This window comes from Legionella steigerwaltii, from assembly GCF_001468065.1.
Lineage (GTDB): Bacteria > Pseudomonadota > Gammaproteobacteria > Legionellales > Legionellaceae > Legionella > Legionella steigerwaltii.
In genome coordinates, this window is record NZ_LNYZ01000019.1 from 1 (window position 1) to 53536 (window position 53536).

Here is a 53536-nt window from a genome sequence, read left to right on the forward strand (position 1 = left end):
TTAATGATCCCGCCCCGTAGGCGTGCTGCGTATTCTACTGATTTCACTCCCTATGTCAAACACTTTTTTCATTTTTTTTAAAAAAATGATGACACTCTGTTTATTGCAAATGCAGTTTGGCAATTCTACGTTTGCCAACTTGTATTATATAGGTCTGGCCCGCAGTTAATACAAGGGTTGCATCTTCGACTTTATCACCATTTACTTTAACTGCGCCTTGCTTCACCAAGCGAATTGCTTCTGAGGTGCTCTGAGTTAAATTCATTTGCTTTAATATTTGGGCCAAGGACAGTTGTTCTTGCATTGATATGGTTTGTTCCTCCAGATCTTCTGGAATAGCTCCTTTCTGAAAGCGTTCTATAAATTCTTTATGAGCACGCTCCGCTTGTGTTTGATCATGAAAACGCGTCACAATTTCTTTAGCGAAATCAATTTTTATGTCTCTAGGATTCACGCCTTGAGCTACAGAATTCTTTAAGTTCTTTATTTCTTTTCCTGTTTTAAAACTAAGCAAATCAATGTATCGCCACATAAGTTCATCAGATATGGACATAATTTTACCAAACATATCGACAGCAGGTTCATTAATACCAATATAGTTATCAAGTGACTTAGACATTTTTTTCACACCATCTAAGCCCTCAATTAATGGAGTCATCATCACTACTTGCGGTTCAAGACCATAATGTTTTTGTAATTCACGTCCCATTAATAAATTAAATTTCTGATCCGAACCTCCCAACTCAACATCCGCTTTGAGTGCGACTGAATCATAACCCTGAAGTAAAGGATACAAGAACTCATGAATCGCGATTGGCTGCCCTGTAGTATAGCGTTTGTTAAAATCATCTCGTTCTAGCATACGAGCAACCGTGTGTGTCGCAGCTAAACGGATTAAGTCTACTGCACTAAACTGGCCAAGCCATTGGGAATTAAATGCAACTCTTGTTTTGAGCGGATCTAAAATTTTAAAAACTTGCTCTTGATATGTTTTTGCATTTTCAAGAACGGTTTCTTGACTAAGAGGCAGACGGGTGACGTTCTTTCCTGTTGGATCGCCGATCATCGCTGTAAAATCACCGATTAAAAAAATGACCTCATGACCGTATTGCTGGAATTGCCTTAGTTTATTAAGTAATACAGTATGTCCTAAATGCAAATCAGGTGCAGTTGGATCAAAACCTGCTTTTATTTTTAAGCTAGTTCCTTTTTGTAGTTTTTTTTCCAATTCATGCTGCGGAAGTACTTCCTCGCAGCCTCTTATTAGTTCGGAACATACTGAATCTTCAACTATCATGACATCAAAACCTTTATAAATGATTGACCTATCTTCTCACACCGAGTATCTTAGCCCGGTTGGCAATTTCCTGCCATACCTAAAAAAGGTGATTTAAAAATAATTTGTCACCCGAAAATTTAAATAAGTGCAGACAATAGCATAGTTCCGGATGGCAATGTATAGGCAAACGATGGATAAGAAACCTTATATATATATCGAAAAAAGAAAAACGAATAATAATAAAAAATCTAAGCCATCTAAGGTATTAATGGGTTTTACCTTAATTATTGCTTTTTCACTCCCCTATTTTCTTGTAAAAAAATTTTCACATAACCCACATCAAGGACCTACAACTCAATCCATTGCCTTACCTGATCCTGATGGTGATGTATCAGAAGAATACCAAGATGAAACATATCAAGAAAACGCCTATCAAAATGTAGAAGAAGAGATAACTGAAGCGTCTAAGCCTGAACTTGCCAAGGACACAGCTAAAACGGTCGTCGATAACGTTGTTAAAACAGTTAAGCCTGTCAAAAAAATTGTCAAAGACAATGAATGGCAAACCATTAGGCCCAGATCAGGTGACTCTATGGCAACCATATTTAAACGCCTTGGATTAACTGCCCAAAACTTACATCTAGTGATGCAAAAAAATCCTTATGCAAAAGCGCTTACCGCAATAAAACCAAGCCAGGAACTCAAATTTTTAATTAGTAAAAATAAGTTAGAAAAATTAGTTATCCCAATGAATAACATACAAACGCTGACAGTTTACAGGGATGGAGCAGTTTATAAAACGAAAGTAGATTCCAAAAAAGTAAAAACCCAAGAACGTTATGTCACAGGGGTGGTCACAGGATCTTTATATACTACAGCGCAACGCTTAGGAATCCCTAGGAAATTAATTCAGCAAATGACTACGATTTTACGAAAAGATATAGATTTCTCACGTTCTGTTCGTAGTGGTGACCGATTTTCCATTGCCTATGACAGCTTTTATGTAGAAAACAAAATGGTAGGAATTGGTGATATTGTTGCTGTAAGTTACACGAATCAGGGCAAGACTGCTCAGGCAGTACGACATATTAGTAGAAATGGTAACCGTGATTACTATACTCCTAAAGGCGAAAGTTTTAAGAAAGCCTTTTCACGCTATCCTATTAAGTTCAGTCATATAAGCTCAACCTTTACTTCTACAAGATATCACCCAATATTGCACTATAAAAGAGCACATAAAGGGATTGATCTCGCAGCCCCAATTGGAACACCAATTCAATCAGTCGGTGACGGAACCATTACTAATATTGGTAGACACAATGGTTATGGAAACATGATTGAAGTCAAACACGATAAAACCTACAGTACGCTTTATGGACACATGCTTCGATTTGCAAAAGGTCTGTCCAAAGGCAGCAGAATTAAACGAGGTCAAGTGATTGGCTACGTAGGTCAAACAGGTCTTGCAACAGGACCTCATTGTCATTATGAGCTTCATGTTCATAATCAACCAAGAAATCCAACAACAACATATCTGCCTACGGCCTCTCCTGTTCCTGCACGAGAATTAGCCCAATTTAAAGCGAAAGTACGTAATGTGTTTGCCCACTTGAAATCACTTGAAAAAACAAATTACGCCAGTAAAGGTAAAAGTAAAGGCAAGAAAAAGACAAAAGTTGGATAATCTTTAACTCAATAAAAACGAATGATTGCAATCGTTGAAAAGCATTTATCTGTAAATGTTCATAATTTGTAGCCTGGGTGAAACTAAGTGGAACCCGGGCTTCGGTCCTACGAACCTTCACCCAGGCTACCCCGCTCTGTCGAAGCATCACCCGAATAAATAACGACAAACAATCACGGATGCAATAATTCCGGCCAGATCTGCTAATAAGCCTGCTGGAATAGCATGTCGTGTTCTTCGAATTCCTATCGAACCAAAATAAACAGCAATTACATAAAATGTTGTTTCTGTGCTTCCCATCATCGTTGCCGCAATTTTTGAAATGATTGAATCTCCACCATATTGATGAATCAATTCTGCCATCATTCCCGTTGAAGCACTTCCTGAAAAAGGCCGGATTAAAGCTAATGGTAATACTTCTGGAGGCATACCAATCATCGCTAAAAGAGGAGCAAGCAAATTTGCTATTAGACTAAAAAAACCTGAAGCGCGCAGCATGCCTATAGCCACTATCATTGCGATTAAGTAGGGAACAATACTCAAAATCGTATCAAAACCTTGTTTGGCTCCAACAATAAATGCATCAAAAACATTAATTTTTTTTACTACCGCAGCATATAAAGGAATACCCACAATAAAAACTAAAAGCATCCAATTGGATAATTGATTCGCGAATCCACTCATAGGCTGTCTTTCCTTCCAACACGAAATATGGGTAATTTTGCTAATTGTTTTACGGAAATAATGGCAACTAAAGTAGAAATGATTGTGGCAATCAAAGAACTAACTATCACACTACTTGGATTAGTGCTCCCATTTGCCGCCAAATAAGCAATCGCGGTAGCAGGAATTAATTGTACACTCGAGGTATTAATTGCCAGAAAAGTACACATAGAATTGGTTGCAATTTTTGCATGCTGATTCAGTGTTTGTAACTCTTTCATCGCTTGTAATCCAAATGGAGTTGCTGCATTGGCAAGCCCCAGCATATTCGCAGCGATATTCATAGTCATAGCCCCCATTGCAGGGTGCTCAACAGGAATATCAGGAAACAATCGTCTTAAAATCGGTCTGAGTAGTTTTCCCAATAAAGTAACCAATCCTGATTCGTTCGCTATGGACATAATTCCTAGCCATAAGGACATGATTCCAGCTAAACCAAGAGCAATTTCAAAGCCAAGCTTGGCTGACTCAGTAACAGCACGAGCAACTTCATCGATACGCCCTTCAATCACGCCAACTATGACAGAAATCAGTATCATCCCTAACCAGATTAAATTAAGCATTCTTGCCTCCATACTTCAGAACAGGTTAAGATGTAGTCATTATTTGGCTTTAGATAGAAAAAACTGATGAAGTACACCCTGACTCCCTTAAAACATCTGATCTGTATAACCTGTTTCCTCATATCTTTTTCAAGTTATGCTTTTGACTCAAATACTACTGAAAAACAGGCTAATTCCTCAATAGAAGAACTATACCATAGACTAAGCAGCATGCCGAATAATTCCATGCCAGATAGAATAGATTGGTTTAGTAGCCAATTTTTAGGTATCCCTTATCTTCTCGGGTCATTAGGAGAAGGCCCCAAAGCCCGATACGATCAATTTCCCCAATACCGTGTTGATGCATTCGATTGTGATACTTATGTTAATACGGTTCTGTCTTTAGCTTTGTCAAACTCGCTTCCCTCGTTCCAACAATGCATAAAAAATATGCGTTATAAAAACGGTATTGTTTCTTATCTACAACGAAATCATTTCCAAGGCTTAGATTGGAATCAAAACAATCAATACAATGGAATACTTAAAGATATTACATTAACTATTAAAGATAAAAATAATAAACCAGTAGCTCAAATTGCCGATGCTGTTATTAATAAACCTAATTGGTATGCTTATAAAACTGTCGGAACAATTAGACTAGAAAATGCCGATAAAATAAAAGAGGAAGAACGACTTGGCGAGTTAAAAAAGAAAGGCGCTAAACTAGAGGTCACTACAGAAAAAGTTCCTTACATTCCCTTTACTGCATTATTTCCCGAAAAAAATAAACCCGATATGTATTTATTTGCGCAAATTCCTCATGGAGCAATCATTGAAATTGTTAGACCAAACTGGGACCTAAGCCAAAAAATTGGCACTGCATTAAATGTTTCCCATTTAGGTTTTGCAATTAAGAATAAGGGGAAATTGTATTTTCGACAAGCTTCGTCTGAATATGGCAAAGTAGTTGATGTTCCATTAATTGAATATCTTGAAAAGGCACAAAGTAGCCCAACAATTAAAGGCATTAACGTTCAAGTCGTTGTACCTAAAAAACCATTAACAGATTGTAAAATGCCTGTTTAAAACCAAACTTAGTTTAGGTAAACTACAAGTAAAAATGTAGCCTGGGTGAAGCGCAGCGCAACCCGGTTTTAATTGAACTAAAATTCCCGGGTTACGCTACGCTTCACCCAGGCTACACGAGGCATTAGGATCATAAAAAATGAATTATGAATTAACACAGAAACCCTCGTTATCGACCAGTGAGTGTCTTGTACTTGGAGTATTTTCTGATGCGAAATTATCTGATTTTGCTCTGGCCTTAGATAAGAAAAACCAAGGTCTAATCAGCAAACTCATTGAGAAAACATCTGAAGCTGGCGATATACAATGGCATCATGATCTGCATGGAACCTTATTAATCATTCAATGTGGCGAGCAAGCAAAATTCAGTCCTTCCCAACTAAAAAAAAGGATCACTGAGATTACGGTAGCACTTATCAAGCACCGCATTCGTAGTGCAACAGTATGTCTGCCTCAAATAACACAACATTCCGCAGACTGGCAATTGGAACAAATGATTATTCAAATGGATAATCAACGATATCAATTACTGGATTTTAAAAAGAAAAAAGCAAAGGCCCATCAATTAGAATCCGTCGCATTTTATTTACCCAATGCACATAGTGAGGGTTTAAAATTAGGACAAGCAATTGCAGCGGGCGTTAAATTGACTCGTAATCTAGCGAACATGCCGGCCAATATTTGTACCCCCACTTATTTAGGCGAGCAAGCAACGCAGTTAGCTAAAGAATTCCCTCAAAGCATGAATTGTAAAGTGATGGGGCCAGAAGAAATGCGCCAAATGGGCATGGAAACTTTATTGGCAGTTGCTCAAGGTTCAGTCCAGCCACCAAGACTGATAGACATACATTACAAAGGCGCTGAAGATGCTCCCCCAATCATACTGGTTGGCAAAGGAATTACTTTTGATTCGGGTGGATTATCTATCAAGCCTGCCAATGCTATGGATGAAATGAAATATGATATGTCAGGCGCGGCCAGTGTATTAGGTACTTTAAAAGCATGCGCTATGCTGAAGCTGCCCATTAATGTAATCGGGTTGATTGCCAGTGCTGAAAATATGGTAAGCGGTACTGCCGTCAAATCAGGTGATATTGTCACCAGTATGTCTGGACAAACCGTTGAAATTATTAATACTGATGCCGAGGGTCGTCTGGTATTAGCTGATGCACTTACCTATGCTGAGCGATATCAACCCGAATTTGTCATCGATGTTGCAACCCTTACCGGAGGCATCATTGTTGCTCTAGGGACAGTAGCCTCCGGCTTTATGACCCAAGATGAAGAGTTAGCTCAGCTAATCGAAAATGCCGCTCAAGAAAGTAATGATCGTGTCTGGCGTATGCCTTTGGATGATGACTATCAAGATGCACTTGATAGTCCGTTAGCAGATATGATCAATGCGAATTTTGATCGTACTGCGAGCAGTATTACCGCCGCATGTTTCCTGTCCCGCTTTACGGAAAAATATAGGTGGGCCCATTTGGACATTGCAGGTACAGCTTGGGTTTTTGGTAAAAATCGTAATGCTACAGGCAGACCTGTTCCCTTATTAACTCAGATAATACGCCATGCCATCAATTCGCGTTGATTTTTATTTATTAGCGAGCGACCAGAACGATGCTCGTTGGCTGCTCGCTTGCCGTCTTTTGGAAAAAGCATATGCTAAAGGACATAAAGTTTATGTCTTATGCAATAACAAACACGATGCTGAGTTACTAGATGAGCTGTTATGGACGTTCAAAGAAGACAGTTTTATTCCACATAACTTACAAGGTGAAGGACCTGAGCCACCACCTCCAATACAAATTGGTTATGAACGTGAACCAAGGGGGTTTAATGATATTTTATTGAATCTTACGAGTTATGTCCCGGATTTTTACCCTAAATTTAAACGTATTATGGAAGTCGTAATCAACGTAGAAGCGGATAAAGAACAAAGTCGCGCGCATTATAGAGACTATAGAGCAAAAGGTTGCGAATTGCATACACATCAGATTGATTGAAATAGTCAGCAAAAACAAATTGTAGCCTGGGTGTAGCGAAGCGAAACCCGGGTTTCTGAGCATGGCTGAACGTCTTTATCCCGGGTTTCGCTTCGCTGCACCCAGGCTACAAAACTACGGAGGAACGCATTTAATCCCAGAGAACATCCTTATCTTTTTTTATTGCAGCTTGTAATAAGCTTATTAAAGGAATAGCACGCTTTGCTAAGCTTATAACTGGTTCATTTTCCTCATCGTCCTCAGCACCTTTTTTTTCTTTGCTAAGAGCAGACTGTAACTTTTCCAAAGCTTCTGGTATGTTTTCTGCTTTAATCGCTCCTGGAATAGTACCACTATGTCCCATTAAAGAAAGCAGGCGTTTAGCCACATCTGCAAAATACATAATATCTTCATAAGCATCTGTATGAAACGTCACCAACATAAAATCTCCTTTTTACACTGACTGAAGCCTGGTTGCTTGCAACTAGGATTTTTAAAATACTACATTAGCTATACACTCGTAACAAATATTCTGCAACCGCACGTAATCCCATCGCCTCACCACCTTCTGGTTTACCAGGTTTGCTACCTAAGTTCCATGCCATGATATCAAAATGCATCCATGGTATGGATTTTGTCACGAAGCGTTGAAGAAATAATCCAGCAACAATAGCCCCAGCATATGGATGATCACTGGAGTTAACTAAATCAGCCACATTGGAGCGAAGTAACTCTTCGTATGCAGCAAATAAAGGCAAGCGCCAGACAGGATCAACTGCTTGGTGAGATGCTGCAGCTACTTCTACAGCCAATTGATCATTATTGGTAAATAGGGCAGCAATTTCCGTACCGACTGAAACCCTGGCAGCTCCTGTTAACGTAGCAAAATCGATCAGTAACTCGGGCTGTTCTTCACATGCTTTTACTAAAGCATCAGCCAAAACTAAACGTCCTTCTGCATCTGTATTATGAATCTCTACAGTTAAGCCATTACGCATTGTTAAGACATCACCAGGTCTAAATGCATCAGGCCCTATAGAGTTTTCTACAGCAGGAATAAGCATTTGCAAGCGCACCGGTAAGTTACGTGTCATAATCCATTGTGCAAGGCCAATTACATGTGCTGCCCCCCCCATGTCTTTTTTCATGAAACGCATGCCAGAAGCAGATTTAATATCCAGGCCTCCGCTGTCAAAACAAACTCCTTTTCCTACAAGTGTAATACGAGGGTTTTTCTCATCCCCCCAAGTTAATGACAACAAGCGAGGTGCTGATTTGGAAGCACGCCCAACGGCATGGATTGCTGGAAAATTATCGTTCAGTAATTCATCACCGACCCATTGTCTAAATTGCCCATTATATGTTTTTGCTAATTGCTCCACCACTTCAGCTAATTCTTTTGGGCCTAAATCACTGGTCGGTTTATTTACCAAATCCCTTACTAAAAATTGAGCTTGGGTTAATGCCAAAAGTGCATTCCAATCATCTGGATGGACAACTAAAACACGAGGTTGTACCTCTTGCTTTTTATATACCTCAAAGCGATATTGTGCCAAAGCCCAACTCATTGCGGCTTCTTGAGTACATCTGCCTTGTACCTGATATACATTAGGTGGAAGTACTAGTGCTGCATTTGCTAAAGCCTGAACCTCATTTCCATCACCTGTACCAATATAGGCTTTATCAATTAATCCATCTGCATTCTGGATAAAACATGAATCGCCCATTTTTCCTTTGAATTGATGCACAGCAAGAGAATTTTGTTCTGCAGAAGTAAACATGTTGATCCCTTCTTCCCACTGATCTTGTGAAATCATATAAAGAGGAATCGCTCTATCACTCTGAGTGTCATAAAATAACTTTGCTTGCATTCTTTTATTCCTTCACTTGGCCACGAAAATGAGATGGTCTGAGACCAGTTAATCCTAAAACCAATAAGTAAATTACCACAGCAACAAGAACATGGGCAGATAATATACTTAAGCGCATCACTGGAGAAAACCCGAGCCAATAACTGACTGTACCACTCATTAAAATTAAATAAATACTGATTGCTGCATTCGCTAAGAGCAATTGCATGCTGTATTTTAACCATCCTGGTGATGGTTTGAATACCCCTCGTTTAACCAGTAAAAATAATAAAGTGCCGCAATTAACATAACCTGCTAACGCAGAAGCTAAAGTCAAACCAGCGTGAGCGAAGTGCCAAACAAATACAGAACATAATAAAGTATTAACCACCATAGAAATCGCCCCCACTTTAACTGGGGTACTGATATCTTGGCGCGCATAAAAACCTGAAGCCAGTACTTTTACCATCATAAAAGCAGGTACTCCTGCTCCAAGAGTAATTAAGCTTTTTTGAGTCTGAATCACATCGTAAGCAGTAAATTTACCATAAGCGAAACAGCTCGCAATCAGAGGTAAAGCAAATAAACACAATCCCAAACCTGCAGGAACCCCTATAAGCAAAATAGTACGCAATCCCCAATCTAACGCACTTGAGTATTGGCTCATGCTTTGTTCTGCATGCCTTCGTGATAAATGAGGAAGAATCACTGTTGCAATCGCCACACCAAAAACCCCTAATGGAAAATCAGTGAGACGATCGGTGTAATACAACCAAGAGACACTTCCAACCTTTAAAAAGGAGGCAAAAATACTGTCAACCATTAAATTCAGCTGGGCAATAGAAACACCAAACAAAGCAGGGATCATCAGCTTTAGCACTTTGTTAACCCCGGCATCATTTCTAACCAGGCTAGGCCTTACTAATAAATTGCGCTGATGCAAAAAAGGGATTTGAAAAAGCAATTGCACAATACCTGCAATCAGAACTCCCCAAGCCAAACCCACTACTGGTCTTGGCAAATGAGGACATAAATAGATCGCAGCAAGAATCATACTGATGTTTAATAATACCGGTGTAAATGCTGGAATTGCAAAATAACCATAGGTATTTAATACAGCCCCAGCCATGGCTGTTAGCGAAACCAACATCAAAAAAGGAAAAGTAATACGCAGCATTTCTGTTGCCAATACAGCACGGCTGCTGTCATGACTAAAACCAGGGGCAAATAAAAAGATAATCACAGGTGCTGCCAATATCCCAATTAGAGTAACAACACTAAGAATTGAACCCAGATACCCAGCGATACGTGCAATAAAAACACGAACATCATCTGGTGATCGCGCTTTTTGATATTCAGCAAGTACAGGAACAAAAGCTTGCGCAAAAGCTCCTTCTGCAAAGAGGCGGCGCATAAAATTAGGAATTCGAAACGCTACAAAAAAAGCGTCCATCCCTGCTTGAGCACCAAAAAAATTGGCAAGAACCATATCACGTATAAAACCGACTATACGCGAAATGAAGGTCATGACTGAAACCAGTGTCGTTGAACGCAGTAAGCTCTGTCGTTTAGGTACCATAATTTCTGTTTCTGTGGCTGACATAATTTTTATGCATGAAATAAAATACCTTATGATATACCTAAATGAGTTAACTTTCATAACCAAATGCAGGGTATTGGACTTTAAAATTTAATTACTAAAGCGGTATTGATTCCATATTGATCAATTGATTATGCATATAAATAGCACATATCGCAATAGGGAGAATCAATTTATGCTTTAGAAACAAAGAAGTCTATTGACAAATTCTGACTCATTGTGCATGATCAGCATCTTTTTGTACCGTCTGAATGAGTGGAGATTTTTAAGTGGCAAATATTAAATCAGCGATCAAACGTGCCCGTCAAAACGTAAAATTACGTCAACACAACGCCAGTGCACGTTCTATGTTCCGCACTTACATCAAAAATGTAATTAAAGCTGTTGAATCAGGTGATAAAGAAGCCGCTCATGCTGCCTACACCAAAGCACAGCCAGTTATTGATAAAGCTGCTGGAAAGGGTTTAATTCATAAGAATAAAGCTGCTCGTATTAAAAGCCGTCTAGTAGCTCGTGTTAAGGCAATGACTGCTTAATCGCTTAATTCATTAGTTTCGAACTGGCATTGCCAGTTCGACATTCTTTCTTCTCAAGCATTAATAATCATTTTTATATTCAGGGTGTAGGCAGAGCGCTGGAAGGAAAATCAGTATTTGTGATTATTCTTGCTCTTGCATTGAGTAGGTCATTCATTAATGTTTCATGCAAATCAAATGATTGCAATATCGTCAAAAGATGCGTATTTTCTTTCAAGATGTTAATTATTTTTCCTGCCACTAATTCATCTTCCGGAAAAGGTATGAATCGCTCTGCAGCACCATCAAGTAATCGATTTTTATTTTCAATTTCACCTTCTATTATATCAACAGTATCCAGTGAAGTAGCTTGCTTAAGACGCTCTTTAAATCCCTCTTCTTGTTTCACAAGAAATTCTGCAACTAGTTTAAGCTCTTTTAGTTTCGTGATGAAAAGCAACAACGAAGTTTTTTGGACACTAGTTAAATCAGCTAATGAATCTTGCACGCTCAATAATTCATTTTTAGCTACAATGCTTTTTGTTACATGCTCTGTGTAATTCAACAAGAGCTCTATTTTTTTGAAATCAGGACGAGAAGCCAAATGCACCATCACTCTTGATATAATTTCTTGATTAGTCCCCATCAGGAGTTTAGTTAAAAATTGGTGGATTTCTTTTCCCTCTTTAATTAACTCTTGAACAACAGCATCAAACTCCTCCCTTGTTTTTACCTCATAAAGTTTATTTTGAAGCAAATCAATTTTTTTACACAAAGCATCAATTTTTGTTTCGGCTTTAGCAAAATCTCCAATAACACGGCTAACATTCTCCTGTTTTTCCTGAAAAATTCTACCCATTTCTATTTCCTCAATGTAATTAGCGCTGCGCTTAAACTTTTAATACTGTCGATGCCTCATTTTTAACCTGTTTTGCATTTTCATTTTCTTTTTGTAAAACGACAAGAAAAGTATCTACCCCACTAAACGTCAACTGTTCTACTTTTGGTTTTGGCTCAGTGGGTACAGTAGGTACTGCTCTCGATTTTTCTACTTTCTCTACACTTGCGTCAACTGCACTCAAACTGGGTGTATCAACCTTACCCTTTTCAGGAACAGCCAATCTTTTTCTCGCATCTTCAAGTATAAATGCCTTTGCTTTTTCTACAGCGGCTTGAACACTATGTGCCCACTTTGGAACGTCGGGTAGTTCCTTTTTAAGTTTATCATCCCGGCCCACACCCACTGATTTAACTTGATATCGTGTTCCTTTAACTTGACTCACTTCAGTTATTTCAGGAGTAAGTCCTCTGCTTCCGCCTGTCGTTCTAAATTCCACAAGCTCATTATACTCTCTATCAACTTTCTCTAATAATGCACTTAGGCTTTCCGTTGTTAGGCCCTCTCTAACAATCCGCTCTATTTCTTTTCTTGCCGCCTCATAATCGACTTTTAATTCAGACATGTTGATTCGACAAGGCTCTTGTTGATGAGCAAATAGTTCTAATTCAATCACATCCTCTAGGTCTAATTTTTGTGAGGGGGCACTAAAGTATTGCTCTTCAAGTGAAAGTTCACTTCCTTTCTTTGCTACCCATTTTTTATAAAATTCTGCAAATTCTTCACAAAGTTTTTCAATTTCACCTTCTTCAAAAAATTCTTGATAAATTTCCGTTGTGGCAAGTCCACGCATATGTTGATTGAATTCTTTTGGTGTATACGACTTATTATCTTTTAATCGATAATGGTTATGATTTTGCCAAAATTCTGTTGCAAGATGATGCATTAATTTGCCATGAAGCTCATCGCTGCCTCTGAGATACAAATCGCATCCACCGTCAACTTTTTCTCTTTGAACTTTCGCTGCCGCGTTAAATAATTTATCTCTAAATTCTTGGGGGTACTGATCCAGTCCATCTGGAACCCAAAAGTACCAAGTTAAAGTGAATCCTTTAACCTGAACTGCTACTTGTACCTCAATTTCTTCACCCTCATCCCTAATTTCATAGACGACACCCTTGGTCAATCTAAATTTAAAACCCTCTTCATTAAAATCTTTTTCTCTCTTTCGGTATTGAGCTTTATTGCCTGATGCGACAAGCAATTGAAGTTCTTTAGTTTGTTCAGTATCTTTATATGAAGTAACTTTAGGGACGGTATGTTTTTTCTTTAAAAAAACAAAAAAAGGGTTGGGCATAATGAACCACCATCAATTATAAATACAAAAAAAACTCCACATTGAGCTTGTATTTTAACCTGTGACCAAAATACAAGCAATCGTTAATTATATTTATAATTCCTAAGAGAAATGCTTTAGGCTAATAAGCAGCAAGTTAATAAATAGGAATGATTTGTACAAGAGATATGAGTTTAAGGAGGACAACAACCACAATCTGCTCTTCCTTCATCATACATTTGATACTGGGCTGTTTCATCCTTAACCTCTTTTTTTTCTTCATCTAGAGGAGCGGAAGACGCTAGAAAAAAATGCGAGCCTTTACCCCAGCTATTTTTTTCCAAAAAAAAACGAGAATCTAAAGAAATGGAACTTGTTTTTAATTGCTCACTATCAGTTTCACTAAGCCAGTTTACCTGTTTTTCGGTCAGCGAATAAATTTTAACTAACTCTTCAATAAAAATTGATTTCTCATCGCCGGATAAAGAAAGCAACATTTCAACCGCTGATTCAGAATCGGCTAACGCATTGATGACATTGCGAAGTTTTTTTTGCAAGTCCGGACTCTTAGCATTTTTTAGTGCATTAATTAAGAGCATTAAAGGTGAAAACGTATAATCTCTTACTGTACTTACAGGCGCACAATGCGTAAAAGAAGAACCTAGCTCTTTAGGATCTGTATGTATATAATCAATTAAAAAATCAGTAATTGGTGCTATTTGAAGTTGATGATCGATTGCAGCAACCAAGGCACGCACTATCATCATAATACCATTTAAATTAGCGTGTTCCCCTGTATTAATTGTTTGCGATAATGCTAAATTAATTTGATCATTTGAATTGCTCTTCCATACTTGATGCACTATGCGAATTAAATCACTTACAACTTCTGAGTTTTGATTGATGTATGCAGCAGAAACAAGCGAAATAAGAATAATGTGCAGGGCATTCTTCCCTTTATGAGGACCTAGTTCATGTGCTTTACATAAAGCATTAATCAGATCTTTAGGAAGTATGTTATTCACATCGAGCAGAATATTACTAATTAGCTTTATTAGTTGAGAATTATTTTCTCCAGCGTCCTTTATTGCACAAGCTAAAACATAGACACCGCTTTTACCTTTAAAAGAACCATAGGCAATTTCCTGAGTTAAAGACATACTTAGAGCAACTGGCGACTTTTTAATAAAAGCTTTCAAAAGCTCGGCAATTAATTCAGCTGTATTCTGATTACCAGGTACTGCAGCAGCATTTGCAAAAGCACGAGCGAGTAAAAGAATTGCGTTTTTTCCTTTTTCACTACCTTCTTCTATATTTTTTGTGACAACATCAGAAAGAATATCTCCTTTTTTCTCTAGTAGATGGCTAAAAATATAATTAATAGCTATAACCGCTGGGGTATTCCTAGGGTCATAAGTTGCAGAGAAGAGATTATCCATCCACGCATAAGCAACAGTTTGCCCTGCGAATTTTCCACCAAGGGGCTGTTCAAAGATTGAAATTAAACGATCTTGATCTTCATCATTGTCTAATTGATAAAGAAGCGAACAAATTTGTTGCGCGGCTCCCACATCATATGTGTTTACTGCACACTGAAGTGCATAAGTTAGCCAATAGTGAAAATTACTTTGCATTAAATCACTGGAATTGGGAACGTTCTTTATAAAATGAGAAAGTTGTGTGATCAACCATTCTAAGTCATCTTTCGAAAGCACTGGTGACTTGTCGCCTTGATAGTTATCTAATGGGATAGATAGAAAACCTGATTGAAATAGATCGTGAGCATCGCCCATGTATATTTGGCCTAAAAAAACACAGTGTTAATTTTTATTATGATACCATATGAGTTTATATACAAGAAGTGTTGCACTGCGATATTTGCAATCAGCGTAACTGTCTTGAATATACTTAAATATAAGAGAGTTACGCTTAAGAAAAAATGATCACGTTGGAACCGGCGCTTCTAAAGTCAAATGCGCGTCTGACTGACTAACCATAAATACTAACTCTTCGTGCTTGATTTAATTGCTCAAAAGCGCGTTTTGCTGGTACAAAATTAGGATATTGGGTCACTAAGCGTTGTAAAATCATACGCGATAAGATTTCATCTCCCTGATTCCACTCATTTAATGCTTCTAGATACATAAAATCAGCAGTTTGTCCCGCAGTAATAGGTGCTTTATTCATCAATATAGGCTCAATAAAACTGACGCGAGCTTGAGTTTGTGCTTCCAATCGCTGTAAGACTTTACGCGCTTGTACACTACCATTCTCACTGGCTTGCTGCAATAATTGCTTGCCTTTAGAAACCGAACGCTCACCCGCAGTACCTTCTAGATAATAAGTACCTAATTGATATTGTGCATAAGCATTTTGACGTGCAGCCAGTTTTTCATAAAGACTTGCAGCCATTTTGGGGTTTTTCTCAACACCTAAACCATAATGGTACATCCTTGCTAAAGCCAGCATCGCTTTTTCATTACCTTTATCTGCAGATTGTTGGTAATATTTGAGCGCATTATTGAAATCAAGTTTGGTAGTGACTCCTGTTTCAGACAATAATCCTAACTGGTAAAGCGCATTAGCATTACCTAAATCTGCTGCTTTTTTATACCAGGATAAAGCTTGTTGCGTATCACGAGCCTGGCCCAAACCATTGAAATAAATTGCTCCTAATTGATTCATGGCCTCATGAACTTGGTGAGTTGCTGCTTGCGCAAATAGATCTTTGGCTTTTTGATAATCGACAGGGGTTCCTTTACCATATAAATACATGAGCGCCAGATTATAAACTCCTAAAACATCTCCTTTTGCAGCAGCCTGTTCATAGTCTTTTAACGCCTGAGTATAATTATCATTAACTGTTTCTTCAATAAAACCTAAAGCAACAGAAGCCTCAGGCAGAACTGTAGTAGCTTTCTGATACCACTGCTTAGCCAAATTATAATCAGGATCTCCATTCTCACCCAGTTGATAAAACTGGCCTAATAAATACTGCGCAAGAGGGTTGCCTTGTTCCGCAGAAGCAGTATACCAACGTTGCGCTTCTGCAAGATTAGGTTCAGAGCCTAACCCTTTTTCCAGCATAAAAGCCAATTTCAATTGCGCATACTGATCTCCTTTTGCAGCCAAACCTGTATAAATTTGTTTGGCTTCTTGCATTTTTTCCGGATCAGAATTTTCGGCCAAATAGTAGTCCGCTAAAACTATTCCTGCGTGACTGTTTCCTAATTTATAAGAATGGATCAAATTAGGTATGAAGTCTTGCCCACTTTGTCTTTGTAATACTGCCATATTAAAATCAGCATAAGAAAATTTATCATCAACGGATTGCTGTAATTGTGCCATTCCTTTGTTCTTGTCTTGAGCCAATCCTTTTCCTTCGGCAGCATAAGTTCCCAAGATAAAATCACTTACTGCGTTTTGTCCTGATTGTTGATACCAGGTAATTGCTTGTCCTGGATCTGCTTTTACACCTATACCCCGATCATAGAGCAAGCCCAGTAATAATGCGGCATTTTCATCACCTTTAGACGCTTGTTCCTTAGCAACCAGAAAAGCGTGCGCTTGCCTTTGTTTATCCTGGTCCATGGCATTATAAAATGCGAGCGGCAATAACGCTTGAGAAACACCCCGATCTGCTGCTCCTTGATACAGTTGGCGAATCATAGCGATTTTATGCTTTCTGACATTCACACTTAAACCACTATCATTTTGACGAGCCAAGTTATCTGCTAACTCATATTCCGCAGGGCCGTAATTATTAGCTGCAGCCAGATATAACATAGACATTGCTTGTTCTTGATTCGGCTGAATGTATACCGTACCATCTGGACCGGTTATGCCTTGTGAAAGGATTCTGGCCAAAACATATTGAGATTTTTTATTGCCTTTAAACGCCGCATCGGTTAAATCATTTAATGCAAGTTGATAACCTTGTTTATCCTTGGCATGTTGCAAATATAAAATCCCTAAATTGTATTCAGCCCCCAAATGCTGCTGTTGCGCTGCGTTTTGATAAAAAATAATTGCTGACGAATCACTTTGCGCCACACCAATGCCATATTGAAACATTTGCCCTATTTGAAATTGTGATTGAGCATCACCTAATATCGCCCTGAAGTATAAATGATTAAACACTGACATATAGTTAAGCTGCGCTTGCCATCCCTGAGTCCATAAATCCATGATGCTGGCTTGTGAATAATCATCATAATCATAATAACTGGCATCAAGATAAGGTACAGGTAGATTCAATTGAGAATATATTGGAGTATTTATTCTTTCTAAAGCAGATAACTGATGATCTAAAGGATAAAGAGGATATGTCCATTGATTCGCCTGGAAACCAGGGGTCTTGTTCAAGATTGCATCATAGTAACTGGTGATGGGAACATCATTAGGTTGGACTAATTCAAATTGAGGTTTAAAAACAGCTTGACGCATTATCTTTTTCAATTGTGGTGCTTGGTTATAAGCAAAATCTCCTAATACCGTGGGATTATGCCAAGCACTCAATATTCCCTTCATTTGAAAATCTGTTTGCTCCAATTTATCAGTTGTACCATTACTTAACCAAAGTGCTGCCTGTGCCAAAGCAGCCTCCTGATTTTTTGAACTTTCGTCCTGATTCGCCTGATTCAGCCATTGCTTCGCCAAATCTGGATCGGCCGTCACACCTATTCCTTTTTGATACATTTCAGCTAACTCGCGTTTGCCTTGTGGCAAACCATCCTGAGCCGCTTTTAAAGTCCACATGAAGGCAGTTTTAGGATCATAAATAGGACTTTTAGGTTCTAAATAAATATGAGCCAAATCCAAATACGCTTCATCATTCTGTTGATTTGTTGCCTGATTAAACCATTTCAAGGCTTGTTCTTTTTGATTTTGTTGTAAAGCCAGTTCCCCCAAAGCAACCATAGCGGGTGCAAAACCTTGGGTTGCTGCTTGGTTTAATAATTCTTGACCTTTCTTTTCATCCTTATCAACCAATTTCCCTTCAAGATAAAGCTCCCCCATTTCGGTTATTGCATGAGGGTTGCCATTATTCACTGCTTTATTTAACCATATAAGACCTAATTTTTTATTTGATGAATTACGACTATCAATAAAATTCTTTGCTAAAGTAAACTGTGCAATGGAGTTACCATTTTTTGCCGCATTAATGTAATAACGAGTTGCAGCATCCTCGTTACGTTTTACTCCAACTCCATATTTGTATGCCGCTGCTGTAAACATTTGGGCATCTACATCGCCCGCATCTGCCGCTTTTTTAAACCATGAAAAGGCTTGTTGTGGATCCTTATCGTGCAATAAAGTGTATTTAGCCACCATTTGGATGGCAGGAAGATATCCTTTTTGTGCCGATTGGGTAAAATAACGCATCGCCAACTGACTGTTTTTAAGCTGGCCATATCCATAGAGATAAATCCGTCCCAAATAGTAATCAGCAACTGCATTTTTCCCTGATTGACTCATTAAAGGCTCTATCGCTTTATTATAACTCCCTAGTCGATAAGCACTAAAATCATCAGCAAACGCATGTTGACTGGCTGATGCAACGAATAAACAGACCCAAGGTACTAGCGATTTCATGAAGATTCTCCCTCTTTGCACAGCAATTTCACCTGAATTTTTATCATTATATTTTCAGATTTATACCCCTGGTATTATGCCATAATGCACTACCTCATTTACGGCCCCATTTCTTGTAGTGCCATCTACTATCCAATAATTACCTTTATTATTTAACCCAAATTTTACATTGACGTATTCACATACTTTTATCGTATCAGCACAATCAATAATTTTTCCATAGGAAGTTTTACCATCACCTAAAGTACAAATAAATTTAACTAATGGCTCCCCTGTCGCCAATGCTGCCCATTGACGGCCACCTATTGAATGATTGTATCGAGTAGTGTACTGACTGTCTTCATCTCGCATTTGATACAAACTCACAGTTTGTGGCAGTTGATTAAAGAAGAAATACAAGGATTGCAATGCACCTTCTTTTCCAGGGTAAAGAGACAATACTTTTAAACTTTCCTGATATCCGACAGGCCTACATCCTATAGGAAATCGAGCCTCTTCTCTTTCTGCTTTAGCTTGCACCTCTTTAGGATCAATTTTTTTAGATTTGGCTGCATCAAGGTGTGTAGACGTTAACCCTAAGAAAACCATCAATGAAATCGAAGTGATTTTTTTAATTGTATTCATCATATTTCTCACTCACTGTCATTTATTGGACGAACAATAACCGTTGTACCTCTAAAATTATTTCGTTCACTAGATAATTCAACAAAGTTCTCATTTAACCATTTAGCATCCTGGGTAAACATCCGAACACATCCATGGCTCGCTCTAACTCCTGGGATGTCTGGGGAACCATGTAATGCGAAGCCTTTATGGAAAAACATGCAAAAAGGCATCTTTGCGCCACCTTTACCTATGGGGAATACGTCGGAGACGCATTTTTCATTTTCCTTACTAAATACTCGATAAATTCCGGTTAGGGTGCGACAAGAACGATTGGCATCAGGACATCTGTCTCTTCCAGATGAAATTGGCCCCCATATGACCAAATTACCTTCAGCATCATAAGCGGCATAGGCCAATTTATCCTGATCAACAATAATTTGTTTTTGATGTTCATTTGGAATTTTTATCGGGAAAGGAGAGACATCAAAAACAGTGAGGTAAGCCAGATTTTTTGGAACGGCAATAATCTTGCCAGTCCATAAAGGATTATAAGTACGATTGATTCTTTGTACGATATCACGTTGCTTTTCATCCGGAAATAAAGTTTCCCAACTTTGTCCCGGCTCAACCTTAACGCAATCGTATTGTGGGTAACCGCATAATCCAGTGCCATAAAAATTAGCTGCGTTTGCAACGGCAACCATGAACATCATCAATGCAGTTGAAAGTAATTTATACATATGCCCCCCTCTCACCTTACTTTTATTTTTTTACATGCAAGATTTGTGCTTAAATATCAATTTATTCTAATTATTATTCGAGCATATCTAAATTAAGTTTAGTACGAATATTAGGATTTTTGCTAGGGTTATGAATAATATTCTAATTTGCTAAGAAATAACGTAGGTTGTAGTCCGGGTGAAGGCGTAGCCATAACCCGGGATCAAGCCTTGATTCGAGCCTCGATCCCGGGTTCCGCTTCGTTGTACCGAGGCTTCAATTTTCTCCATGGCTACACATTTTCTCCATGAAAAAATTGGAATATACGCTTTGCCAAATGTGCACTGATACCTGATACTTTGGCAATTTCGTCTATGGGAGCCTTAGCAAGCTCTCGTAACCCACCAAAACGGTGAAGCAATGCTTGTCTGCGTTTTGATCCGACTCCTTCAATATCTTCAAGCGTTGAGTCCAATCTCTTTTTTTGTCTTTTTTTGCGATGAGCCGTAATAGCAAACCGATGTGCTTCGTCGCGAATATGTTGGAGCAGATGTAACGCTTTAGAATCATCGGGTAATGTCAATTCATGTGCTTCATGTACTAAAATCAACTTTTCCCATCCCACTTTTCGTGAAGGACCTTTAGCAACGCCAAGCAAGATCACTGTTGAGATACCTAAAGATGAAAGCACTCTCTGAGCCACAGCAACTTGCCCCTTGCCTCCATCAATAATTAATACATCCGGCAATGATTGAGTTTCTACTAAACGTTTAAAGCGACGTGTAATTGCCTGCTCCATTGCAGCATAATCATCTCCAGGAGTAATCCCTTCGATGTTGAAACGTCGATACTCGCTAGGACAAGGGCCTTCATGATCAAACACAACGCACGATGCTACAGTTGCTTCCCCTTGAGTATGGCTGATATCAAAACACTCCATTCGTTCAATTGGCTTTTGTAATCCTAAAAAGTGCTCTAACTCATGGAAACGAGATTTCATTGTGGAATGTTTTGTAACGTATTCAGCAATTGAAACCCGTAAATTATTTAGTGCAAAATCCATCCATCGGGATTTTATACCGCGAGGATTTACTTGGATTTTACACAACTTGCCGCGTTGTTGTGATAAGACTTCTTCTAATGACTGGTGATCCACTAACTCATGATTCGTAATAATTAAAGCGGGAATTTTCTCTGGACTATCCAAATAATAAAATCCTACAAATGCATCAAAAGTTTGTTGCCACAAATCATCCATACTGAGTTCATCGTCCAAGCCTTTTTGCGGTACAGAAGGAAAATAACTATGACTTGCTAATACTTGACCCTCACGGATTGTCGCACACTGCACGCAGGCAAAACCTGGACTTACCTCAATTGCAATAGCATCTGCATCTCCACGTAATTGTAAAACACCCTGTTGTTCTTGTACCAAACGTAAGCTTTTAATCTGATCCCTCAAAAGTGCGGCTTCTTCAAAATTCAATTCACTTACTGCTTTGTCCATTCGTTTAGCAAGTTCATCAAGAATTAATTGTGACTTACCTTGCAAAAATCGCATTGCATCTTGCACTGAGCGCTTGTAATTCTCTGGAGTTATATAATTGACACAAGGTGCAGTACATCGTTTGATTTGATATTGTAAACAAGGTCTTGAACGTGCATTAAAATAACTGTCTCGGCAATTACGGATTTTAAAGACTTTTTGGATCGTTACTATAGTTTCCTTTACCGCAGCACTACTGGGATAAGGACCAAAAAAATCCCCTGAAAGAGGTTTTTTCTTAGAGCGATAGCTTTCAATACGTGGGAAATCCGGATGATTGGAAAGATGGATGTACGGGTAGGATTTATCATCTCGTAACAAAACATTGTATTTTGGTTTTAATGTTTTAATCAGATTGCTTTCTAATAATAAAGCTTCTGTTTCACTGCGCGTAACAGAAATTTCTATGGAGGCAATTTGACTCACCAAAGAACGTGTTTTAATGCCGGTATTTTGTTTATTAAAATAGCTTGTGACTCGTTTTTTCAGATTGGATGCTTTACCTACGTAAAGAACAGTACCTGCTTCATCCAACATACGATAAACACCGGGTTCATTAGGTAACTTAGTGAGGAACAATGCTAATTCGGTAGAAATATTCATGTAATAATAATAGCAGTAATTCTTAATCTAAATGATAGTATTCGAATGCTTTGTAGCCTGGGTGCAGCGCAGCGGAACCCGGCGATTCTGCCTTGCATAAACTCCTATCCCGGGTTCCGCTGCGCTACACCCAGGCTACAAAATCTTAATCTTCTGATGCCAGATCGATAGGATTTTCTATAATTCCATGCTTCAGAGCCAAATAAGTAAGCTCCACATCATTTTTAATACCTAGTTTTTCAAATGTTCGATAACGATAACCATTAATCGTTTTTGTACTCAAGAATAGTCGGTCACTAATTTCCTGAACATTCATGCCACTAGTAATCATCAACATGACTTGCATTTCGCGTTCAGATAATAGATCAAAAGGTGAACCTTGTACTTCTTCTAGACTATTAATTGCCATTTTCTGGGCAATCTCAGCACTTAGGTACCTCTCTCCTTTAGCAACTTTACGTATCGCAGCAGCCATTTCCTCAGCGCCTGATTCTTTCGTCAGATATCCCATGGCTCCCAATTGCAAGACACGAGTGGGCAACACATCAGAACACATTGCAGTCACAGCAATAACCTTAACGTGCGGATTTGATTTTTTCAGACGACGTGTTACTTCCCAGCCATCAATTCCAGGCATTTTCATATCTAAAAGGACCACGTCAGGGGAATGTTTTTTTACTAATGCCAAAGCTTGTTCACCACTTTCTGCATCAGCAACTACTTCTACATCCGACATATCTTCGAGTAATCGTCGAATCCCCATTCGAACCAATGCATGGTCATCAACAATTAATACTTTAATCAAATAATGCTCCTTGACTTAAAACAGCCAATGAACAAACAGGTTGCTCGATGTTAACAAGACTGGCTGTTCATTACAATATATATACCTTTTCCAAAGAAGTTTTAGTATTTTAAGTTATTGCTTAAGGTATAAATTAACACGCTCGAATATGAATATTAGGGTTATTCGGGTCTACCTTAAAAAAAGGCGGAAATTCTCCTAACTCCCGAGTTCGAGACAAAAGTTTACCTATATCCGATAAAACAAAATCATATAAAACTTGGTAATCATCAATCACAAAATAAACTGGTTGTAACATATCAATACGATAAGGCATACGGAATGCCGCTATTGGTTCAAACCTCACTCTAAGTGGGATATCACTTTCTACGCTATATGCTGTTTCACTAATTGAAGACAGTATTCCACCACCATAAGCTCGCAGACCGTTCGCGCTTTTAATTAAACCGAACTCAACTGTAAACCAAAACATACGTTGCAGTAAGGGCCAATCGGATTCAGGGAAAGTTAGCACTTTCTGAGCATAATCATAAACAAACTCTGCATAAACCTTATTCGTCAACATGGGGCAATGACCAAAAACTTCATGAAAGAGATCAGGTTCTTTTACATAATTCAACTCTTCTTCATTACGAATAAATGTAGCCACAGGGAAATGTCTTGTTGCCAACAACTCAAAAAACTCTCGGGCAGAAATTAACGCAGCAACAGCAGACACTTGCCAACCCGTCTTTGCTTTAAGCTTTTGATTGAGATCTGGAATCTGTGGAATTGCTTTAGAATTAAGATCTAGTGTTTTTAATCCAGTCAGGAATTCATCACAAGCTCTTCCTGGTAATAATTTTATTTGTCGTTCAAATAAAATATTCCAAATCGAGTTTTCTTTTTCAGAATAATTAACAAACCCTTGAGCGTCAGGAACATGCGCTACATAACGGCTTGAAAATTCCATAATTTCTCCTTCACATACACATAATCTTAAACAGTAGATGGTACGATGCAAGTATCTTAAAAAAAACCACCTTTTTTAGTTATTAGGCAATTTGCGGATAAATGTCAACAACTATTACAGATTTTTCAAATTATGCTATAAAATCAAGTTCATATTGGACGCTAGGAAACAGACTATGACGGTAGGCATTTTAGCAACCGGTGATGAAATAGTTCATGGTGATACCTTAAATACTAATGGTCGCAATATCGCCCACGCATTAAGCTCTGAAGGCTTACCTCTAGGTTTGCATGTTTCATGCAGTGACAAAGAGGCTGATATCATCAACTGTTTACACTTCTTGACAGAAAAACATGACATTATAATTATCATTGGTGGACTTGGACCAACCACAGATGATCTCACTCGCTTTGCTTTATCACGATTTACGGGCCAAGCATTAATACAACACTCTATCGCTCTTGAACATATAAAAAACCGACTACGTGATGCACGCCTAGATCTTAATCCAGGGAATATTCAACAAAGCCTCTTTCCCGAAAAGGCTCAACTTTTACCCAATCCTGTGGGTAGTGCTTTGGGGTGTTATTATCCTTGGAATAATAAAAACTTCTTTTTATTACCTGGCCCACCACGGGAATGTCTGCCTATGTTTAATCATTATGTATTACCCATATTGCAGCAAACAGCCCACAGTAAAAAACAAATACTAAAATGGCGAATTTTTGGCTTGGCAGAAAGTGAAATTGCTCAAAAATTAGAAGATGCGCTTCAGGATATTGATTGCCAAACAGGTTATCGCTGGGAATCACCTTATATTGAATTTAAGGTTCGCTGTACACCTAATCTTGTCGATAAAGTAAACGCTGTTGTCGAGCCTATTCTAAAGCCTCATATTATTAGTGGTGTAGATAAAAAAGCGTCTGAAAATTTGCGTGAATTAATCGCCAGTATCAATGAACCAATAACGATTATCGATGAGGCTACCGGTGGATTATTACAATTATTGCTTACCAAACCCGAGATACATCATTTATTGAATTTTACTGGTCTGCGTAAAAATAAACTGTTTTTTCATATACGGGGCTTAGCAGAATATTGGCAACAACAACCCAGAAGAGGAACTACACAATTGATTATTGACTACAGCAATCACGATCAGGAACGTCAGGAAACCCATAATATACCTTATCGTACTGCTGCAGTAGTAGAACATGCTGCAGAATGGTTATGCTTCAGACTCTTTCATCTCATCAATCAGCTGCATCAGTGAATAACACAATTGTTGTGTTCCTTCACCGCTGATTGCTGAAATAGCAAATACTCTATCGTTCCAATTCAAACCGTTCACTATGGTTTGTATTCTTTCTTCCCGACTTGCTGCATCAGGTAACATGTCTATTTTGTTCAACACCAACCATCGAGGTTTTTGCAAAAGCTCTGGATTGTACTCTGCCAATTCATTAATAATTGTTTTAGCTGATGCAACCGGATCACTTTCATCAAGAGGAGCAACATCAATTACATGGAGTAACACACAGGTACGAGAAAGATGTTTCAAAAAGCGATGACCAAGTCCTGCTCCTGTGGATGCTCCTTCAATGAGCCCTGGAATATCAGCCATAACAAAACTCTTGTGTGAAGAAACACTCACCACACCTAAACTCGGATGTAACGTTGTAAAAGGATAATCAGCGACTTTAGCTTTTGAACTAGAAACTGCGCGAATTAAAGTAGATTTTCCTGCATTAGGTAACCCCAATAAACCGACATCAGCCAAAACGCGTAATTCCAATCGTAAATGTCGTGCCTCCCCTGGGCTTCCAGGGCTGGTCTGTCTTGGGGAGCGATTCACACTGCTCTTATAGCGTGTATTTCCTAATCCATGAAATCCACCTTGAGCAATTAATACCGGTACCCCTGGTTCCTTAATATCACCAAGCAACTCTCCTGTATCCACATCATAAATCATGGTACCAACAGGCACTTTTATTATTAAATCATCACCTTTTTTCCCAGTACAATTTCCACCCATACCAGGTTGGCCATTGCCTGCTTTGTAGTGACGCATATAACGAAAATCAATAAGCGTATTTAAATCCGTACTCGCCTCAAAGTAAACGCTACCTCCGTCGCCCCCATCCCCCCCATCAGGGCCTCCCTTTGGTATGAATTTTTCGCGTCTGAAGCTTAGGCAACCATTTCCGCCATGGCCTGCATCTACTTTTATCACTGCTTCATCAACGAATTTCATGACCAACCTCGAAATAAAAAAAAACCCCGTTGCCGGGGTTAATAATAACATTGCAATTAGGCATAACATGTAATTAGATTAAGGTAAAACCATAATCCGGAACACATCATAACAAACCAAGTCCACTCTACGTAGTATCCTGGTTAGAGTAATAACCAAATTAGTTTGCAGATTCTTCTTTTTGTTCTGCAACTATAGTTACATACTTACGATTTTTGCTACCCTTGACAACAAATTGTACTAAACCTTCAACCAAGGCAAACAAGGTGTGATCACGACCACAACCTACGCCAGGTCCTGGATGAAAACGTGTACCGCGTTGTCTTACAATTATTTCACCCGCATTAACAAATTGGCCACCAAAACGCTTCACTCCAAGGTACTTGGGATTCGAGTCGCGGCCGTTACGAGTACTACCACCTGCTTTCTTATGAGCCATTGCTATCCTCTCTTACTTGCTTATCGCAGTAATTTTAACTTGCGAATAATATTGTCTGTGCCCCATTTGCTTCCTGTGGTGCTTACGACGACGAAACTTGATAATTTTGACTTTTTTGTGACGGCCATGATCAAGCACTTCAGCTTTCACTGTTGCCTTGGCAACTAATGGAGTACCGCAAACGATTTTATCGCCATCAGCCAACATGAGCACTTCTTTAAATTGTATTTCATTGCCAACATCTTCAGGCAGTAATTCAATTTTTAACACATCACCTTCCTTCACGGTGTATTGCTTACCGCCAGTTTTGATTACCGCATACATAATTTTTCTCCAATTCGCCTGATTGGCTATCACAAATTCAATAAAGTCGCATATTCTATGAAATTATGACTATGACTTCAAGTTCATTTTAAAATATTGTATACTTCGCCACCCTTTCCGGATTTTTTATAGATAATCCGGTGTTTAATCTGGTCGCGGATTAAATAGGGTACTTATATAAATTTTGGAGTATACAATGTCAAACATCCTTTTAGAAGCACAAACAAGAACGGATATGGGGAAAGGTGCGAGCCGCCGCCTACGTCGTCTTGAAAATAAAGTACCTGGTGTAATTTACGGCGGCGATAAAAAGCCAATGTCAATTCATTTTCAGCACAACAAAGTAATCAAAGCTTTAGAAACTGAAAGTATCTATTCCAGTGTTTTTGATATTACAGTTGATGGCAAAGTAGAGCATGTAATTTTAAAAGCATTACAACGTCATCCTTACAAGCCAGTTGTAATGCATATGGATTTACAACGCGTTTCTAAAACTGACGTTCTGGTTAAACTAGTACCAATTCATTTTATCAATGAAGACAAAGCTCCTGGTATTAAGGCTGGCGGTATTATTAACCATACTATGACTCAAGTAGAAGTTCGCTGTCAGGCAAAAGATTTACCTGAGTTTATCGCAGTAGATATGTCCAATGTTCAAATGGATGATGTTGTTCATCTATCTCACTTAAAATTACCTAAAGGGGTACAACTCACTGTTGATGTTGAAGACGGTAGTCATGACGCTCCTGTTGTGAGCATTCATATGCCTAGAGTGATTGCTGCAGAGGAAGAAGAAACAACAGAAACTACAGAGGTTCCAGCATCTGATGTACCGACTGTTAGCTCTGAAAAAGATAAAGATGAAGAGTAATCATTCAAGTTTGATTGAAAAAATGTAAACGTAGCCTGGGTGAAGCGAAGCGGAGTCCGGAGATTTAGTGTACACTTAACCCGGGTTCCGCGTTGCTTCACCCAGGCTACAAAACCTCCAGAATTACGACCCTATCTAAAGAGCTATACCATGGCCATAAAACTTATCATTGGTTTGCGTAATCCAGGATCAGCATATGAACACACGCGACATAATGCTGGTGGATGGTTAGTCTCCGCCTTAGCTCAGCGCCATAGCGCCTTTTTCAAACTGGAAAAAAAAATGCAAGCCGAACTGGCTGATTTGGAATTAAATCAGCACTCAGGTAAGTTGGTTTTGCCTCTATCGTTTATGAATCATAGTGGTCAACCTACCCGACTTATTAGCCAATTTTATCGAATTTCACCTGAAGAAATACTGGTTGTCCATGATGAACTGGATTTACCACCAGGGCGCATTAAACTTAAAACAGGTGGAGGCCATGGCGGTCATAATGGCTTAAGAGATATAATAGCCCAATTAGGGAGCACAGAATTTCACCGTTTACGTATAGGAATTGGTCATCCTGGCCATAGAGACTTAGTTCATCAATTTGTGCTCAGTAAACCCTCAGCACAAGACAGACAGTTAATGTATGATGCGATTGATAGAGGCATAGCAGTAATGCCTTTAATATTCTCAGGTGATTTAGCCAGAGCAATGAATCAATTGAATGTTTAGGCACTGCTTACCCACAATGCAAAGAATCCTGGCTAGGATTTGAATGCAGCTTAATGCAGGGTAACAGTTAGTATAGTTTTAATAATAGAGGTACTTACACATGGGATTTAAATGCGGCATCGTGGGCTTACCCAATGTTGGTAAATCAACACTGTTCAACGCACTCACCAAAGCAGGTATTGAAGCAGCAAACTACCCTTTTTGTACGATTGAACCCAATGTCGGGATAGTTACTGTCCCTGATCCGCGCCTAGATGCTCTGAGTGAAATCGTAAAACCACAACAAGTACTCCCAGCTACCATGCAATTTGTTGATATTGCCGGTATTGTCAAAGGAGCATCCAAAGGCGAAGGATTAGGTAATCAGTTCTTAGCAAACATTCGTGAAACTGATGCCATTGCCCATGTAGTACGTTGTTTTGAAAATACAGATGTAGTGCATGTGGAAGGCCAGGTTCATCCACTAAGTGATATTGAAGTCATTAATACAGAACTAGCTTTAGCAGATATGGAAACTCTTGAAAAAGCCATATTGAAAGCAGGAAAAAACAGTCGTAGCGGTAATAAAGAAGCAATTTTTGAAATGAAAACCTTAGAAAAAATCAAGGTACATCTTGATGCAGGTTATCCTGTTCGCACCCTTGAATTGAGTGCTGAAGAAGCACCTATTGCGCGCCGCCTTTTTCTGCTCACTGCGAAACCCGTACTTTATATTGCAAATGTCGATGACAATGGCTATGAAAACAATCCATTACTGGATCAAGTTCGTAATTTAGCGATGCAAGAAAAAGCCAGCATTGTTGCGTTATGTGCTGCAACTGAAGCAGAGTTGGTTGAATTAGATGAAGCGGATCGTCAAGAATTCATGGAAGATTTAGGCTTAAGTGAACCTGGATTGCATCGAGTGATTCGTGCGGGTTATGAATTGCTGGGGTTACAAACTTATTTTACTGCTGGAGTCAAAGAAGTAAGAGCATGGACAATTTCTAAAGGAGCTACCGCGCCACAAGCAGCAGGCGTTATCCATTCAGATTTTGAAAAAGGGTTTATCCGCGCAGAAGTGATTGCATACGATGCATTTATCACGTGCAAGGGTGAACAAGGCGCAAAAGAAGCAGGAAAATTACGTTTGGAAGGGAAAGATTATGTCGTTTGCGATGGAGATGTCATGCATTTTCGATTTAATGTATAAGCCAAAGTTAAACCTACTTTTACTTGACAATTCGTATGCACAAACCTTAGCATTTGCTGATTGAATCGTAGAGGACAAACAATGTCGATTGACAGTATACGCGCGCTGGTTAGTGACGATTTTAATGCGGTTAATGCTTTAATTGTAAATAAAATTGAATCGCAAATCGGTTTAATTGATGATATGTCCCACCATATAATAGAAAGCGGTGGTAAAAGACTGCGGCCATTGTTGGTTCTTTTAGCAAGTAATGCATGTGGTTATCAAGGTAAGGAACATATTACTCTGGCTGCTATGGTGGAATTTTTCCATACAGCCACGCTTCTACACGATGACGTCATTGACGAATCCACCTTAAGAAGAGGACGTCAGACTGCAAATGACATCTGGGGTAGCAAAGCAAGTATTCTGGTTGGCGATTACCTTTTTACACAATCCATCGAATTAATCGTGGATTCCGGTAATCCAGAGGTACTTAAGCTTTTTGCCAAAACAGCACTTGAGATCAGCTGTGGTGAAGTCAAACAATTATCGAACCGTCATAACCCTACGCTAACTTTTGATGAATATTTTGATGTAATTCGTGCAAAAACTGCTCTTTTATTTGCGGCAGCTTCCTGTATAGGTCCAATGATCAGCAACGCCTCCAAGGAAATGCAAGACAGCCTCTATGCCTATGGACTACATTTGGGTAATGCATTTCAACTGATAGATGATGCTCTGGATTATTGCTCTGATGCCAAAACTATTGGCAAAAATATTGGAGACGACTTGGCTGATGGAAAAGCCACATTACCTTTAATTCACGCATTGCAGCATGGCACCGAGCTACAAAAACAACAAATCATAGAAAGCCTGAAAAAAGGCAGCTTGGATTTTTTACCCGATATTCTTGTGGCCCTCGAAGAAACCAAAGCAATAGAATATACCAAGAACATTGCAGCACAAGAAGTAGACAAAGCCTTATCCGCTTTGATGATATTACCTGATACACAATATAAAAAGGCGCTTATCAATTTAGCTCAATTTGCTTTGCAAAGAAGCTATTGATTTCTTAACACTTAAGTAGCCTGTGACTGCTCAACACGGAGTGTAGCTCAGCCTGGTAGAGCACTGCCTTCGGGAGGCAGGGGACGCAGGTTCAACTTCTGTCACTCCGACAAATAAAATCAGCAAATCGACCCTGCCCTTAGCTTTAATTTTTATTTTTAAACTATCTATTATATCTGTAATTTCAAGGTCTTCTAAACATAAGTTGCAAATTGATTGATAAAAGAAAATAATGGGTTCCTAATAATGTTTCAAAGTGTCGATTATTATGAAACCAGCGAGAATTATAACACCTTTAATACAAGTGGCTATTTTAACTTTATTGATAATTAAGGGGGCCTTTTCTGGAGATGTTCATGTTATTGGCTCACTAAAGCATTCAATACAACCGACTGCCGATTCTTCTTCCAATTACAATGGGCTTAATAACACAAAGGTCATTCAATTGCTTAAAATTGAGCTGTCTGATGAGGCTAAAAAACTGCTGGAAAGACGCATTAAAGAGATTGTCACAGATCATTCTCAGCCTTCGCATTCATTGCTAAATGCTGAAACTCCTAAAATGGTTCAATTGGCCATGAATCATGTTCCTGTACTCGACCAAGGTACACATGGAACATGCATCACATTTGCCATAACTGGTGCGCTTGACGCCATAATCGGTCATGGAGACTACATTAGCCAACTTTGTCATTTACAGCTAGGCAATTACTTAGAAAAACATGGATATGCTCTGAGTGGTTGGGATGGTAATTATCCTATTGCAGTAATAAATCAGATCGAACAATATGGAATTGTTAATAAAGAGAAACAAACAACCATCGGGTGTGGTGGTTTGACTGAGTACCCCACTTATTCGAATAAGAAACCTGAGTCTTATATAGATCCCCAACAATACGGCACAATGAATGAGCTAATTTTCGGTAAAATAGTGAATTGGTCTAATATATATTGGAGGATCAGTTCTGCTTGGACATTAGCTGAAGTGAAAGAAGCGCTCCAATCAGGCGACAGATCGGTTTTTTCGGTCATGCTACCACGCATTGACTTAGGTGTTGTTGGTGCCGTTGGAAATTATAAAACAAAGAACGATACTTGGTTAATCACATCAGATGTGTTAATTGGTGTACCAAATGCACAAGCAGCACATGGAATGATCATTACAGGTTATGATGATAATGCAGTTGCAGTTGATAATTACGGTAAGAAACACACCGGATTATTAACTTTACGTAACTCTTGGGGAAGTAATTGGGGGGATAATGGTCAGTTTTACATGTCATACGATTATTTTAGATTACTGACATATGATGTAAGACGTTTTTCGCCAAATTAAGGGCATAACATTAGGTTAATTTAAGAAAGAATTATACGCGATAAATATTAGCCGATTTTTTTTGTTGCGTATCATCACAAACATTCTGCTCACGTTTGATTCCTTTATAGGAAATATCAAGAATGCCCGCAGAATTATGATAATTTTTTTGTACCGGCAAAGATTTTTTTCTAAGTGGAAATTCAAAATCATCCTTGGATAATATTTTATTATTATAAGATAAATGAAATTCTGTATGGCTTTTAATATCTATCGTCTTTTCAGGAAAGATAATTGCAATAAATTTGTTTATTTTTTCTTTTATTTTTTTAGTCACTAAAACAATATAATCGGTATACAGCTTATTAAGTGTGTACCGAATATTCGCTGAAATAAAAGATGTCGGTAAAGTTGCTTGAGGGGTGCCTTCTACAGAATAAGAATTGATCATATGTGACCAATAGCGAGACGTATAATTTAATTTATTAAAATAAAAGGGTAGGAATTTTTTAAATGCTTTGCTGCTGTGAAACATGAACCATCCCTTATTTGCATCGAGAAAGTGATAATTTTTATTTTCATCTCTATAGAAACCAATGGTGTGACCAGAAACACCTAACAACGACAATTGAAAAATTTCGTGGGTGTTTTGTTTGGCTAAGAAGATTAATTTATTAGCAATCTCTTCTGTATTTTTATGGAAATGTAATCCCTGGATATTTTGCTTCCAAACTGGTTTAGCAGAAAATATATCTGCAATCTTACCAACCCACACGCGAGAACCATATAAATCTTGTAAACTACAAATTCTTTCTGTTAAAGGAGCGAGGTGATTTGCATCTGGAAAAAAACGCCTTACTTGTAAATTGACTGATTTAAAAGGGGGTTTTTGTGGAGTAACACCAAACGGTTTTTTGCCATTGATTAAGCAAAGTGCCCATTCTGTAATATACCCAGAGCATTCCCCTTGTGAATTACCACAGCGAATATCTTTAGACTGTTGAATTGGTAAAATTAGGACTCCACCCATAAGTTGAATTTGTTGCAGCATTTTATCAACACTCAGAGCTGCTTTATAATTAAATTCCCTTGCTTGGGATTGAAAATTTTTTTGTTTTTTAATGACTTCAAATATAAAATTTCTAACTTTGATTAATTTTAATTGATAAAAGCTTTGAGAGGTGCTTTTTATTTCAGTGTCTAATTGTTCATAAATTTTATGATAATAATCTGATAATGGCGCTCGAAAAGATTTTCTTAATTGCTTTAATTTTTTTTCAACAAAAGGTTTTTTTCTGAATAATAGGGAAGTCTTTTTTTTAAATTTTCTAATTCAATAATAGCTCTATAAATACTCATACATCTTTATTTTTGAAATTTTATTTTCCAAATTTTACACTAGCATTCAACAAAAACAACTTAAAGAGTAGATAATGATCAATAAGCGTAGGCTGGGCTGAAAAGCCTGAGCTTTAGCTAGAAATTGATTGTTAACTATTAACTCAAGTATTTGCCTATCCATCAGAGCAGCTCACTTTATTTAACGAACTGGGCTCTGCAAGTTAATATTTTTTTATCTTTAAATAATATGAGTGGGATCTTATGCCGTTAATTAAATAATCTTGACTATATGAAAAAATACTCTTACAACTTGTAAGATATTCCCATTCTTGCCTCAAGCTCATGTTAAGCTTAATTGATTTAAGAAAGTACGTGATCATAGGGTTTCCGTTATTAGGCTCGCCATTACATGCCTCTTTTATTGAGCAAACAATTGGCACTGCTGTGGTGAAGGATGCCACAGCGGTTTACTTTAATCCGGCGGCATTAACTATTTCACCTCACCAACAACTTATTTTTCTTGGTACCCTAGCAAGAGCGGAATTTGAGTTTAGCGGGAGTGCGCAAAAAATTCCTTTTGGGGGTGCTGAATCGGGCTCAACCACCTCTAAATCCAATTTTTTCTTGCCTTCGATGTATCTTAGCATCCCTATAAATGAACGGTTCGTGGCGGGTTTTGCTGTCGTTGCGAATGATTTTAATCGCGAATCAGATAACCAACCGATTCTTCGCTATTTTCTTGCGCGCAATCAAACGAAAAATATTGATTTTATTCCCGCACTTGGCATTAAAATTAACCAATTTCTTTCCATAGGGGGAAATTTAAATTTTACCTATGCTCATCTCATCCAGGAACCTATTGTTGCAGGCATCCCACGGTTGAATATTCCTGAAAGCCATAGTTTGAATGATAGTCAAGCAACCAGCTTGGGCGGTGATTTCGGGATACTCCTTAAACCCGGTAAAAAAACAGCCTTGGGTTTTAATTACCGCAGTGCGGTAACTTATAATTTTCAAGGTAGGAGTACGATAACTGGTTCGCAAAGTATTTCTTCGGATGACTATCATTTTAAATATTGGACACCTGCAAGAAGTGTCATGACACTAAGCCATTTTATCAATGAAAAATTAGGGTTTTTAGGAACTGTTCAATACCTGCAATGGAATATCTTTAAAGAAGTTTCTCTTCATAATTTTGCAACTCAATTCGGCTCCCAAGCCTTTATCGCCCCCTTGGCGCGCATTAATTATCACTTTCACAACAGTTGGCTTCTAACCCTCGGAACAATTTATCAAGTGTCCCCAAAGTGGGTAGTCCGAGTAGCAGGAACATATAATCAGTCCCCCTCAAATGGAAGATTTCAAATAGGCCCTGGAGACAGTTTGATTACTGGTTTTTCCACTGGATATCAATTGATGGACCATCTCACTGTTGATTTCGGTTATGGTCATGGTTTTTTTAAAAAGGAACATATTGATATCCAAACTTCCCAGAATATTATTACTGGCATCAATGAAGGCGCCCATGACGCCGTCTCACTCAAATTTACCCTCACTGCTTAATCATGGCTCGTAAACAGCTGCTTTTGCGAACAAAGATCAAATCTATCGTCTTCCTTGCATATATTTATCGATCTCATACTTATACTTGCTCTGTTTCAAATCATTTAATCAGTTTCTTGCATGTGCAGAATGAATCCGGATTCGTTCTCTCAAGTGAAGTTTGAGGACTATATACAACCTTAAATTGCCGGGTATCAAAGGATCTTAGTCTATAATCAGTAATAAATAAGCACATAATTCAGGAAGATTTTGTGATAAAAAATATTGACCATGTTACTGTCGCCGTAACCAACTTGATGGCTGCTAAAGAATTTTTTTCACATTTGGGGTTTGTGGAAGAATGTTCAGTAATCATAGAAGGTGAGCGTTTTGCCAATTATATGCATATAAAAGATTTGAAAGCGGATCATGTCACACTGGTGCACAAAGACTCCAATCCACGTTTTGAAATTCAGCTACTCCATTTTTATTCTCCAGAACCACAATATGACCCCTACATCAATCGACTGGATAAAATAGGTTACAACCACATTTGCTTTGTTGTTGACGATATTGAGTCCGAAGTCAAAAAACTAAAAGGTAATGGCGTAAGAATTATAAGTGACATTTTAAACTTTCATAAACGCAAACTCGTTTATATTGAAGGTCCTGATGGAATTGTTGTGGAGCTAGCACAATGGTAAATATTTTATAAGGATGTTTTTATGAATGAAATTTATTACATGTCTGCGACAGAGACATTACAAAAGATACAATCCAAAAACTTATCTTGTGTAGAAGTCATGCAAGCTTATTTAGATCGAATCGACACGATTAATCCTATCATTAATTCCCTGCAACAAGTCTTACCGACTGAGGAAGCATTAAAGCGAGCACGATTAGCAGATCAAGCCATTGCCCAGGGTTTGCCATTGGGTAAATTACATGGTTTACCTATAACGTTTAAAGATGCATTTTTCGTAAATGATTTTGTGACTTCATGCGGCAGTTTGGGTTTTCGTGATTTTTTTAAAAATCAAAAGATGTACGAAGCAAGTGTCGCTACTCGTTTACGAAATGAAGGAGCAATCATTATAGGAATGACCAATGTACCCGAAATGCTCATCTGCCCGGAATCAGATAATCTGGTCTATGGTCAAACCAAAAATCCTTATGATTTTTCACGCACTTGTGGTGGAAGTAGTGGCGGTGAAGGAGCCACGATTGCTGCAGGATGCTCTTCCTTAGGAATTGGGTCTGATGGAGGAGGAAGTATCCGTGTCCCATCCCATTTCTCCGGCGTGGCTGGTTTAAAACCTAGCCAATATCGTGTTCCTAACACAGGAGGAGGTTTTGGTTTGGATTTAGGTATATTGAGCCATTTTGTGGTAACAGGTCCAATGGCGCGCGCTGTTGATGATTTGATGTTATGTTTACCTATCATAGCTGGGCCTGATGGCTATGATCCACATACTATGCCACTACCTCTTAAATCATCCATCTCCGAATCATTAAAAAATTTACGTGTCGCTTTTTATACAGATGATGGCATTAGAACTCCAACACAAGATATCCAGGACGCGGTTAAAAATGCAGCGTTTGCGCTCAAAGACTTTGTTGGCATTATCGATGAAAATCGACCCGAATGTCTTAGTAGAACCTGGCCACTAGTATGGGAAGCTGCTTTTCTGGGCGGTGACGGAGCTAAAGGACATAAAGAAACACAACAACTCTTTGGTAACCCTCAAATATCGTCGCTGTACCAGCAATTTATACATTTGGCCGAAGCCTGTAACCTCTCTGTGACTGAAATGAATGCCAGAGTCAGGGACATGGATCAATTCCGAGTGGAACTGCTCCATTTCTTTGAAAAATATGACATTATCCTTTGTCCTGTAGTTGCTACTTGCGCGAAACCGCATGGTATGGCACTGAAAGAAATTAAGGATCTGACTTATTGTATGAGTTATAACTTAGGTGGAAATCCCAGTGTGGTTGTACGTTGTGGCACTTCAAAAGAAGGATTACCCATTGGCGTGCAAGTAATCGCTAAACCTTGGCAAGATGATGTAGCGCTTCTCGTCGCCAAACAATTAGAAAGTATATTAGGCGGCTGGAAGCCATCACCCCGCCTTACTTGAACCTTAATGGCTATAAGTAGCTATATTATTAATAGTTTTGGTTTAATGAGGTCATAATGCAAGAAGAAACAAAGACTAACAGTACTATCTCTAAAACAAAGTTATTTTTTGGCTTTCTCATTTTAATGATTTCATTTTTAGTACCCTTTTCAATACCTCTAATCATGCAATTAAACATATCCAGTCCTATGAAAGCAGTTATTTCCAGCGTGTTACTTTTTGGCATACCTGAAATTGGTATGTTAATTGCTGTCATTATTTTAGGTACTGAAGGCTATAGCTATCTTAAATCACGCATACTTTTTTGGTTAAAAAATTCGGTTTCAACCGTTAATAGTCGGGTACGATTTCGAATTGGGATCACATTTTTTTCAGTATCTTTAGTGCTGGGTTTCCTATTGCCATATATTAGTTATTTTTTTCCAACCTCAATACAAAAGAATTTATATTTTTATATTTTGTTTTTAGATCTAGTGTTTTTTATTAGCCTATTTATTCTAGGTAAAAATTTTTGGGGAAAAGTAAAAAAATTATTTATCTATGAGGAAGAGCAATGAATTTTTTCTCACCCAAGCTTTCTATTCAAGGATTAGTGCAAGCATATGCTCATCAATATATCGATGTTCCTTTGGTCTCTTAAAGTATTTTTTTAAAATCCCTTCCAGTTGAAACCCAAGTTTCTTATAAAAATTCAATGCAACAGGATTATCGGCTTCCGCACATAAATCAATTCTTTTGATACCTTCCAATTTAACTTTTTCAATTAATGCGTTCATAAATTGAGTGCCAATACCTTGATGCTGGAATTTGGGATGCGTTGCTAATGTCCCTAGTGAAGCAACATGGCTAGCCCTACGTTTTTGTCTCATAACGATACAAGTTGCTACTATGTTATCTTTGAATTCATATACATACATTTGTCCGCTATTCATTAGCTCATTAAATATTTCTTTAAACGTTTCCTTGTCCATAATTTCAAAATTTAGGAAAGGATTAATTTTTTCATCCATATAAATTTCAAAGAGTGAATCATAATCAGAAGCGGTGGCAAGGCGTAAAGTAAAATCTTTATTCATATGTTGTTCCATTTGTTCATTTAGGATGCTAATAGAATGTGATATTGGCTTCGCTTTACTAAAATTTCAGTTAGTAAATAGCTTATCCTCCAGAACATCCAAGTGAGTTTCTTCAAATGGATCTCGTGAAAGAGTTCTAATTTGAACAATAGCTTCTTTTATTTCATCTGGAAGGATTTCATTTGGAGCATCTTCTCCTGGCCAAGATTCATCACGGGTTTTCTTATCTGGCCAACATGAATAAGCTAGAAAATCTCCATCATGAGTTTTATGTAAACGAGATCCTATTGCCCCCCTCTTTTCAATAAAATAAGTTGCGATGACTTTCCATAATTTTTTATATTTCTCTTCGTTTTCAGGGGGTACGTAACCTCGATAAATAACCGCAAACATAATCTATAACCCAAAAATTAAAAACGTTTATATTGTAAAAAACCGGAAGAGTATAGCAAGGTTGGGGCAAAATGCCCCAACCTACTTGCTACTTGCTATTGCATCACTAAAAATCAAACATTCTATTTATGGAAACATTTAAAGATTGCAACAGTGTGGTTTTAAAAGTATCTTTTGTAGCCAGTATTCCTGTTGTTAATAGGTTATCACCATTCATTGTAGATGTATTAGTAAATGACTGTTCATGCCGACTTACACGGTTTCCTAAAGCTGAAAAAGTATAAGACGCATCGATAAACCATGAAGGAGTAATAAAATAGGACATTCCAATTTGGGCTGCGCCACCCCACGTCCACATGGTAGGCGAACCATAATTTACCAAACCGGTAACATTTAGGGTTTCACCATTAATAATGGCATAACCAATGGAATTGTAGTTTTGTGACTGCAAACTGATTAATGAAGGTCCTGCACCTAAGTATATGCTTTTATTACCAAATTGCTTACCAATTAAAGCGAATAAATTCATATCGTGGTTAATGGTTATTTCAACAGAATCAGCAATTGCATATCCAAACATGGGACTCTTAGTATCTGATGCACTGGTAAGCACACCAGTTTGAGGAAGGTAAAGATCACGATTAGTTGCTACTGCACCAAGATATTGATAAGTAAATTTTATCCCATAATAAACACTATCATTATAGTTTCTTAAATACCCAGCTTGAGCCTCAGGTGATAAATTTTGGCTCCAATTTTTAAAAGGGGCAGCGTTACCTTGGGCAATTCCAGTAGAATTGTACACGCCGTCAATATATAAACTCGAAATACCTAGACCCCATGAATCCTGCTGAATCCTTAGTGAGTTGTAATTTCCACCTATCCCAATAAAAAAACCTTGATGGTTAGGTACGACTCCTATGGTACCTGCGAAAGCAGATGTTCCAAAAATGGAGAGAGATAAAATTGTATTTGTTAATTTGGAAAACACTTATAATCCTTTATAAAATTGAACGAATTAATATATTCACTATTTGGCATTATTACAATCATTAGCAACTGTTTTGAAATTGAAATTTAAGACAGTTGCTATTTGCTAAGCTTAGGGAACAGGAATATTCATCGGTTCAGCACGAACTTGCTCTTTAACAGCATCATAGCCTTCACGGTGATTAGCCATATAAATCAACGACCAACCACTGACCATAGATCCATCACCGAATACGCATATATCCGTCTCACCTAAAGAGTTAGAGAATCCACCACTTGTAATAAATCCAATACCTGCACCGCCAATATTTTTACACACATTATGAGCAGGATTAGTAAATTCTCCTTCCCACAAAGGAGAATCATCTTTAATAGGGCGCATTTTTTTCATGAACGTGGCAGCGATGCTTGGTTCATCAGCAGAAAATGTTTCTAAGCCAATGGAAATAAAACCATTATCGACTGAGAAATTACAGAACATTTTAGATTGACCTTTAACATAGCCTGCAGGAGTTAAAAACTCCGCAGTCATAGCTTCCACTGTACCGCCAGCATCACTGCAATATTGAGCTTGCTCTTCAGCTGTAGAGGCATAAATATTAGAAGCTAATAAGCTTAAAGCTAAAAAAACTGAGGACTTAATTTTCATAAAATACACATCCCAAAAACTTTGACAAGATATTATACAATACCGTTTTCTGAAGATATAGTGGAAAATAATCTGTATGGATTAAGCACTTACATACTTCATAGCAATTACGCCAAATATTTTTGGTTGAGCCAGGATTTCCGTTGATTTTTGATTATATTTATGACAAAATGTTGTTTTTTACACCGAAACGTTGCCATGAAAATTAATTTGTCGTTATTTGATATTGATGGATCCTTGTACCATAAGTTCACTTTTGGAGGATATCAAAACGAGCCTCATAATCAATGGTTATTAAACAGCAATGAACCGTTACTCAAACATATTGAAAGAAATATCCAAAATAACAAATACGATAGATTCATCCTTGGCTATGGCACGAACCGTCAGGATAAAAGATCTGATAATAGTAATTGGTATCGCGGTGGTAGCATGGTACCAGCTCTCCCTATTCTTCAAACCTACTTTGCGAAAAAAACAAATGCGGAAGTGCTAATCGAGCCATTTTTGATGGCAGATATTTATGGAAAACCCCAAAAAGATCCTCTTTCAAAACAAAACCGCTCAATTGAGCAGCGTAATTTAGCAGCAGGTGATTCTTATAAAAAACTCCTCTGTAAAAATAAGAGCGAAGAGCACAGTGAGTGGATGTTTGATCATAGTAAAATCACTCTGATGTATGCACATGCTCACCGAGTGGCTCTCTTAAACCCTGAAGCGGAAGAAATCACCATCGATTTTTACGATGACTCTGATGATATATTAAATCAGGTAAAGAGTTTTTTCCTTAAGAATCAATCTCTTTTGCCTAAAAAGGTAAGGTTAAACCTATTTAAATATGCAGGTGACAATCCGGTTTTACAACATTCCATTCAAGGAAATGGAGAAATAGATACGCATTATGATTGGAGCGTGCGCTTTTTTTCTTCACGAGGATACTACTTTGGTAGTAGCGCCAGTGAAGATCGAAATATCAAAACCGCAACTGAATTAAAAAGATACCATGAGGAAGATCATTATCGAAGCCCAGGCCATGAGATGGAAATGGATTTAGACGAATTACCTGCTGATTTTAAAGAAATACATGAACAGCAGATTTCAACACTGCAGTCTGATCCAATGCTTCTGGCAAGTGCTTATATCACGGCAGATGCATTAGAAGAACCCGAATTAAAATTGATTAAAATAGCTGTTCACGATGCGTGCAATAACTATCAGCGTTGGTACAAAAAAGAAACAGACTATCAAAATATTCGAGGCCCTAATGGATTCTTCACCTGGCTTCGCCATAGTCAATCTGGACAAGATAGAGCAATGAATCTTCAAAATGAGATTGATCAGATTATCTTTTCAGCGGACGATGCGAAATCAAAAATTAATAATTTATTAACTCACTCATCCACCAGATACCATCGTCATTCATTTGCGTCATTTTTGCTAGATGAACTGCGAAAAATAGACTCATGGAAAAATTTTGCTCCCGATGAATCGAATCATTATAATCAAGTGACGGTTAAAAGTATGCTAAGTATGTAGGAGCCCAGCGTAACCTGAGTTAATGGTGCGCAAAAGCTTTTTTGTTTGATCTTTAATTTCGACTGTATTGAAATGTAATCAAACGAAACATTTTAAGAGACTTACAGAGTAATGGGGACGGACCCGGACCGTCCCCAAACTTGGCTCAGATCCTTAATCCGGACCGAGCGGTAATGAGTGGTTACAACTAATGCTTATTTTTTGCTGAGAGTGCAAGTGAGTGTACTTAATTCACCCATTTGTTCCAAATCTATAAAACTTAGAGTTTGTCCTTTTATGGTAAGTTGTTCATTAGTTAAAGAAAAAGCAATCTGCCCAATCATAGTTTCCATTGGATTCGCTTCATTATGGGGATATAAAGAATGCATTTTGTCAAAATACACCCCTTTCATTATTAACATGGACATGTCATTGCTCCATTCGAGCGAAGTATGTTCATATGCTGCACTTAAATTATCTGATGTTGTTTCAGTATGAAGTGGTCCTATCTTAAGCTCCTGACCATCTATATTAAAGTAGGTGTCATCATTTTCTATCGTTACATCCATAGATATCTCAATATCATCAGCCAAAGAGCAATTACCTGACCAACTGCCTGAAAAATCAGTATAATTTTGATTTTTATGTTTCGCCATGGGTTTTGTGTGCACATTAACGGCCGAATGTAACGATCGTTTTCCAGGCATTAATTTTTGAAAAAAATCTGAAGCAAATAGTGGCGTTGTAAGTAGACTTCCTGTTATAAGAACAGTAACGATGATGTTTTTATTCATATATCTATATCCCTTTAAATTATAAAAAAAATTCATATTCCTTAACACAGCCACATTCTATAGCACAATATTTTTTTTTCAAAACAATAGATTCGAATTAATCAAAACGCCATCTCATTATAGATTGAAAAAGTAGTGTAGGTTGTAACTTTTTATCAAGGAAAACCTTAGTGGATTGCCAATAACGAACGATTGATGCACTCTCTGTAATCCCGGTGGATGACTGATGGCAGAGTGTGTAGTAAGTGTAGCAATTGTCTTAAATTTATTTCAAGACAGTTGCTACACTAATGGATCTTGACTCATTTAGGTTCCAAGATCACAAAACCTGCGGCTTCAAATGGTACATTAGCAATAGTGGTATCGCCAGCTAAGGGTAACATTTTTAAAAGATTATTAGCGGCCACATGGGGGGGCATTCCTCTTGAAAGAATCATGTCAAAATAGAGAAACTCGATAATTGCGCTCATCGACCAGTCAACTGAAGTGGTATACCCTGAAATTGGAAATTGTACGTTCTGTGACATATGCTCTTGAATCTCTTTAGGAACATTTTCTTTCATCATTAAACAGGCTGAAAAATGTAAAAGCTCTAAATTTGCAGCATAGTTTAAAGCCTGGCTTATTTTTTCGCCGCTAATGGTTTCGTCACCGACAGTTATTCCATCAACACTTCCATGCGACGCTATGGATAAAACCACTGGTTCAGGAAGATATGCAATTTGTTGTACCCATTTAGTGAAACTTTTTTCACCCGTAAAATATCGATGACGAACTTGCACATTGGAAATTCTTGCGAAAAAGCTTTTCAGCATATCCCCAAAGGAAAACTCTTGTTGCTCAAGTGAAGTCTCCCAGCGCGCTTCAACAATGACTAACCATTTGATCCCAGGCATTGGAAGTACTCTCGAACCTCCCCAATCAGTCCATTCCGTATCCCCTTTCGCGCGCCATTTTCCTTTAAAACTATTACCTACCTCATTTAATTGGAACCATCCCTCTCCCTCAGCATTTGGTTCTTTATAGGTGAAATTAAAACGATTGTTTTCTAAAGTGCCATGAATCGTTGAATTCGTTGAAGGATTATAGACACCTTCGATTTGATTATCTTTTTGGATTAATCGCATAGAACCATAATCTGTTTTCCAAACACCACCAAAATTCATTTCCTCAGTGGCAAAGCGTTCACCTTTCCAGAGGTGCCAATCATTATGCCCTTTTTCTCGCCAAAAACCGGAAAAGCTCTTTCCGTCTGCTGAAAGCTTAAAATAGCCTTCTCCACTGGCCTGAGGTTCACGATAAGTAAAAACGAATTTTTGGCCATTGTTTTCGAGATGTCCATCAATCTGACACGATTGCTGACTTAAAATATAAACCCCTTTGAGCTGATTTTCTCCCGCACTTTCTAATTTCATCACCCCAAAAGTAGTATTCCAACTTCCCAAAAAACCACTTTCGGCATTGACTGTAAAACTCGTAATACTCATTAAAACGAAAAGAAAAAAGGCGTGTTTTTTCATACCGAATATCCTTTTCACAGATGAAAAATTATTCTAAAACTAATTGGCTAGTATTTACAATTGTGTCCGCGCTGACACAATTAATGAGTTATTGACAGAGACATAAAACGAGCTTTTTGCCTTATCTAATTTTTTTTCCCAACGACAATCACTGTAATAATTTGAAAAACATAGTAATTAAAAATTTTTACGAGTTTGAGTAAATGAAATCAGTCAAAATCTAACTAATTTATAATATAATGATAAATAGCTTAATAAAACTCTTGCTGAACAACTCTATATGCCAGCATGTATCTTTGCTACATTGATTATAAGAGTAAGTGAATATGGATTTTAATCTACATTATGTGAAAATCTTAACTCTAATTCTACCCCATCAACTATGGATGAAGATTGGATTACCCTTTTCTTCGAAAAATTCAAAATTGTCTCTCTGATATTCAAGTTCAAAACAAAATAATGCATCCAGTATAGCACTTGAGTGACCTACCATTTGATTTTATGAGTAAAAACATAAGCAAATAGAAACATTAGGTTTTTTTGAATTATTGAAGAGAGAATCCATAAAATGGAAATGAAATTATTTAAACCGCAAAAAACAAATACAAAAACATGTCCATATGCCCCCAACACAACACAAAAGCCAGCAACATCGCCTCATGACGCATTACCTAACATACCCGAAGCAGAGACAGGCTCTAAAACATTACCGCAGCACCAACAAGGTTGGCGTAACTTAGGACGTTTATTCGATCAGGGCGCTTCTCCTTTCTTTTACGAGATGGCTGCGCGCACAAAACAAAAATTTTTCAAAATCGACATTGGCACACAAAACATCTATATGGTAACTGATGGCAAAATTGCCAAAGAACTGCTGACAAAATATCCAGAGCTGGGCCGCGGAGACATCCTTGAGCCATTTACGCATATGGTCGGAAGGGTTTTTTTCGCTGAAGATGGACTGGCAGCCTCTGAACCACGCAAAGTTTTTTTGAATACCATCGCCCGCGGACCGATCAATTTCGAAAGAATTGCCCAAGTCAATCAACGCACTTTTGACTCGATGAATCTGACATCCAATGGAGGCATTGATGATCTCTATGCCAGTGTCGCATGGCATACAATAGGGTGCATCGCTGCATGCTTCGTAGGCACTTATGATCTGTCGGCGCTGCCACCAGACACACACAAAATATTCATGGATGCAACACGCCTAATTACAAAAGCAAGTATGGATCCCCTAAGCCGCCTAATTCATCCAGGCCTCCGATCTGACTTTCGGGCAACGAGCAAAGCTATGGCAGATATTGCACAGAAACTTCTTTCTACAAACATAGACAATATTTGCAAAGGTAATAATTACATCTGGGATTTGGGGATATTTCGTGCCGAGCAATTACACCCCGAGATGAACTTTGATGACTGCACACACTTTGAGGAAAACAATCCAAAAGCAACGATCGTGCGCGATCTCATCGAAAATGATCGCTTTATACGAGAGCACGGACCTCTAACGATTTTCGCCTCCTCTAATGTAGGAGCAACGATGTTTTATATGCTGGATGTGCTTAGCCAAAGACCTGATGTGGTAGATAAGATGCACGAAGAAATTGCTCGTGTTTTGGGCAAAGAGCCATTTACATACAACCGAATAGCAGACTTACCTTACGTACAAGCAGTCGTTCAGGAAACACTATGGCAAGCAACCCCTATTCCTAATTTTCCCCGCGCGGTACTCAACCCCTTTCAAGCAAACATTAACGGGGAAACCATATCGTTTCAGAAAGGTGATATGTTAATGTTTCTTTTTAGACCCATGCATGGGCCGAATCGCGCATTTTCGCCAGAAAAATGGCTTGAGGGCGATGACCTATTCTCATTTGGTGCAGGACCTAGACGTTGTCCAGCTAGTCCGTTTGCAAAACAAATGTTGACTCAGTTTTTGGTCGACATGGATTTACATGGGCTGCGCATTATGCCAACGAGAAAACCCACCTACACCACGCGCAACGGTTTGTTAGGGCCTGATTATCAACCAGAAGATCCTCTGTCTGCTGAGGTAGAACATGTTGCAGGAGAGGAATATCCAAGAGCAATTGCGAGATTATAACTGTTTTCTAAAGACGTGACAGGTTGCGGCTTGTAGCCGCGCGTCAAAACCCCTTATATGCTGCGTTTCGGTGCTCTAAGATCACACCATTTTTGTCTAAGAGTTGTCTACAAGCGCTAGTACAGCAGTTTACCAATCTCCCAATGACTCTTCTAAGCCCAGGTAGAAAAAAAGAGCGATAATTTCTATTGCACTTAAGTTTTTTTAACCACAAACTAAACGTTATAAATAAAGCTTAAAAATTCTTTAAGTAAATCTTATATCATGATCAAAGTATTAAAGTGGATAGAGGAAGTCTACAGTAATTGGCGAGATGATAGGGTAGCAAGCCTTGCAGCGGCTCTTGCCTACTACACTCTATTTTCTCTTGCCCCAATTTTATTAATTTCTATCGCGATAGTAGGCTCTTTATTTGGGGAAGAAGCCGCTCGGAATCAACTATTGACTCAAATAAGTGTTTTGGCAGGGAAACAAGTTGCCTTAGAAATTCAAGAAATTATTAAAAACGCAACCCTCCGCACAACTTCCTTAAATGTTCAAATCGTTAGTATTCTCATCTTATTATTTAGTGCCTCAGGTATTTTTAGCGAAATTCAAACAGGATTAAATATTATTTGGGGAGTGAAATCTAATCCCGACAAAAAACGATTTGCGTTCATTAGAAGCAGATTTCTATCCTTTGCTATGGTTTTGACTTCAGCATTATTATTATTAATTTCATTGATAATAACTACCTTACTTGCAGCATTAAGCAGCCATATTCACTATTTCATAGGGGTTGATATTTTTTCTGAATTGATAGTGAGTTACTTTTTTTCTTTTATAATAGCCACTGTACTTTTTGCCATGATGTTTAAACACTTACCTGACGTCAAACTTAAATGGGGTAATGTATGGGTAGGCGCCTTAAGTACGTCTTTGTTATTTATTTTGGGAAAAATATTAATTGGCTTTTATTTAAATCATGCCCATATCACTTCAATATTTGGTGCTGCAGGCTCTTTAATAATCCTTCTAATTTGGGTTTATTATTCAGCACAAATTTTCTTTCTTGGTGCAGAAATAACAAAAATTTATTCTAATAAAAAAAGCGTTAAAATTACCCCTACTCGAAATGCCTTGCCTAGAAAATCAAATGAGTGAAAAACAAGATCATTCTAAATTTTTTTATCAATTAACCAGTAACTATAAGAACCAAGTATCATCCCAATAACAAAATAAACTGGATCAAAATTAAACGTTGAAAGCGCGGTGATGGATGGTCCTGGACAATAGCCAGCGGGACCCCAACCTATCCCAAAAATAGCACTGCCGATGATAAGTTTTTTTGTAATTTGCTTATTTTGAGGAAGATGAAATTCTGCAGCAATTATTGGCTTTTCTTTTTTTAGTACCAATCGATAACCTATCAATGTCGTAAGGACTGCAGACACCATGACAAAGAGTAGGGTCGGATCCCAAGGACCAAAGAAGTCCAGAAAATTGAGAATCTTATAGGGATTTGTTCTTCATGCTAAATTGGATGAAGTTAAAGAAAGTATGTTAAAGCATTGTCATAGTTTTATGGATTTAAGTGATGAAGTACAAATGCAAAAAAGAAATGTGCTGTTGGCAACATTACAATTTTTTGAAGATCTTGATCATCAAGCGTTAGCGAAGGTAACTGCAGAAAATCCAAAATATGCTGACGCAACACTACGAAGTACTACTCTGGCCCTAGTATCAAAGGGCGTAAAATTAGTAGCGCTTATAGAGGATAAGAAAGCAAAAATGGGTTCATTTAGAGGATTTAGAGAACAACTAAATGAGGGTAGAGAGCAAGCAAACGCAAAAGCTCAAGAAAGTGTAATTGTAGATGAAGTAGTCTTGAGAGCAAGTTAAATAACTGCCCCAAGTCTTTTAATTTGTTATCATTCAAGCGTACTTGTAATGGCTTCTCATATAAATTAGGCCAAGGATCATAGGCATCAATTATTATTAATAATCCGTAAAAAAGCATTTAATCAAAAAGATAGCGGCTATCGAAGAAAAAACAAATTGATTGACGAGCTCTGTTCATGCATCACATAATCCTATGTGTTCCCTTTTACGTGCTAGACAAATTTTATTTTTTTCGAAATGAATTTTACTTCAAGAAAAGGGATCATTATATGTTTGTGAGTCATTTTGGTGGGCAAATATTAGACAGGTTTAACCGGAGAATTTGGACTCTCATGCAACAATCAACATGGAATCATTTAACGGAGGTTAAATAGTTATGAGAAAATTTCTTGGTAGTAGGTTCATTGGACGACCTATTGTTGCAACGATTACCAACTTTGGCAAGAAAAGGGCTATTATAAGCATCTGTCTCACAGCCTTATCACTTCCTCTTGTGGCCCCCGACTCGGAAGCAATGCCACAAAAAACAGCGAATAAGTCCGTTTTAAGTTCTCCCGTTACCAAGTTTAGCAATCCTGCGAGTAGTAGGTGGGCAGTACCGTCGCCATCGTGTTCCTCACGCCCAGCCTGTGTTGCTGATGCGAACTTTCAGAAAGAGTTCACGGGCTTTGTGAATTTCATTCAAAGTCGATATCCATCTGCTAAAGTACCATCTGCTGAACGGCTACAACGACATGCCTGCAATACGCTTTCACCTGGAGACTCAAATAGCGCAGACGATCTTGAAGGGAACGATCTTGACTCGGCAAAAATGGGTCAATGGCTGGCAGCCTATCTTAGTTACAGCTACTGGAGCACAGAACCCGGACTGACTCCCTATTTAACTTCTCCTGTGTGGTGGTGCTTTCTTGATAATTCTAGTCGCTATGTTGTCAGTGATACCGAAGAGGTTGATGGAGCCACCAACATTATTGCCACCTTTGATGGTCTTGGAAAACCTGTGGCGAATGGTGGTGCAGGTTTTTATGTAAGCCAAGCGATCGTAACAGATATCTATCCCATAACCTCACTAGAACCAGGAGTTTTCTCCGCGCAGACTTTCACAAACAAAGAGCTCGTGGCAATTGATTTGGCAGCGCCTGGCACTACTAAGTCTTTGGACCAATATCAATCTCTTATTAAGATCCAGGCACATGACACTTACCCACGTCGAACGATCTCTTTAATCCAAGAAACAGTGAATAAACTCGCAACGATCGAATGGTTAGGCTTGTGCTCCTTTGCTTGTACAAACTGCCCACCTGGAACAGTCTGCCCGTAATTATAAGGAATTCTCTTTTTCTAAGTTGTACTAACCCGATGGGCACCATCGGGTTTAAAGCAAAAGAAGATATTTGCACAAATGAAGCTGAATACCCTACTTTAATAACAGTTCTCTCTTTAAAATTTTTTGGAGTTTTTATGTTTATTAAATTATTGGTTATTGCAATTTTAGAGTTCTTGTATTGCCCCATAGTATTTGCTACTACAGAGATACCTCCTATTTCAGGAAAAATAAACCGGGTAATTTATATAACTTTGGATGGCGTCCGTTGGCAAGATGTTTATCAAAACCACAAACATTTCCCAAAATTTTGGGAAAAACACGCTAGCAAAGTTATTTTTTACGGAGATCCTTTGGGCAATATTCCTATGTACACTGCTTCAGTGCCAACCAGTCTTCCTTCTTATCAAAGCCAAATGGCAGGGGCAGTGCAATCATGTGCAGATAATAATTGTGGCAGGATTAAAGTTGAAACATTGCCGGAAAGAATTATTCGGCAATTGCATCTGTCTAAAAAGGAAGTGGTAATTTTTTCCTCTTGGCCTGAGATTGGTTATGCTACGGAGCACGTTGTGGGAACAACGTTCAGCAATAATGGAAAGGAATTTGTCTACAATCCTGATAATCTAAAGCCTGATCAGGTGATGAATGAGTTGAATCAAAAACAAGGTGATGATCATCCTAAAGGCAAGAATCGCTATGATCGATATACTTTTGCGCAAGCATGGCATTATTTTGTCACCTATGAACCTCTTTTCTTATGGATATCACTAGATGACGCAGATGAAGCGGCACATGCAGATGATCTAAAGGCCTATCATCAAGCATTGGATTATTATGATGAAGTGTTAGATAAAATTTTAAGCTATTTACAAACAAAAAAAATAGAGAAACAGACTCTAGTTATCATCACTACGGATCACGGTCGGGGTGATCACAGCAATTGGGTAAATCATGGCCCAGAATATCCAGAATCTAAGAAGATATGGGCCTTTGTGATGAACGGACAATTGGTTCCCGTATCACAGGACGAGGAGAAAAAACGTTATAGTTTATTGTCTATTCGTCCAACTATAGAAAAGGCATTAGGCATGGTTGATCCTGTAGTTAACTAAGCAAAAAAATCGACACGGTCAGAAAATTTGGACTACTCTATAAGAGAATATTTCATCATAGGGAAAAATAATGTTAATAGGAGCTTTTATTTTTTTGGCTATAGCGATTCTTATGGCCATTTACAGATATACAGGAACTGATCCGACGCTAATCCTTATAGCAAAAATCCTTCTTTATCTTTCTTTGACTACTTTTATAATTCTATTAATGGTCTATGCCCTTAACTCTGCACCTCCGACAGACGATAAAAGAAATCTTCCTCTATAAACTGCTCATAGATTATCCCAAAAAGTTGCTATTTATCGCGCTTTCAAGCACACTTCGCCTCCACTTAAGAGGGAAGTAGTACATGAAAGAAAAAAAATGCACAGAATTTTCTTATCCGCCTAGAACCCTAAATAAACCTATAATTTTTATCACGAACTCTCAAAAAAAAGATCGTGGTTCCAGTTTATATTTAGTTCATGAAAATGGGACTATTCGATGTTCCGGATCCAATGAAGGAAAAAGAAAAGCAACTACTTTTATAAGACCTTATCTTATTGGATATACATCATCCTATAAAAAAGATATTTTCTTCTACAATGCCACTCTAGGACTTTCTCCATTTGAAGGGCGTGCCAAAAACTATCATGAACTAATACAAATTAAAAAACGTGGAAACGGTCATCAAGGAAATATAATAACGGAAATCATATCATTTAAGGATTTAACAAAACTCAATTTTACTCCATTAACATGGCAAGGCCCAGAGAAAGAAGGAACTGCTTGGGGCATTGCACGACAAGAAGTGCTTAATGCTTGGAGCAAGATTAGTTTAAAAGATTATGATTTTAAAAGAGAAGAACATCGTGTTGACCTTCCTGAATCTAAAAAACCAGGTGTTTAAAGTGATTTTTTAGCTAACCGATTTAAAATATGCTTGGGAAGCAGGAGCCAATAATGGCCTTCATTTTTCATATGCTCACCTAGAAAGGTTGCAAGCTTTCCTGAACCCCAATAGATATCACCTCGCATAAACCCACGAATCGCCCCGCCCGTATCTTGAGCAATCATAAGCCGTTGAAACTGCTTCTCATTCTCTTTATCTTCTTTATCAGGCCGTTTTGTATCCAACCAGAGCGGGGCGCCAAGCGGAATCCATTTTTTATCTACAGCTAAAGAATAGCCAGGTGTTAAAGCAACATCCTGAGCCCCAAGCGCCATGGGCTCCTTTAAATCCTCAAAGAAAACAAACGATTTGTTTTTATGAATAATCGTTTTTGCTTTTTCAGGATGCGTCTCCAAATAGTGGATAATCGCTGCTTTAGATGCATTATGGCGAGTCATGATCCCTCTATTAATCATTACCTTGGCGATTGATGTATATGGGGCACCATTTTCACCTGCGTAGCCTAAATATATATTCTCACCATCAGGTAGCTGAATCACACCTGAGCCTTCTATCTCTAAAAAAAGTCGTTCGGCAGGACTATGAATCCATGCAATCACGCGTGCTTTTTTCTTAAGAGCTCCATTATCAATTTGTTCGCGAGTATAGGAAGTTGAATATTTGCCCTTTGGCAGCCCATAAATTGGCGTATTGTATTTGGAACTTTTTGTTAAATTTCCTTTTATTTTAGGCATGTAATAGCCCGTAAATAAGCCATGAACTGGTTTCTTTTGTGCGAACTCAATAGGGTGAAACCACTTTTCAAAAAACTCTTTTGCTGAATCATCTGAAATCGAATCCAGAGATAAAGCCGCCTTACATGCTGGCTGCCAATCCCGGGCTTTTAATTTGATGTGTTGTGTGTTAATCGGATGCGATGGTGATTGTTTTAAAAACGTCTCACACGATTTCTGAAATGCTAATAAAGATTTTTTTACATCTGCAGTATCCCAACCAGGCAATTCATCGAAAGATACTTTGGTTAAAGCAATATTTCTGCTTTTCATAATAACCTTTCTTGGGCTGTGCTTAGGCGGAGTACTTTTTTTAGCAAGCACTATTTTTTTAGCATGCTTCGCTATCTCTTTAGCACTTTGCGCAATTTTTTCTGCGCTTTTATTTGCCATTCCTTTAGCACTCTGCGCAATTTTTTCAGCGCGTCTATGTGCTATTTTTTCAGCATTCTTATGTGGGGTATTATTTTTGGTCGTGCCTTTTTTTACCGTTTCGGTTTTAATAGTTTCATTTTTATGGCTTAGCGGTTTCTCATGAACCTTAACTTTTTTATAAAGTGTCAGTCCAATCAAACCCAATGTAAGGCAACTAATACCGATTATTATGTAAATTAATTTCCTACTCATAGTCGGGCAAGGTTTACATAAGATGAAATTTAAATCAACACTTTTTAGCGTTTTTTCTACAAAATTTTATCTAATTGATTTAAATTTATTCTATTTTTATTAAAAAAATGCTGGAAAATAGGGTAATAAATAAGAAAATTTATCCCGCAAAAAGCGTAAATATGGAGCATGCCAGGGTCTTTTAACCAGTTTTTCATTATCTTATTTCGACGGCTGAGCACTCATTTATGTGAACGTATGCGTGCACGCGAGCGTTCCCGGAATGCCTGGTCGGGCATTGAATCAAGCTAAGAATACCCCCCTCACCCTAGCCCTCTCCCCCAAGGGGCGAGGGGATAAAAGGGTACAAACCGGGTAGACTGGTAACACTTTAAACCGGGATGATAGGTAACACTTTCTTAGGAGAAAAAGGTGTTACCGAT

48 protein-coding genes, 1 tRNA gene and 1 pseudogene are annotated in these 53536 nt (G+C 38.1%); 23 read left to right on the forward strand and 27 right to left on the reverse strand.

The window, feature by feature from the left end:
• Positions 1 to 100: 100 nt before the first annotated feature.
• Positions 101 to 1297, reverse strand: a complete 1197-nt coding sequence (gene tyrS / locus Lstg_RS11815; protein ID WP_058477890.1) for a tyrosine--tRNA ligase — start codon at positions 1295 to 1297, stop codon at positions 101 to 103.
• 172 nt (positions 1298 to 1469) lie between these two features.
• Here tyrS and Lstg_RS11820 point away from each other — a divergent pair, with 172 nt between their 5' ends.
• On the forward strand, positions 1470 to 2963 hold the full coding sequence (locus Lstg_RS11820; protein WP_058477891.1) for a M23 family metallopeptidase: 1494 nt from the start codon (positions 1470 to 1472) through the stop codon (positions 2961 to 2963).
• Positions 2964 to 3110: 147 nt separating this feature from the next.
• Here Lstg_RS11820 and Lstg_RS11825 read toward each other — a convergent pair whose 3' ends face one another.
• Entirely contained in the window at positions 3111 to 3647 is a 537-nt protein-coding gene (locus tag Lstg_RS11825; RefSeq protein WP_058477892.1) for a spore maturation protein, read from the reverse strand.
• Positions 3644 to 4249: a nucleoside recognition domain-containing protein gene (locus Lstg_RS11830; protein WP_058477893.1), complete on the reverse strand. Its 606-nt coding sequence runs from the start codon at positions 4247 to 4249 to the stop codon at positions 3644 to 3646. Before Lstg_RS11830 ends, Lstg_RS11825 begins: the two co-directional genes overlap by 4 nt.
• 66 nt (positions 4250 to 4315) lie before the next feature.
• Here Lstg_RS11830 and Lstg_RS11835 point away from each other — a divergent pair, with 66 nt between their 5' ends.
• The 3 genes from Lstg_RS11835 to Lstg_RS11845 all read left to right on the forward strand — a co-directional run bounded on the left by Lstg_RS11835 (position 4316) and on the right by Lstg_RS11845 (position 7320).
• Complete coding sequence (locus Lstg_RS11835; protein ID WP_058477894.1) at positions 4316 to 5314, forward strand: N-acetylmuramoyl-L-alanine amidase-like domain-containing protein; 999 nt, start codon at positions 4316 to 4318, stop codon at positions 5312 to 5314.
• Positions 5315 to 5453: 139 nt separating this feature from the next.
• Positions 5454 to 6905 (forward strand): leucyl aminopeptidase, encoded by a 1452-nt coding sequence (locus tag Lstg_RS11840; protein ID WP_058477895.1) that lies wholly within the window; start codon positions 5454 to 5456, stop codon positions 6903 to 6905.
• Positions 6886 to 7320 carry a DNA polymerase III subunit chi gene (locus tag Lstg_RS11845; protein WP_058477896.1) on the forward strand — a complete coding sequence of 145 codons (435 nt, stop codon included), beginning with the start codon at positions 6886 to 6888 and terminating at the stop codon, positions 7318 to 7320. Before Lstg_RS11840 ends, Lstg_RS11845 begins: the two co-directional genes overlap by 20 nt.
• Positions 7321 to 7450: 130 nt before the next feature.
• Here Lstg_RS11845 and Lstg_RS11850 read toward each other — a convergent pair whose 3' ends face one another.
• The 3 genes from Lstg_RS11850 to murJ all read right to left on the reverse strand — a co-directional run bounded on the left by Lstg_RS11850 (position 7451) and on the right by murJ (position 10752).
• Complete coding sequence (locus Lstg_RS11850; protein WP_058477897.1) at positions 7451 to 7741, reverse strand: DUF1840 domain-containing protein; 291 nt, start codon at positions 7739 to 7741, stop codon at positions 7451 to 7453.
• A 64-nt stretch (positions 7742 to 7805) separates the two neighbouring features.
• Positions 7806 to 9170, reverse strand: a complete 1365-nt coding sequence (locus tag Lstg_RS11855; protein WP_058477898.1) for a leucyl aminopeptidase family protein — start codon at positions 9168 to 9170, stop codon at positions 7806 to 7808.
• Between the two features lie 4 nt (positions 9171 to 9174).
• The gene (gene murJ, locus Lstg_RS11860) at positions 9175 to 10752 is read right to left on the reverse strand and encodes a murein biosynthesis integral membrane protein MurJ (protein WP_058477899.1); all 1578 of its coding nucleotides are present in this window, start codon (positions 10750 to 10752) and stop codon (positions 9175 to 9177) included.
• Between the two features lie 266 nt (positions 10753 to 11018).
• Here murJ and rpsT point away from each other — a divergent pair, with 266 nt between their 5' ends.
• Positions 11019 to 11285: a 30S ribosomal protein S20 gene (gene rpsT, locus Lstg_RS11865; RefSeq protein ID WP_058477900.1), complete on the forward strand. Its 267-nt coding sequence runs from the start codon at positions 11019 to 11021 to the stop codon at positions 11283 to 11285.
• Between the two features lie 79 nt (positions 11286 to 11364).
• Here rpsT and Lstg_RS11870 read toward each other — a convergent pair whose 3' ends face one another.
• The 9 genes from Lstg_RS11870 to phhA form a co-directional block, all read right to left on the reverse strand.
• Positions 11365 to 12123 (reverse strand): hypothetical protein, encoded by a 759-nt coding sequence (locus Lstg_RS11870; protein ID WP_058477901.1) that lies wholly within the window; start codon positions 12121 to 12123, stop codon positions 11365 to 11367.
• A gap of 31 nt (positions 12124 to 12154) precedes the next feature.
• Entirely contained in the window at positions 12155 to 13459 is a 1305-nt protein-coding gene (locus Lstg_RS11875) for a hypothetical protein (RefSeq protein WP_058477902.1), read from the reverse strand.
• A 173-nt stretch (positions 13460 to 13632) separates the two neighbouring features.
• Entirely contained in the window at positions 13633 to 15231 is a 1599-nt protein-coding gene (locus Lstg_RS11880) for a hypothetical protein (protein ID WP_058477903.1), read from the reverse strand.
• Positions 15232 to 15427: 196 nt separating this feature from the next.
• Entirely contained in the window at positions 15428 to 19033 is a 3606-nt protein-coding gene (locus Lstg_RS11885) for an SEL1-like repeat protein (RefSeq protein ID WP_058477904.1), read from the reverse strand.
• A gap of 60 nt (positions 19034 to 19093) precedes the next feature.
• Positions 19094 to 19657 carry a hypothetical protein gene (locus Lstg_RS11890; protein ID WP_058477905.1) on the reverse strand — a complete coding sequence of 188 codons (564 nt, stop codon included), beginning with the start codon at positions 19655 to 19657 and terminating at the stop codon, positions 19094 to 19096.
• Positions 19658 to 19665: 8 nt separating this feature from the next.
• Positions 19666 to 20379, reverse strand: a complete 714-nt coding sequence (locus Lstg_RS11895; RefSeq protein ID WP_058477906.1) for a L,D-transpeptidase — start codon at positions 20377 to 20379, stop codon at positions 19666 to 19668.
• A gap of 272 nt (positions 20380 to 20651) precedes the next feature.
• On the reverse strand, positions 20652 to 22508 hold the full coding sequence (gene uvrC / locus Lstg_RS11900; protein WP_058477907.1) for an excinuclease ABC subunit UvrC: 1857 nt from the start codon (positions 22506 to 22508) through the stop codon (positions 20652 to 20654).
• 145 nt (positions 22509 to 22653) lie between these two features.
• Positions 22654 to 23313 carry a two-component system response regulator LetA gene (gene letA, locus Lstg_RS11905; RefSeq protein ID WP_058477908.1) on the reverse strand — a complete coding sequence of 220 codons (660 nt, stop codon included), beginning with the start codon at positions 23311 to 23313 and terminating at the stop codon, positions 22654 to 22656.
• Positions 23314 to 23446: 133 nt separating this feature from the next.
• The gene (phhA, locus tag Lstg_RS11910) at positions 23447 to 24265 is read right to left on the reverse strand and encodes a phenylalanine 4-monooxygenase (protein ID WP_058477909.1); all 819 of its coding nucleotides are present in this window, start codon (positions 24263 to 24265) and stop codon (positions 23447 to 23449) included.
• A gap of 175 nt (positions 24266 to 24440) precedes the next feature.
• On the opposite strand from phhA, the gene Lstg_RS11915 reads away from it, so the two are divergent.
• Positions 24441 to 25538 (forward strand): competence/damage-inducible protein A, encoded by a 1098-nt coding sequence (locus tag Lstg_RS11915; protein WP_058477910.1) that lies wholly within the window; start codon positions 24441 to 24443, stop codon positions 25536 to 25538.
• Here Lstg_RS11915 and cgtA read toward each other — a convergent pair.
• The 3 genes from cgtA to rplU form a co-directional block, all read right to left on the reverse strand.
• Positions 25494 to 26519, reverse strand: a complete 1026-nt coding sequence (cgtA, locus tag Lstg_RS11920) for an Obg family GTPase CgtA (protein WP_058477911.1) — start codon at positions 26517 to 26519, stop codon at positions 25494 to 25496. The genes Lstg_RS11915 and cgtA overlap by 45 nt on opposite strands.
• 160 nt (positions 26520 to 26679) lie before the next feature.
• Positions 26680 to 26958 carry a 50S ribosomal protein L27 gene (gene rpmA / locus Lstg_RS11925; RefSeq protein ID WP_058477912.1) on the reverse strand — a complete coding sequence of 93 codons (279 nt, stop codon included), beginning with the start codon at positions 26956 to 26958 and terminating at the stop codon, positions 26680 to 26682.
• 12 nt (positions 26959 to 26970) lie between these two features.
• Positions 26971 to 27282, reverse strand: coding sequence for a 50S ribosomal protein L21 (gene rplU / locus Lstg_RS11930; RefSeq protein ID WP_058477913.1), 312 nt, complete (start codon positions 27280 to 27282; stop codon positions 26971 to 26973).
• Positions 27283 to 27478: 196 nt separating this feature from the next.
• On the opposite strand from rplU, the gene Lstg_RS11935 reads away from it, so the two are divergent.
• The 6 genes from Lstg_RS11935 to Lstg_RS11960 all read left to right on the forward strand — a co-directional run bounded on the left by Lstg_RS11935 (position 27479) and on the right by Lstg_RS11960 (position 32451).
• Positions 27479 to 28153 (forward strand): 50S ribosomal protein L25/general stress protein Ctc, encoded by a 675-nt coding sequence (locus Lstg_RS11935; RefSeq protein WP_058477914.1) that lies wholly within the window; start codon positions 27479 to 27481, stop codon positions 28151 to 28153.
• 150 nt (positions 28154 to 28303) lie between these two features.
• Positions 28304 to 28873: an aminoacyl-tRNA hydrolase gene (gene pth, locus Lstg_RS11940; RefSeq protein ID WP_058477915.1), complete on the forward strand. Its 570-nt coding sequence runs from the start codon at positions 28304 to 28306 to the stop codon at positions 28871 to 28873.
• 100 nt (positions 28874 to 28973) lie between these two features.
• Positions 28974 to 30065: a redox-regulated ATPase YchF gene (ychF, locus tag Lstg_RS11945; protein ID WP_058477916.1), complete on the forward strand. Its 1092-nt coding sequence runs from the start codon at positions 28974 to 28976 to the stop codon at positions 30063 to 30065.
• 81 nt (positions 30066 to 30146) lie between these two features.
• On the forward strand, positions 30147 to 31115 hold the full coding sequence (locus Lstg_RS11950) for a polyprenyl synthetase family protein (RefSeq protein ID WP_058477917.1): 969 nt from the start codon (positions 30147 to 30149) through the stop codon (positions 31113 to 31115).
• Between the two features lie 36 nt (positions 31116 to 31151).
• Positions 31152 to 31225, forward strand: a tRNA-Pro gene (locus Lstg_RS11955).
• A gap of 158 nt (positions 31226 to 31383) precedes the next feature.
• The gene (locus Lstg_RS11960; RefSeq protein WP_058477918.1) at positions 31384 to 32451 is read left to right on the forward strand and encodes a C1 family peptidase; all 1068 of its coding nucleotides are present in this window, start codon (positions 31384 to 31386) and stop codon (positions 32449 to 32451) included.
• A 31-nt stretch (positions 32452 to 32482) separates the two neighbouring features.
• On the opposite strand, the gene Lstg_RS11965 is transcribed toward Lstg_RS11960, so the two are convergent.
• Positions 32483 to 33481 carry a YopT-type cysteine protease domain-containing protein gene (locus tag Lstg_RS11965; RefSeq protein WP_238585422.1) on the reverse strand — a complete coding sequence of 333 codons (999 nt, stop codon included), beginning with the start codon at positions 33479 to 33481 and terminating at the stop codon, positions 32483 to 32485.
• Between the two features lie 662 nt (positions 33482 to 34143).
• Between Lstg_RS11965 and Lstg_RS11970 the strand changes: the two genes are divergently transcribed.
• The 4 genes from Lstg_RS11970 (at position 34144) to Lstg_RS11985 (ending at position 38011) form a co-directional block, all read left to right on the forward strand.
• Positions 34144 to 35334, forward strand: a complete 1191-nt coding sequence (locus tag Lstg_RS11970; protein ID WP_058477919.1) for an OmpP1/FadL family transporter — start codon at positions 34144 to 34146, stop codon at positions 35332 to 35334.
• 251 nt (positions 35335 to 35585) lie between these two features.
• Positions 35586 to 36017 (forward strand): VOC family protein, encoded by a 432-nt coding sequence (locus Lstg_RS11975; protein ID WP_058477920.1) that lies wholly within the window; start codon positions 35586 to 35588, stop codon positions 36015 to 36017.
• A 21-nt stretch (positions 36018 to 36038) separates the two neighbouring features.
• Positions 36039 to 37454 carry an amidase gene (locus tag Lstg_RS11980; protein WP_058477921.1) on the forward strand — a complete coding sequence of 472 codons (1416 nt, stop codon included), beginning with the start codon at positions 36039 to 36041 and terminating at the stop codon, positions 37452 to 37454.
• A 56-nt stretch (positions 37455 to 37510) separates the two neighbouring features.
• Positions 37511 to 38011, forward strand: a complete 501-nt coding sequence (locus Lstg_RS11985; protein ID WP_058477922.1) for a hypothetical protein — start codon at positions 37511 to 37513, stop codon at positions 38009 to 38011.
• Positions 38012 to 38032: 21 nt separating this feature from the next.
• Here the strand turns inward: Lstg_RS11985 and Lstg_RS11990 are convergent, their stop codons facing one another.
• From Lstg_RS11990 to Lstg_RS12005, 4 genes are all read right to left on the reverse strand, one after another.
• Positions 38033 to 38530, reverse strand: a complete 498-nt coding sequence (locus Lstg_RS11990; protein ID WP_058477923.1) for a GNAT family N-acetyltransferase — start codon at positions 38528 to 38530, stop codon at positions 38033 to 38035.
• 66 nt (positions 38531 to 38596) lie between these two features.
• A complete protein-coding gene (locus Lstg_RS11995; RefSeq protein ID WP_058477924.1) occupies positions 38597 to 38923 on the reverse strand; it encodes an antibiotic biosynthesis monooxygenase family protein in 327 nt (108 codons plus the stop codon).
• A gap of 106 nt (positions 38924 to 39029) precedes the next feature.
• Positions 39030 to 39914, reverse strand: coding sequence for an outer membrane protein (locus Lstg_RS12000; RefSeq protein ID WP_058477925.1), 885 nt, complete (start codon positions 39912 to 39914; stop codon positions 39030 to 39032).
• A gap of 111 nt (positions 39915 to 40025) precedes the next feature.
• Positions 40026 to 40562, reverse strand: coding sequence for a hypothetical protein (locus Lstg_RS12005; RefSeq protein WP_058477926.1), 537 nt, complete (start codon positions 40560 to 40562; stop codon positions 40026 to 40028).
• Positions 40563 to 40760: 198 nt separating this feature from the next.
• Here Lstg_RS12005 and Lstg_RS12010 point away from each other — a divergent pair, with 198 nt between their 5' ends.
• Positions 40761 to 42098: a hypothetical protein gene (locus Lstg_RS12010; protein WP_133129210.1), complete on the forward strand. Its 1338-nt coding sequence runs from the start codon at positions 40761 to 40763 to the stop codon at positions 42096 to 42098.
• 194 nt (positions 42099 to 42292) lie between these two features.
• Here Lstg_RS12010 and Lstg_RS12015 read toward each other — a convergent pair whose 3' ends face one another.
• On the reverse strand, positions 42293 to 42871 hold the full coding sequence (locus tag Lstg_RS12015) for a hypothetical protein (RefSeq protein WP_058477928.1): 579 nt from the start codon (positions 42869 to 42871) through the stop codon (positions 42293 to 42295).
• A gap of 302 nt (positions 42872 to 43173) precedes the next feature.
• Positions 43174 to 44391, reverse strand: a complete 1218-nt coding sequence (locus Lstg_RS12020) for a hypothetical protein (protein ID WP_058477929.1) — start codon at positions 44389 to 44391, stop codon at positions 43174 to 43176.
• 568 nt (positions 44392 to 44959) lie between these two features.
• Between Lstg_RS12020 and Lstg_RS12025 the strand changes: the two genes are divergently transcribed.
• Both Lstg_RS12025 and Lstg_RS12030 read left to right on the forward strand, forming a co-directional pair.
• A complete protein-coding gene (locus Lstg_RS12025; protein ID WP_058477930.1) occupies positions 44960 to 46501 on the forward strand; it encodes a cytochrome P450 in 1542 nt (513 codons plus the stop codon).
• 264 nt (positions 46502 to 46765) lie between these two features.
• Positions 46766 to 47644 (forward strand): YihY/virulence factor BrkB family protein, encoded by an 879-nt coding sequence (locus tag Lstg_RS12030; RefSeq protein WP_058477931.1) that lies wholly within the window; start codon positions 46766 to 46768, stop codon positions 47642 to 47644.
• Between the two features lie 14 nt (positions 47645 to 47658).
• Here the strand turns inward: Lstg_RS12030 and Lstg_RS18005 are convergent.
• A pseudogene (locus Lstg_RS18005) lies at positions 47659 to 47994 on the reverse strand (DUF6691 family protein); the annotation flags it as partial.
• Between the two features lie 46 nt (positions 47995 to 48040).
• On the opposite strand from Lstg_RS18005, the gene Lstg_RS12040 reads away from it, so the two are divergent.
• The 4 genes from Lstg_RS12040 to Lstg_RS12060 all read left to right on the forward strand — a co-directional run bounded on the left by Lstg_RS12040 (position 48041) and on the right by Lstg_RS12060 (position 51711).
• A complete protein-coding gene (locus tag Lstg_RS12040) occupies positions 48041 to 48382 on the forward strand; it encodes a hypothetical protein (RefSeq protein WP_133129211.1) in 342 nt (113 codons plus the stop codon).
• A 376-nt stretch (positions 48383 to 48758) separates the two neighbouring features.
• Positions 48759 to 49703 (forward strand): hypothetical protein, encoded by a 945-nt coding sequence (locus Lstg_RS12045; protein WP_058477933.1) that lies wholly within the window; start codon positions 48759 to 48761, stop codon positions 49701 to 49703.
• A gap of 140 nt (positions 49704 to 49843) precedes the next feature.
• Positions 49844 to 50821 carry an alkaline phosphatase family protein gene (locus Lstg_RS12050; RefSeq protein WP_162264080.1) on the forward strand — a complete coding sequence of 326 codons (978 nt, stop codon included), beginning with the start codon at positions 49844 to 49846 and terminating at the stop codon, positions 50819 to 50821.
• Between the two features lie 350 nt (positions 50822 to 51171).
• Positions 51172 to 51711 (forward strand): hypothetical protein, encoded by a 540-nt coding sequence (locus Lstg_RS12060; protein WP_058477936.1) that lies wholly within the window; start codon positions 51172 to 51174, stop codon positions 51709 to 51711.
• Here the strand turns inward: Lstg_RS12060 and mltA are convergent.
• Positions 51708 to 53114 carry a murein transglycosylase A gene (gene mltA / locus Lstg_RS12065; protein WP_172462823.1) on the reverse strand — a complete coding sequence of 469 codons (1407 nt, stop codon included), beginning with the start codon at positions 53112 to 53114 and terminating at the stop codon, positions 51708 to 51710. The two genes, Lstg_RS12060 and mltA, sit on opposite strands and share 4 nt — an antisense overlap.
• Positions 53115 to 53536 lie beyond the last annotated feature (422 nt).

Excerpts from the sequence above, each read along its gene's own strand:
- Lstg_RS11820 (WP_058477891.1), top strand. The coding sequence starts at position 1,470 with ATGGATAAGAAACCTTATATATATATCGAAAAAAGAAAAACGAATAAT.
- Lstg_RS12020 (WP_058477929.1), bottom strand. The coding sequence starts at position 44,391 with ATGAAAAAACACGCCTTTTTTCTTTTCGTTTTAATGAGTATTACGAGT.
- Lstg_RS11965 (WP_238585422.1), bottom strand. The coding sequence starts at position 33,481 with ATGCTGCAACAAATTCAACTTATGGGTGGAGTCCTAATTTTACCAATT.
- murJ (WP_058477899.1), bottom strand. The coding sequence starts at position 10,752 with ATGTCAGCCACAGAAACAGAAATTATGGTACCTAAACGACAGAGCTTA.
- uvrC (WP_058477907.1), bottom strand. The coding sequence starts at position 22,508 with ATGAATATTTCTACCGAATTAGCATTGTTCCTCACTAAGTTACCTAAT.
- Lstg_RS11845 (WP_058477896.1), top strand. The coding sequence starts at position 6,886 with ATGCCATCAATTCGCGTTGATTTTTATTTATTAGCGAGCGACCAGAAC.
- rplU (WP_058477913.1), bottom strand. The coding sequence starts at position 27,282 with ATGTATGCGGTAATCAAAACTGGCGGTAAGCAATACACCGTGAAGGAA.
- Lstg_RS12040 (WP_133129211.1), top strand. The coding sequence starts at position 48,041 with ATGTTAAAGCATTGTCATAGTTTTATGGATTTAAGTGATGAAGTACAA.
- Lstg_RS11890 (WP_058477905.1), bottom strand. The coding sequence starts at position 19,657 with ATGAATACAATTAAAAAAATCACTTCGATTTCATTGATGGTTTTCTTA.
- Lstg_RS11935 (WP_058477914.1), top strand. The coding sequence starts at position 27,479 with ATGTCAAACATCCTTTTAGAAGCACAAACAAGAACGGATATGGGGAAA.
- tyrS (WP_058477890.1), bottom strand. The coding sequence starts at position 1,297 with ATGATAGTTGAAGATTCAGTATGTTCCGAACTAATAAGAGGCTGCGAG.
- Lstg_RS11960 (WP_058477918.1), top strand. The coding sequence starts at position 31,384 with ATGAAACCAGCGAGAATTATAACACCTTTAATACAAGTGGCTATTTTA.
- Lstg_RS12010 (WP_133129210.1), top strand. The coding sequence starts at position 40,761 with ATGAAAATTAATTTGTCGTTATTTGATATTGATGGATCCTTGTACCAT.
- cgtA (WP_058477911.1), bottom strand. The coding sequence starts at position 26,519 with ATGAAATTCGTTGATGAAGCAGTGATAAAAGTAGATGCAGGCCATGGC.
- Lstg_RS11950 (WP_058477917.1), top strand. The coding sequence starts at position 30,147 with ATGTCGATTGACAGTATACGCGCGCTGGTTAGTGACGATTTTAATGCG.
- Lstg_RS11895 (WP_058477906.1), bottom strand. The coding sequence starts at position 20,379 with ATGTATAAATTACTTTCAACTGCATTGATGATGTTCATGGTTGCCGTT.
- Lstg_RS11855 (WP_058477898.1), bottom strand. The coding sequence starts at position 9,170 with ATGCAAGCAAAGTTATTTTATGACACTCAGAGTGATAGAGCGATTCCT.
- Lstg_RS11915 (WP_058477910.1), top strand. The coding sequence starts at position 24,441 with ATGACGGTAGGCATTTTAGCAACCGGTGATGAAATAGTTCATGGTGAT.
- Lstg_RS12050 (WP_162264080.1), top strand. The coding sequence starts at position 49,844 with ATGTTTATTAAATTATTGGTTATTGCAATTTTAGAGTTCTTGTATTGC.
- Lstg_RS12030 (WP_058477931.1), top strand. The coding sequence starts at position 46,766 with ATGATCAAAGTATTAAAGTGGATAGAGGAAGTCTACAGTAATTGGCGA.
- Lstg_RS11995 (WP_058477924.1), bottom strand. The coding sequence starts at position 38,923 with ATGTTTGCGGTTATTTATCGAGGTTACGTACCCCCTGAAAACGAAGAG.
- Lstg_RS11985 (WP_058477922.1), top strand. The coding sequence starts at position 37,511 with ATGCAAGAAGAAACAAAGACTAACAGTACTATCTCTAAAACAAAGTTA.
- Lstg_RS11825 (WP_058477892.1), bottom strand. The coding sequence starts at position 3,647 with ATGAGTGGATTCGCGAATCAATTATCCAATTGGATGCTTTTAGTTTTT.
- Lstg_RS11875 (WP_058477902.1), bottom strand. The coding sequence starts at position 13,459 with ATGCCCAACCCTTTTTTTGTTTTTTTAAAGAAAAAACATACCGTCCCT.
- pth (WP_058477915.1), top strand. The coding sequence starts at position 28,304 with ATGGCCATAAAACTTATCATTGGTTTGCGTAATCCAGGATCAGCATAT.
- Lstg_RS11830 (WP_058477893.1), bottom strand. The coding sequence starts at position 4,249 with ATGCTTAATTTAATCTGGTTAGGGATGATACTGATTTCTGTCATAGTT.
- Lstg_RS11990 (WP_058477923.1), bottom strand. The coding sequence starts at position 38,530 with ATGAATAAAGATTTTACTTTACGCCTTGCCACCGCTTCTGATTATGAT.
- phhA (WP_058477909.1), bottom strand. The coding sequence starts at position 24,265 with ATGGAATTTTCAAGCCGTTATGTAGCGCATGTTCCTGACGCTCAAGGG.
- ychF (WP_058477916.1), top strand. The coding sequence starts at position 28,974 with ATGGGATTTAAATGCGGCATCGTGGGCTTACCCAATGTTGGTAAATCA.
- Lstg_RS11880 (WP_058477903.1), bottom strand. The coding sequence starts at position 15,231 with ATGGGCGATGCTCACGATCTATTTCAATCAGGTTTTCTATCTATCCCA.
- Lstg_RS11870 (WP_058477901.1), bottom strand. The coding sequence starts at position 12,123 with ATGGGTAGAATTTTTCAGGAAAAACAGGAGAATGTTAGCCGTGTTATT.
- Lstg_RS11840 (WP_058477895.1), top strand. The coding sequence starts at position 5,454 with ATGAATTATGAATTAACACAGAAACCCTCGTTATCGACCAGTGAGTGT.
- rpmA (WP_058477912.1), bottom strand. The coding sequence starts at position 26,958 with ATGGCTCATAAGAAAGCAGGTGGTAGTACTCGTAACGGCCGCGACTCG.
- Lstg_RS11835 (WP_058477894.1), top strand. The coding sequence starts at position 4,316 with ATGAAGTACACCCTGACTCCCTTAAAACATCTGATCTGTATAACCTGT.
- Lstg_RS12025 (WP_058477930.1), top strand. The coding sequence starts at position 44,960 with ATGGAAATGAAATTATTTAAACCGCAAAAAACAAATACAAAAACATGT.
- Lstg_RS12015 (WP_058477928.1), bottom strand. The coding sequence starts at position 42,871 with ATGAATAAAAACATCATCGTTACTGTTCTTATAACAGGAAGTCTACTT.
- Lstg_RS11850 (WP_058477897.1), bottom strand. The coding sequence starts at position 7,741 with ATGTTGGTGACGTTTCATACAGATGCTTATGAAGATATTATGTATTTT.
- Lstg_RS12060 (WP_058477936.1), top strand. The coding sequence starts at position 51,172 with ATGAAAGAAAAAAAATGCACAGAATTTTCTTATCCGCCTAGAACCCTA.
- mltA (WP_172462823.1), bottom strand. The coding sequence starts at position 53,114 with ATGAGTAGGAAATTAATTTACATAATAATCGGTATTAGTTGCCTTACA.
- Lstg_RS12005 (WP_058477926.1), bottom strand. The coding sequence starts at position 40,562 with ATGAAAATTAAGTCCTCAGTTTTTTTAGCTTTAAGCTTATTAGCTTCT.
- Lstg_RS11885 (WP_058477904.1), bottom strand. The coding sequence starts at position 19,033 with ATGAAATCGCTAGTACCTTGGGTCTGTTTATTCGTTGCATCAGCCAGT.
- Lstg_RS12045 (WP_058477933.1), top strand. The coding sequence starts at position 48,759 with ATGAGAAAATTTCTTGGTAGTAGGTTCATTGGACGACCTATTGTTGCA.
- Lstg_RS11980 (WP_058477921.1), top strand. The coding sequence starts at position 36,039 with ATGAATGAAATTTATTACATGTCTGCGACAGAGACATTACAAAAGATA.